This window comes from Methylosinus sp. DMC45, assembly GCF_056313885.1.
On record NZ_JBQUZK010000035.1, the window covers coordinates 177,893 to 235,159 of the forward strand.

Here is a 57,267-nt window from a genome sequence, read left to right on the forward strand (position 1 = left end):
CCGCCTCGGTCATCGCCGCCTTCCGCGACGTGACCGCCGCGCAGCAGGATCTCCAGCGGCTCGGCAATGAGGCCGAGGCCTATGCGAATCGCGTCGTGCCGGAGGCGCGCGGCGCCTCCGCCCGCATCTTGCAGGAGGCCGAGGCCTATCGCGAGCAGGTGGTCGCCGAGGCGCAAGGCCAGGCGGCCCGCTTCGACCAGATCTACGACCAGTATAAGAAAGCGCCTTCGGTGACGCGCCAGCGCCTCTATCTCGAGACGATGGAGCGTGTGCTCGGCGGCGCCGAGAAGGTCATCATCGACGAGGCGCCGGGCGGCGGCTCGGTCGTTCCCTATCTTCCGCTGCCCGGCTTTTCCGCGGCGCAAGGAGGCCGCAAGTGAAGAGTTCTCTCGCTCTCTTCGGCGTTCTTCTCGCCCTCGTGGCGCTGATCGCGGCGGGCGGCGCGCTGTTCACCGTCACCCAGACGGAGCAGGCGCTGGTGCTGCGATTCGGCGAGCCGGTCGCCGGCCGCGGCCTCATCACCGAGCCCGGCCTGCATTTCAAGATTCCCTTCATCGAGAATGTGATCTTCCTCGACAATCGCATTCTCGACGTCGAGAGCCCCAATCTCGAGGTGCTCGCCTCCGACAATCAGCGGCTTGAGGTCGACAGCTTCATCCGCTACCGGATCGTCGATCCGCTGCGCTTCTACCAATCGGTGGGCGGCATAGCGGGCGCCAATAATCAGCTCGCCTCCGTGCTGAACTCGGCCGTGCGCCGCGTGCTGAGCGAGGCCAATCAGCAGCAGATCGTGCGCGACGAGCGCGCAGGGCTGATGGTGAAGATTCGTCAGCAGGCCAATCTCGAGGCCCGCAAGTTCGGCGTCGAGGTGGTCGACGCGCGCATCCGCCGGGTCGATCTCCCGCAGCAGATTTCCGAAAAAGTCTACGGCCGCATGCAGACCGAGCGCGCCCGCGAGGCGGCGGAATATCGCGCGCAAGGCGCCGAGCAGGCGCAGAAGATCACCGCCAAGGCCGATCGCGACGTGATCGTGCTGAAGGCCGAGGCGCAGCGCCGGGCCGATCAGCTGAAGGGCGAAGGCGACGCCGAGCGCAGCCGCATTTTCGCCGAGGCATTCGGCAAGGACGCGGATTTCTTCGCCTTTTATCGCTCGATGCAGGCCTATGAGACCGCTTTCAAAACGGGCGACACGCGCTTTCTCGTCGGCCCGCGCTCGGATTTCTTCCGTTTTTTCGGGACGCCCTCGGCCGGCAAGGCCGCCGAGGAGCCGACCTCCCTTCCGCCGCAAAAGAAATAGAGTCGCGAAGGCGATCAAAATAAGGTACAGAAGGTAGGATTATAGCGAACGCCCAACTCTCGCCGTTTTGCTGGCAGAGTGCGAGCGTAGTCATCCGACAGTCTAAGCAGCCCGTCGAATCGCGCGGAACGCAAATCGCGCTTTCGCCGCCGCTCGAGGCGCCGTCCGGTCTCAGGAGAGCAATAGTATGACATCTGCCGCGTCCGTTTCGCTTTTCACGGCGCTGAGGCGCGCCCTCGCCGCGGGGCTCGTCGGCGCGCTCGTCGCCCTCCCGCTGGCGGCGACGCCGGCGCGCGCCAAAGGACCCGATTCGCTGGCCGATCTCGCCGCATCGGTGCAGGACGCGGTAGTCAACATCTCCGCGACTCAGACCGTCGACCAGAAGCGGCAGTCCAAGGAGGCCGGCCCCGGCGGCCAGCCCTCCACGCCCTTCGACGAATTGTTCGAGGAATTCCTCAAGCGTCGTCAGCAGCAGGGCCAGGGCGGCCCGGAGCTGCCGCGTCAGCGCAAATCCGCCTCGCTCGGCTCCGGCTTCGTCATCGACGCCTCCGGCATCGTCATCACCAATAATCACGTCATCGCCGACGCCAATGAGGTGACGGTCATCTTCACCGATGGGCAGAAGCTCAAGGCAGAGGTGATCGGCAAGGACCAGAAGGTCGATGTGGCGGTGCTGAAGGTGAAGCCCGAGAAGCCGCTGAAGGCGGTGAAATTCGCCGACAGCGACAAGGCCCGCGTCGGCGATTGGGTGCTGGCGGTCGGCAATCCTTTCGGCCTCGGCGGCTCGGTGACGGCCGGCATCGTCTCGGCCCGCAACCGCAATATCGACAGCGGCCCCTACGACAATTACATCCAGACCGACGCCTCGATAAACAAAGGCAATTCCGGCGGCCCGCTGTTCAATCTCGACGGCGAGGTGATCGGCATCAACACCGCTATTCTATCCCCCTCGGGCGGCTCCGTCGGCATCGGCTTCGCGACCCCGGCCAATACGGTGCAGCCGGTCATCGAGCAGCTGCAGAAGTTCGGCGAGACGCGGCGCGGCTGGCTCGGCGTGCGCATCCAGAATGTCGATGACACCATCGCCGAGAATCTCGGCATCGGCCAGACGCGCGGCGCGCTGGTCGCGGGCGTCGACGACAAAGGCCCGTCCAAGACCGCGGGGCTGAAGGCCGGCGACGTCATCGTCAAATTCGACGGCAAGGCCATCAAGGAATCGCGCGATCTGCCCAAGCTCGTCGCCGCGACGCCGGTGGGCAAGGAGGTCGAGGTCCTCATCGTCCGCAACGGCAAGGAGCAGACGAAGTCGATCAAGCTCGGCCGCCTCGAGGATGGCGAGAAGCTCGCCTCCAATGATTCGCCCAAGAGCGAGAATATCGAGAAGACCGCCGCGCAAAAGGCGCTCGGCCTCGAGCTCTCCTCGCTCTCCGACGAGCTGCGCAACCGCTTCCAGATCAAAGAAAACGTGAAGAACGGCGTCATCATCACCGGCGTCGATCCGCGCTCCGACGCGGCGGAGAAGCGCCTGCAGGCCGGCGAGATATTGCTCGAGATCAATCAGGAGCCGGTCGCCGATCCCGCCGATGCGGTGAAGAAGGTGAAGGCGCTGAAGGACGGCGGCAAGAAATCGGCGCTGCTGATCGTCGCCAACGCCCAGGGCGACACGCATTTCGTCGCTCTGACGCTCGACTGACGACAGCCCCAGGCTTTCGCCTTCGCGCGAGCGCCCTATCTGGCGAAAAGATCGCCCGCGTCGGAGATCGACGCGGGCGTTTTCTTTTGCCGGACAGTCTTTCCATGCGCTCGACCATCGCCCGCGCCAATTTCCTCTCGGTCGTCCTCATCGGCGCCCTCGCGCTGGCGCTCGGATGGCTCGCCGCTCAGTCGGAGCGGCCGCTCGCCAGCCCGCCTTTCGCGCTGCATGTCGCGCTCGGGGTCCTCGCCGGCGCTCTGCTCATCGCGCAGATCGCGCTGCGGCTCGCGGTTCCGCCGCCGGCCTTGCCCGCGCGCTGGTCCAAGGGGCGCCGCGTCGCGGCGGCCTTCTGCGAATTTCTCGTCTATCTCTCGCTCGCGCTTCTGGTCGCGACCGGCGCGCTCTGGGGCTATTTCGGCGGCGCGCCGCTGGAGGTCTTCGGCCACCCCCTGCCCGTTTCGCCCGCCGCCGACCCTCGGCTCTCCGATATTCTCGGCGCAGCCTGGACGCGGCCGCTCGGCCTCGAGGGAACGACCGCCTCGGAGGCGCTGCTGGCGGCGCATCGGCTGCTCGCCTATGCGCTCGCCGGCGCGACCATCTTCTATTTCGCGCTGGGCGGCTTCTCGAGATTTTCCCCCGCGCCGCCGCCGCCGGAATCCGTGAAGCTCGCACCCGCGCTGATCGAGCGCTCGCCGACCGCGGGACTCTCGTCACGTCTCCGCCTGTTCGGCTGGCTGCAATTCTGGCCGCAGCTCGCCATAGCGCTGGCCAGCGCCGTGCTGCTGCAATTTTCCACATCCGGGCGCGCCTTCAGCCCGAGCCAGACCGGCTATGGCGACGCCATCTATTGGAGCCTCTTCGCTTTTCTGCTGCTCTGCGCGGCGACGGCGCTCGCCTTTTTCTATACGCGCGCGGCCCGTTCCGTGGCGCAGGCCGATTATCTCGGCGTCCATAAGCTCACGGCGTTCTGGTTTCTCACGCTCGGCCTGGCGATCGGTCTCATCGGCGTGATCGTCTCCTTCGTCGGCCTATCGCTCAGCGTCTCGCTGCTGGTGGCCAAGACCGTGTCGCAGCCGCCGGGCATCGCCATCACCGATCCCAATAAGATCATTCGCGCGCTGGACGTCTTCGTGCTGCTGGTGAATTTCGCGCTGCTGCTGGCGCATTTCATCGGCGTCAGCATCGCCGCCTTTCTCACCTCCGAGGCGACGAGAGCCCGCTTTCGCTTCACCATCGCCGAGCCGCCGCAGGAGAGCCGGGCCTGAGAGCCGGGCCTGAGCCCTTCACCCCTCGCGAATATCCGCCTCGACGAAATCCTCGCGTCGATAGCCCTGCGCGAAGAGCAGCGCCGAGAGATCGGCGCGATCGACGCGAGCGGCCGCGGCCTCCGCCACTTTCGGCTTGGCGTGATAGGCGACGCCGAGGCCGGCCGCCGCGAGCATGTCCAGATCATTGGCGCCGTCGCCGACCGCGAGCGTCGCCTCCGCCGGCAGAGCCAGCCTCACGCACAATTCCTCGAGCGCCTCGCGCTTGGCGGCCGCGCCCGCGATCGGCGGCAGGACCACGCCGGTGATTATTCCCTCCCGCGTCTCCAGCCGATTGGCGCGCGCCTCATTAAAGCCGAGGCCGGCCGCGATGCGCTCGGCGAAAAGGGTGAAGCCGCCGGAGACCAGCGCCGCATAGGCGCCATTGGCGCGCATAGTCGCGATCAGCCGCCGCGCGCCCGGCGTGAAGCTTATGCGTTCGGCGAGTATCGTCTCGATGATCGTGACCGGCAGTCCGGCGAGCAGAGCGACGCGCTCGCGCAACGCCGGCTCGAACTCCAGCTCGCCCCTCATCGCCCGCTCCGTGATCTTCGCTATGCGCTCGCGAATGCCGGCGAATTCGGCCAGCTCGTCGACGCACTCCTGGCCGATCATGGTCGAATCCATATCCGCGACGAGGAGACGCTTGCGCCGCCCCGCCTTCGGCTGGACGATCACATCGGCGCCGGCTGCGCCCGCAGCGGCCTGAAGCGAAAGACGCCGCTCCGGCAAAGCCTCCGGCGCGAGGGGAAAAAACACGTCCGCAGCGACGCCCTGCTCCAGCCACTCCACCGCGCCGACGGGCGCAGCGACGCGCACGACCTCGACCGTCAGCTTCGGGCCGCCGGCGCCGGCGATGAAAGTCGCGACATGTTCGACGATGGCTTTTGACATTTCGCTCGTTTTGTCGTTGCGAAGGACCGATGACGAGACGCGCCATTCTCATCGCAGGACCGACGGCGAGCGGCAAGTCCGCTCTCGCACTGGCGATCGCCCAACGCCTCGGCGGCGCAGTGGTCAACGCCGATTCGATGCAAGTCTATCGCGACCTGCGCATTTTGACCGCCCGCCCGACGTTGGAGGAAGAGCGCAGCATCCGCCATGAGCTGTTCGGCCATGTCGACGCATCGGTGAATTATTCCGTCGGCCGCTGGCTCGAGGATTTTCGGCGTCTTCTCGGCGCGCTCGCGCAGGAGGGCGTCACGCCCATCATCGCCGGCGGCACGGGCATGTATTACAAGGCCGCGCTCTACGGCCTTTCGGACATTCCGCAAGTCCCGCCCGAGATTCGCGAAAAAATCCGCGCCGAAGCGGCAGGCCAGACGCCGGAATATCTTCACGCGCGCCTTTCCGAGCGCGACCCCGAGACGGCGGCGAAGCTTCGGCCCTCCGATCCGCAACGCATCCTGCGCGCGCTGGAAGTCTTCGCGGCGACGGGCAAGCCGCTCGCCTCCTTCCAAGGCGCGCGCATGGCCTCGCTGCTCGATCCGTCGCAATGCCTCGCCTTCTTCCTCGCGCCGGAGCGCGAGGAGCTGTATCGGCGCATAGACGCGCGCTTCGACGATATGCTCCGCAAAGGCGCCCTCGAGGAGGTGGAGGCGATGGGCGCGCGCGGGCTCGATCCCGCTCTGCCGGCGATGCGCGCGCATGGGGCTCCGCATTTGCTGCGCTATTTGCGCGGCGAGCTGTCGCTCGATGAGGCGGCGACGCAGGGCAAGCTCGACACGCGCCATTATTCGAAGCGACAATTCACCTTCGCGCGCCATCAGCTGCCGTCGTTCCGCTGGATCGCGCCGGGGGAGACAGACGCGGCCGTCGAAGAGGCGGCGCGTTTCATCTGTCGGTGAGCGCGCGCCGCTCGGCGAGATTGGCGACGGCCAGCAGCATCGCGCCGATCAGCGATATCCCGCCGATGAGCGCGAAAAAAATCCCGAGCCCACTCGGCGCCAGCGCGCCGAACAGGAAAGACGTCGAGAAGATGCCGAGGTTCAGCAGGCTCGCGTGATAGGAGTTGATCGTGCCGCGAAACTGCGCCGACATCCCGCTGAGCCGAGCGTGATGCAACGGCCCGCCGCAGCCATAGCCGAAGGCCCAGGGCAGGCCGATGAGCGCGAGCTGCGCGACCGAACCGGCCGGCAGCGCAAAAGCGAAAACGCCGGCCGAGGCCGAAAAGCAGGCTATGGGCAGCGCCCTATAGGAGAGAAGGCTACGCACGAGAGGCCCTGCCAGATTGCCGGCGATGGTGACGAGGCCGAAAAAGCCCGCCAATAGGCCGGCGTCGGTGGGCGAGAGCGACAGCTTGCGCGCCGCGACATCCGCGACCACCACGCCGAAGCCCGCCACCGAGCCCAGCCAGAAATAGCTCGCCGCGAGCCGCCGCAGGACGCCCGGCGTCGCCAGCGCGCCCCTATGGGTGGCGACGAAGGAGACCACGCCGCCGCCATGCGCGCGGCCGGGCCGAAACGCCGCCGAGACCGCCACAAAGGCGAGCGCCGCCAGCAGCGCCAGAAGATAATAGGCGTAGCGCCAGCCGAAACGATCGGCGATCCATCCGGCGATGGAGGGCGTGATGACGAAGGCCGACATCAGCCCGACGAAGACGCGCGCCGTGCGAATGTCCACCTCCTCCGGCGAAGAGGAATCGGCGACGAAGGACAGGGAATTGGGCTGAACGAAAGCCCCGCAGAGGCCGGCGAGGCCGCTGAGCGCTATGGCCACGGAAAGATTGGAGGAGTTGGCCAGCGCGGCGCTGAGCAGAGCGAAGCCGAGCAGCCCCGCCTGCAGCGGCCGCTTGCGGCCGAAGCGATCGGACAAAGGCCCGGCGATGATGGCGAAGCCGGCATAGGCGAGGCCATAGGCCGCCGGCAGATAGGCGATGGCCGCGGGCGCGACACCGAAATCCGGCGCCATAGCGGTCATCAGCGGTCCGGCGATCACCTCCGCCGAGCCGACTAGAAACAGAGCCGAGGCCAGAATGGAGAGCTGGCCGAGGGTCACGCGCGGGCTTTCGGCATAAAGGGTCTCAATGCGCCCGCTGCACGAATATCTGGAACAAGGTGAGCAGAATTTCCGCGAGAATCAGCACGACCACCGTCGCCTCCAGCCGCACGGAGCGATCGACGTCGATGATCTCGGTCAGCGCACGCGCCGTCTCGCCGATGACGTCGACCTTGGCTTTGAGCGTCTGGCCGCGGGCCTCCAGCTCATATTCGTCCTCGAGCCTGGAATAGAGGCGCTCCAGATCCGGCCGGTCCCAGAGCACGTCCGGCTTGTCCTCCACGGCGACGCGGCCGGAGACGCGATGCTGCACCAGCAGCGTCTGGCCGATCAGCTCCAGCATGGCGCGGCGGCGGAAGGGCGGCCTTCCTTTGCTGGCGAGCTCGGCGGCGAAAGGCTCGATCGTGTCGAAGACGGCGTTGACGCGGCGCTCGTCGCGGGCGAGCGCCACGCTCTTGGCCAGAGCGTCGGCGACCACCAGCAGACGCTCGCCGGAGGCGTCCTTGATCGCGAGCCGCCCATTGGCGAGCGTCTTGTCGTCGCCCTCCGGCGTGATCTCGAGCACCAGAGTCTCGTCGTCGCGGCGGGCGGCGGCGCCGGCGACGCGGGCGCCGACCTTGGCCAGAATCTCGTCCTCCTCGAGCGGCGACAGTCCGAACAGCACGGCGACGCCGAATCGGTAGAGCACGACGAAGCCCGACTGCCCCGCCGGAAAGGCGAGCGGCGAGGTGGAGACGAGATCGGCGCGCTCGAGCCCGCCCGTGTCGATTCGCTCGCCGAGCAGCAGAGCCCGCGCCGTCACGCAACGCGCCGCCGGCGAGGCCGCGACCTCCTGCGAAGCCGATTCGATTTCCGCCATAGACCGATTCCCTTCCAACCCCTCGCAGGATATCATGCGCGCCACGCGGGCCGGGAGGCCGCTTGCAACCCATTCTCAAAAACGCTAGCAAGCCCGCGGATCGAGGACGCCCCATGCCTTACGTCGTCACGGAAAACTGTATCAAGTGCAAATATATGGATTGCGTCGAAGTCTGTCCTGTGGACTGCTTCTACGAAGGCGCCAACATGCTGGTGATCCATCCTGACGAATGTATCGACTGCGGTGTGTGCGAGCCTGAATGCCCGGCCGAGGCGATCAAGCCCGACACCGAGCCGGACCTCGAGAAATGGATGGCGCTGAACGCCGAATACGCTCAGACTTGGCCAAATGTGACCGTCAAGCGGGAGCCCCCGGCCGACGCCAAGGAATGGGACGGCAAGCCCGGCAAGCTGGAGGCGCATTTCTCGCCCGAGCCCGGCGAAGGCGACTGACGCGCCGTCGTCCACAGCGGACGCGCTCGCGAAATCGTTAAGAGATTCAAAGGCGCCAGCGCGGCCGCTCGTAACCATGCGGAAAGGCGCCGGCGCCTTTCCTTTGATTTTTCCCGTACCACATGATATACGGAACATTAAGAATTAGCTTTCGGGCGCGAGGGGCGCAAGCGTCGCGATTTCCACAAGGGAAATAGCGGCCAGCCGCCGACATCGAGAATGGGCGAAGATGGCGGCGCTCGCCGCCAATGTCGGCTCTATATTGTAGAAGCGTCGGACTTTCGCCAGCCAAAGCATGCGCGGTCATTGGCGCTGTCCTGGCCGGGGCGCGTTGAGCCCATTCGGTCACGAAGCTTCCGTCCCGTCTCCACAGCGGGGCAACAGAAGGAGTATCCGCGTATGTCCTCTTCCAGCAAGAAGACCGCAAAGAATCGCAAGGCGTCCGTCGCCGGAGCGCGACGCGGCGCGGGAAGCAGGACGGCGCGGACCTCGGCCGTCGCGGCGGAGCCTTCGACCAAAAAGCCTGCGAGCACGAGCGCCGCCGGCAAGACCAGCAAGACCGCGGCGGCCAAAGCCGCCAAGACTTCCGCATCGTCGAAGAGCGCAGCCGCCAAGGCCGCCGCCGCTCCGAAGGCCCCCGCCTCCGCCAAAAGCGCGAAATCCGCCGCCGGCAAGACCGCCGCGAGCAAGACCGCCGCGAGAACGAGCGCTTCACGAGCGACCGCCGCGAGAACGACGGCGAGCAAGGCCGGGACCAAGACCGGCTCCGCCGCCAGAACGCGCGCCGCCGCCAAGACGGCGGCCAAGGCGAGCGCCGCCCGCTCGGGCGCCTCGCAGTCGGCAAAAAGCGTCGCGGCCCCCAAGGCCGGCGCGGGAGCGGGCAAGGCGAGAGCGCGCGCCAGCGCCGCCCATAACAGCGACGCCAAGCGCAGCGCGAGCGCCGCGACCGCGCCCACGAAGAGCGCCGAGGCTCCGCCTCACGCGAAAAGCATCGCGACGCCGAGCATCGACGCGGCGCGAGGCGAGGCCATCCGCCCGCAGGCCGCGAAAACGGCTCTGCAGGGAACTTCACATGAGACTTCAACCGCCGTTGCGGCCGGCGTAACCGGGGAGACGAGAATTACAACGTCCTTGCGCCAGAGCGCGATCAAAACCGATATCGAGCACTCCGACGTCGCCGCCTCCGCGCACGTCCCCGATGCGGGGGCGAGCGAGCCGAATGCGACGGCGCCCGTTTCAACTCCAGCTTCGAGCGAAACCATTCCAGTGCCAAAATCGACACAAGGAAAGGCGATCACCGCCAAATCTTCGCCGGCGCCCAGAGCCCCCGTCCCCGCCGCTCCCACGAGCGCCGCGACGGGCTCGGCCCTTTCGCCCAAGGCCATTGTCGCCGCGCGCACCGCGGCTGCGGCCCCCATCAAGCCGACTCCCGCCCCCGTGAAGGCGAAGACCTCGGCGCAGAAGCTCGGGTTCAAGACGAACGAGTTCATCGTCTATCCGGCGCATGGCGTCGGACAGATCATCGCGATCGAGACGCAGGAAGTGGCCGGCTTCAGCCTGGAGCTGTTCGTCGTCAGCTTCATCAAGGACAAGATGACGCTGAAGGTGCCGACCAGCAAGGTCGCCGCCGTCGGCATGCGCAAGCTGGCCGAGGCCGAGGTCGTCGACAAAGCGCTCTCCACGCTGAGCGGCCGCGCGCGCGTCAAGCGCACCATGTGGTCGCGCCGCGCGCAGGAATATGAGGCCAAGATCAATTCGGGCGATCTCGTCACCATCGCCGAGGTGGTGCGCGATCTCTATCGGTCCGACACGCAGCCGGAGCAGTCCTATTCGGAGCGCCAGCTCTATGAGGCGGCGCTCGACCGCATGGCGCGCGAGGTCGCGGCCGTGCGCAAGCTCATCGATTCGGAATCGCTCAAGCTGATCGAGTCCTTCCTGCAGAAGGGCCCGCGCCGCGGCGGTCCGAAGGGCGACTCCGATGCGGACGCCGGCGACGATGCGAGCGACGACGAGGGCGAAGAGGACGACGTCGAAGAGCGCGCCGCCTGACGTCGCGCCCCCTCTTTTGATTTGCACGAAAAAACGCGGCCCGTCGGGGCCGCGTTTTTTTTTGCCTCGATGCGCTTTCCTCACTCGGCGGCGGCGGTCGTCTCCGGCGTCTCCTGAGCTTTGGTCAGCGCCTTGCGCAGCTTGCACAGCGCGCGATTCTCGATCTGGCGCACGCGCTCCTTGGAAATGCCGAGACGATCGCCGAGCGATTCCAGCGTCACCAGGCTTTCGCTGAGCCGCCGCTCCTGCACGATGCGCAGCTCGCGCTCCGACAAGAGCTTCAGCGCGTCGGCGAGCCAGCGCGCGCGACGATCGGAGTCGACGCGATCCTCGACGACCTCGTCCGGCAGCGGCCGATCATCGACGAGAAAATCCATGCGCTCGGCGGAAGTGGAGGAATCGTCCTCCACCAATTGGCTGTTGAGCGAGACGTCGGAGCCGGCGAGACGCGAGTTCATCAGCTCGACATCGGCGCGTGAGACGCCGATGGCGCCGGCGATGGCCTGAAAAGCGTCGCCGGCCTCGGATTGCGGCGCATGCGCGAGCTTGGCGCGAAGCCGGCGAAGATTGAAGAACAGCGCCTTTTGCGAGGAGCTGGTGCCGCCGCGCACGATCGACCAATTGCGCAGCACATAGTCCTGGATCGATGCGCGAATCCACCATGTCGCATAGGTGGAGAAGCGCACGTCGCGTTCCGGCGCGAAACGCGCGGCCGCCTCCAGCAAGCCGACATGGCCTTCCTGAACGAGATCCGCGACAGGCAGGCCGTAATGGCGAAAGCGCACGGCGAGCGCGATCACCAGCCGCATATGCGCGGAGGCGAGCTTGTCCAACGCATCCGTGTCCTTATGGTCTTTCCAGGCGACCGCCAGACGTTTCTCTTCCTCGCGTTCGAGAAAGGGCGCATCCATGGCCGCTTTTACGAGCTCGCGTCCAACTCCGGGCAAATAAGCCATTCTCGCTCTCCGGGGTGGCAGTCGCGCGCGAAAGGCTTTCGACCGAAGGGATCGGCCGAGGAAAAAGCGCTGCGACGATGCCTCGATTGAGGAGAATCCCCGAGCGGCCACACAACCGGCGCCGCCGTCCGCCCCCCCGGGAATTCTAAGGCTTACAACATTCTCGGAGCGCGACGGTTCCATCCGTCGTGAGCGTTTCTCACTCGACGACGAGCTTGTATCTCTCGCCCGGCGTGAGGCGGCCTCCATGCTCGAGGCCATTCAGCAATTGGAAATATTCGAGCGGACGGTTGGGAACGACCATGCGCTGCGCCATGGATTCCGCGGTGTCGTCCGCGCCCGCGCTCACGATGAAGAGACGCAGCGGACGCGCCTCCAGAGACTCTTCCCAGCTCGAGCGTCGGAATGTCGCGACAGAAGCGGCGAAACGTCGCTCGGCCGCTTCGTCGAGCGCGCGCACGGCGAAAATCAGCCGATAGAGCTCGTCGTCGATCTGGATGACGGCGAGCTTGAAATTCCATTCGCCGGCGCGCGCGCTGGCGACCACCGCCGGCAAGCCGTTGACGTCGATGCGTTTCATCGACGAGCGCAAGAGCCCGTCCACCCAGCCCGATTCGACATAGGCCTCGAGCGTCTTGCCGACCGGGGCGCGAACGCGATCGAGGCGCAACGCCTCATCGTCGCCCTCCTTCACGCCGAAGACGGCCTCGCTCGAATTCTCGAGCAGAAAGCCCTCCGGCGCGACGAAGGAGAAGCGCAGTCGCGGATGCGCGAATTTGCGGCCGCGCACGAAGCCGTCATTGGGATCGTCGCCATAAGCGAGGCCGTTGATCGCGGCGAGATAGCCCTCGCGATCGCGTGAGCCGACTCCGGGCGCGCTGATCTGCCGCGCCGCCGCGACCGCCTTGGCGATGCGATCGGGCGTCGAGGGATGCGTCGCCAATATGTCCAGCTCGGGCGATTTCTTCTTGCCGTAGAGAACGGCGCGCAGCTCGGCCGATTTGCCGAGCGCGGCGAGGAAGCGCGACGCGCCATAGGGATCGAAGCCCGCGCGCGCCACCACGCGCACGCCGATGGCGTCGGCCTCCAGCTCCTGCAGCCGCGAGAAGCTCGCGAAGGAGAGCCGCTGCGAGGCGCGCACGTCATCGCCCTTCTGCTTGCTCTGGATCACGGCGGCGGCCTGGCTGATGACCTCCGCCTCGCGCTCGCGCTCGGCGCGCAGCGCGCTGTGCCGCGCGCTCACATGGGCGATCTCATGCGCCATCACCGCCGCCGCCTCGGAGGCGTCGCCGGCGAGGGCGAGCAGGCCGCGCGTGACATAGAGATTGCCGCTCGGCAGAGCGAAAGCGTTGACCACCGGCGTGTTGAGGATGGTCACGCGATAGGCGGCCTGGCCCGGCGTGTCGCTCGCCTGCGCGAGCTTGACCAATATATCGTCGAGATATCGCTCCGCCGAAGGGAAGCGATATTCGCCGCCGAATTGCGAGACCAGCTCCTTGTGCTCGGAGGCGGAGGGCTGCTCGCCGCCCACGGTGCGCGGCACGGCGGGGGGCAGCCGCGCATGTTGCGCGCCGCCGCCATTGAGCAGCTCGCCCTGCCGTTCGAGCTGGGCGCAGCCGGACAGGCCGAGGAGGACGGAGACCGCGAGCGCGGCGAGACGCGCGCCGGCCGCCGGCCGCACGTCACCGCCGTTCGGACGAGCCGACACGCTCGTCGCCGAGGAGGAGCTCGATCTGCGCCGGAGAAAGGATCTCCATGCGCGGTCCAAAAGCTGTGTCAATCAATCCTCGCACGCGCACTCGCCGCCCCGTGAGCATTCTGGGCGACGTTCCGGCCCGCGCGAATGTCTCGAGATTGCGTTTCCAGATCACGACAGCGAAATCTCCGCGGCGCGGCCCGAAATTCAGATAGAGAGAGCCGCCCGCCTCGCCGATCGCGCCGACGACGCCCTCCACCAGAACCATTCCCTTCTTTCCGAAGAGCGTTTCGGGCCGGCCGGCGTCGAGGATGTGATACTCGCCCGAGGTCCAAAGTCCAAGCTTTCGTCTGCGCGCCTGCTCCTCCGCGGCGAGCAGCCCATTGCGGCAGGCGAATGCGGCCGGATCGGGGCGAAAGCGCGCGAGCCCGGCGCCGATCGCCGCTTCCGCCAGCGAGACGAGCGGCGCGTCGCTCCCCTCCCCCTCGACGAAGAGTCCCGCCGCGGCCGCTCCCCAGCGGTCCGGCGTCGCTGTCGGCGCGGCGAGGAAAACGAGCCGGCCCGAGCGCAGACGCTCGGCGAAGAAGCGCTGCAGGCTCTCGCGCGCGGCCGCGCCCGATGGCGGCTCGAGCCCCGAAAGGGTCAAGCGGCGGCCGTCCATGGTCCACAGCTCGAGATCGGAGCCCGGCGGCGCGATCTCGACCGGAACAGCGGCCTCGAGCGCGCAAACGCCCGCCGCCTCCTGCGCCGAGCCGGCGGCGGGCGCATGGACGGCGCCCATGCAGAGGAAAAGGCGAGCGGCGTGGCGCAGCTTCGTCAGTCCGAACATTGCGAGCGAAACAGCCGCGAGAGCACGAGAGCGAGCCCGAAGGCTCTCGTCCTTGGACCGCGAGCCTTCAGGCTCGCTCTCGATACCATGCGGACCATCCGCGAGAAGACTCGTCTTTGCCACATCTCGCGCGACGCTCGCCGCGGCTTCGTCAAATTTTGGTCGAAAGCCGGCTTATGCTACGCCTCGTCCCACTCCGCTCTCGCGATCGATTCCTCCCATGACCCTTTCGTCACGCTCCATTTTCGCCGGCGCCGCCCTCGGCGCCATGATGGCCGCAAGCGCGGCGCTCGCCGCCGATTCCGACGCTGGCTCGCGCCTCGACAAGCTCGGCCAAGGCATACAGAACATCGGCCAGAATATCGGCCGCCGCCTCGATGTGACGCAGCTTTTCGGCCATCGCGATCCCGAGGAAGAGAACGCCCCCCATGAGGCGAGCGCCTCGAGCGTGCGCACCGACCGGCTCGAGAACCAGATTCGCGCGCTCAATGGTCAGGTGGAGGAGCTGCAGCATAATGTGCGGCGGCTCGAGGAGCAGCTGCGGCGCGCTCAGGAGAGCGGCGCGGCCGCCTCCGCCCCTCCGCCGCAAGCGCCGCGCGTGGCCGCGACGCCGGAAACGGCCCTCCCCGGCCCGAGCTCCATCTCCCCGGTCGGAACGCGGCGCAATGACGCTCTCGACCCCGGCGCAGCGCCCGGAGCCTCCGGCGGAACGCGCCATAATGACGCTTTCGACGCCGGCTCCAACCCCAATGCGCCGGGCGCGCCGCGTCCTCTCGGCTCGACTCCGCCGAGCGCGCCACTGCCGGCGGCCGCAGCGGCCGGCGGCGTCACCGATCTGCGCTCGCCGGGCGCGCCGCTCGATCTCGTCCATGGGCGGCTCGACGCGCCGGCCGCTCCGCCGACGCCCGGCCCTTCCGCCGCGCTCTCGCCGACGCCCACCGCGCCGCAGACGCCGAGAGACGAGTTCGACCTCGCCGTCTCCAAGCTGCGTCAAGGCGAATATGAAGCCGCTGAAGTGGGTTTCGCCGGCTTTCTCACCCGAAACCCGAAGAGCCGCCTCGCACCGCAGGCGATCTTCAACTTGGGCGAGAGCTTCTTCTTGCGGAAGCGCTATCGCGAAGCGGCGGAGAAATATCTCGAGATCACGGCCAAGCATCCGGCCGCGCCGCAGGGGCCGGAGGCCATGCTGCGGCTCGGCCAATCGCTGCACGAGATCGGCGCAAACGAGCAGGCCTGCGCCTCCTTCGGCGAGATCGCGGTGAAATATCCGGGCGCGCCGGCGCGGGTGAAAGAAATCGCTCAGCAGGAAAGCAAGAAGGTGCGATGCTGACGGGCGCAAATGCCCGCTGAGCCGCCGCTTCCCGACCCCGACCATGCGCTGGCGCCGCTCGCCGGCCATGAAACGCTGCTGCTCGCCGTCTCCGGCGGGCCGGACTCCATCGCCCTCGCTCTGCTCGCCGCGCGCTGGACGCTCCGCGCGCAAAAGCGCGTCGAGATCGCCACCGTCGACCATGGGCTGCGCGCCGAAGCGGCGCTAGAGGCCGCGCAGGTCGGCGAATGGGCGCGGGCTTTAGGATTTGCTCATCATATTTTGCGGTGGGAGGGCGAAAAGCCCACGACCCGCATTCAGGAGCGCGCGCGAGAGGCGCGCTATCGCCTGCTCTGCGCGCGCGCGCGGGAAATCGGCGCGAGCGCCATCGTCACCGCCCATCACGCCGACGACCAGGCCGAGACGGCGCTGTTTCGGCTGACGCGCGGCAGCGGCGTCGCCGGACTCGCGGCCATGTCGATAGAGTCGCGCGTGGACGGGCTGGCGCTGCTGCGGCCGCTGCTTCCCTTTCGCAAGAGCGCGCTGGAACGCCTCTGCGCCGCTGCGGAGCATCCTTTCATTCGCGATCCCTCGAATGAGAACCCCGCCTATGCGCGCGTGCGGCTGCGCCGTCTGGCCGGCATACTGGCGGCGGAGGGACTCGACGCCGAGGCGTTGCTGCGCCTTTCCGCCCGCGCCGCCCGCGCCGAGGAGGCGCTCGCCTGGTCCGCCGCGCACGCTGCGCTGGAGCTTTCGGCCGAACGCGGCCCCGGGCTGTTTCGCGCTGAGGCCTCGGCTCTGCGCGCGCTGCCGCGCGAGCTGCTGCTGCGCCTGCTGGCGGCCGAGATCGCCCGCGTCGGCGGCGGCGAGCCGCGGCTCGAGCGTCTGGAGCGCGCCGTCGAAAGGCTGGCGGCGGCGCTGGCGGCCGAAGGGCGCTTCAAGACGACATTGGGCGGGGCGTGCCTCACATTGGCCGGCGGCGCTCTCGCGATCACGCCCGAGCCCCCCCGACGCGCCGAGATCGCGCCACAGCCGTAAAAAAGCCACTCCGCTTCGATCGTATGAGCCTCGGCGACACGCCCCTTCGCGCTGCGAAACGCAGGCGACGCGCGCATCGCGAGACGGCGAGAACGTCGCGGCGAGGCGATCTCTTGGCAATCGCTTCCGACGCGCCTAGATTACATGAAACGACTTCTGTTTTCCGGGATGGCCCCGGCGGAATCGTCATTCGCAAGGTTCGACATGAACGCAAACTTCAGGAACATCGCTCTTTGGGCGATCATCGGGCTGCTCGTCGTGGCGCTCGTCATGCTGTTCCAGCAGCCGGGTCAGCGGACTCCGATCCGCGATATCACCTTCAGCGAATTGCTCACGCAGATCGATCAGGGCCGCGTCCACGACGTGACGATCGCCGGCAATGAGATCACCGGGCATTTCTCCGATAATCGGCCGTTCTCGACCTATGCGCCCAATGATCCGTCGCTCGTGCAGCACCTGACCGCGAAGAATGTCGCCATCAGCGCGCGCCCGCCGGCCGACGGCAACAGCTGGCTGATGACTCTGCTCATCAACGGCCTGCCGCTCATCGCCTTCCTCGGCGTGTGGATCTTCCTGTCGCGCCAGATGCAGGGCGCCGGCGGCCGCGCGCTCGGCTTTGGCAAGTCCAAGGCCAAGCTGCTGACGGAAACGCAAGGCCGCGTCACTTTCGAGGACGTCGCCGGCGTCGACGAGGCGAAAGAGGATTTGCAGGAGATTGTCGAGTTCCTGCGCGATCCCCAAAAATTCCAGCGCCTCGGCGGCCGCATTCCGCGCGGCGTGCTGCTCGTCGGCCCGCCCGGCACGGGCAAGACTTTGCTCGCCCGCGCCATCGCCGGCGAGGCGAACGTCCCCTTCTTCACCATCTCGGGCTCGGACTTCGTCGAAATGTTCGTCGGCGTCGGCGCCTCCCGCGTGCGCGACATGTTCGAGCAGGCGAAGAAGAACGCGCCCTGCATCATCTTCGTCGACGAGATCGACGCGGTGGGTCGTCACCGCGGCGCCGGGCTCGGCGGCGGCAATGACGAGCGCGAGCAGACCTTGAACCAGCTGCTCGTCGAGATGGACGGCTTCGAGGCCAATGAGGGCATCATCCTCATCGCCGCGACCAACCGTCCCGACGTGCTCGATCCCGCTCTGATGCGTCCCGGCCGCTTCGATCGTCAGATCAATGTGCCGAACCCCGACTTCATCGGCCGCGAGAAGATCCTCAAGGTTCACGCCCGCAAGGTGCCGCTGGCGCCGGATGTGGACCTCAAGGTCGTCGCGCGCGGCACGCCGGGCTTCTCGGGCGCCGATCTGATGAACTTGGTGAACGAGGCGGCGCTGCTCGCGGCGCGCCGCAGCAAGCGCATCGTCACTCGCCAAGAGTTCGAGGACTCGCGAGACAAGATCATGATGGGCGCCGAGCGTCGCACTCTGGTGATGACGGAGGAGGAGAAGCGCCTCACCGCCTTCCACGAGGGCGGCCATGCGCTGGTGCAGCTCAACATGCCGGGCTCCATCCCGATCCATAAGGCGACGATCATCCCGCGCGGCCGCGCGCTGGGCATGGTGCAGGGCCTGCCGGAGCGCGATCAGATCTCGCAGACCTATGAGCAGCTGAAGGCGATGCTGGCGTTGGCCATGGGCGGGCGCGTGGCGGAGGAGCTGGTGTTCGGCCACGACAAGGTGACGTCGGGCGCGGCGAGCGACATTCAGCAATGCACGCGCATCGCGCGGGCGATGGTGACGCAGCTCGGCTTCTCCGACAAGCTCGGCACAGTGGCTTACGCCGAGCCGCAGCAGGAGCAGTTCCTCGGCTATTCCATGGGCCGCACGCAGACGCTCTCCGAGGCGACGCAGCAGACGATCGACGCGGAAGTGCGCCGCTTGGTGCAGGAAGGCTATGACGACGCCAAGCATATCCTGACCGAGAAGCGCGCCGATCTCGACGTGCTGGCGAACGGCCTGCTCGAGTTCGAGACGCTGACCGGCGACGAGCTGATCGGCCTGCTGCAAGGCAAGCGCCCCGTGCGCGAGGATGTGCCGCCGGCGGCGCCGCCGGCCCGTCCCTCGCCGGTGCCGTCGACGGGCCGCACGCGGCCTTCGCCGGAGCCCGATGCGGGCGGTCTGGAGCCGCATCCGGTCTGATCCACGAAATAGGAAATTTCAGAAGCCCGGCTCCCCAAAGGCCGGGCTTCTTCTTTTCCAGCGGGAATTGGCGCCGGCCCGATCACGACGCGGGATTTGCTGGCCAGGCAAATGGAATTCGCCCGCAGCCGCTATGATTGGAACGGCCGCGCGCGCGAATAGGTCGATTGGGTGGAGCGGCTCGTCTGGCAGAACGCCCGCTCAGTAAACGGCGTAAGAAATGACCGGATGCCGCAGCCTCGGTCGGCGCCCGGCCCTCTTCCGGGACCGACGCGCTCTCGAGATCATTTCTCGCAGCCCATAGCCCATACAAAAACCGAGCCCTATGAGGAGATATGCGTTCACCAAATCCATGGCTCGCCCCACTGCCGCCGCTCGCGTCGCGGCAGAGAGTCGCCGATTTGAAAAATCGTCTCACGATCGTAATTCTGCGGAAACGATGGCGAGAAGCTATCTTAAATTCAACTCCGTGGACCGAAAAACACGATTGCGGCCCCGGCTAGACAAATTGTCGCACCCGTCGCATCCCATCGATCGGGAGAGCGCCCTTCCACCGCCCACAACCAGAAGAGCGAGAGCGCGATATAGACGCCGCCGTAAGCCGCATAGGCCCGGCCCGCCGCCTCCGCCTCGACGCGGGTGAGGAGAGCCGCGAAGATGATCAACGATGCGACGCCCGGCAAGGACCAGAGCGGCGACCGCCCGAGCCGCAGCCAGGCCCAAAAGGCGTAGCAGCCGGCAATCTCGGCTGCGGCGGCCCCCAGATAGACGGCGAAAACGCCCGCGACATTCACGCGAGCAGCGCTTCGACGGTCTCCGGCGGGCGGCACAGCGCGGCCTTGTCGCCGATGACGACGATCGGCCGCTCGATCAGAATCGGATTCTTCTCGATCGCGTCGAAAATCGCCTCGTCCTTCACGGAAGGATCGCCGAGGCCGAGCTCCTCATAGGGCGTGCCGCGCTTGCGGAGGATGTCCCTTACGCCCTTGCCCATCTGCTTCAGCAGCGCCTTCAGCGCCTTTCGGTCCGGCGGCGTCTTCAAATATTGCACCACCTCCGGCTCGAGCCCGGCCTCCTTCAGCCGCGCCAGCACCTTGCGGGATGTGCCGCAGGCGGGATTATGGTAGATGACGACCTTCATCGAGCCCCCCGGATCATGTTATTGCACGAGCATAGCCCCGTCCGCGCGCAGAGCGAAGCGGCGGCGCGGCGCGTTCACGGGCCGCGTTCGGGAATAAGCATTAACCACAGGACGCGAAAGGCGATGGAAGCGGCCAGTATGGATGACGATATTTCTTCATATCCTTTTCCGATCATGCCCGCAGGGTCGGCGTTTGGACCGAAAACGCCCACAATCTCGAGTTCGACTGGCGCCGCAGCGGCGGCTCTTTCGCCCTTCCGGCGCCGCCGCCCGCGCCGTTTCCCGGAGAACGACAAGCAATGACGCGCAGCTATTTCGGCACCGACGGCATTCGCGGACGCGCCAATCAGAAGATCACGCCCGAGCTCGCCCTCAAGGTCGGCCAAGCGGCCGGCCTCGTGTTCAATCGCGACAGCGAGCGGCGCCACCGCGTCGTCATCGGCAAGGACACGCGGCTCTCCGGCTATATGATCGAATATGCGCTGGTCGCCGGCTTCACCTCCGTCGGCATGGAGGTGCTGCTGCTCGGCCCCATGCCGACGCCGGCTGTCGCCATGCTGACGCGCTCCATGCGCGCCGATCTCGGCGTGATGATCTCGGCCTCGCACAATCTCTACGAGGACAATGGCATCAAGCTGTTCGGCCCGGACGCATTCAAGCTGTCCGACGAGACCGAGGCGGAGATCGAGAAGCTGCTCGACCGCGATCTGACCAGCCGGCTCGCCGGGCCGCACGAGCTCGGCCGCGCCAAGCGCGTCGAGGACGTGCGCGCCCGCTATATCGAATACGCCAAGCGCACGCTGCCGCGGAACATGAGCTTCGAGGGGCTGCGCGTCGTGCTCGATTGCGCCAATGGCGCCGCCTATAAGGTGGCGCCGGAAGCGCTATGGGAGCTCGGCGCCGAGGTCATCACCATCGGCGACCAGCCGGACGGCTTCAACATCAATCGCGACGTCGGCTCGACCGCTCCGCAAGCGCTGCGCGACAAGGTGCGCGAGATGCGCGCCGATGTCGGCATAGCGCTCGACGGCGACGCCGATCGCGTCATCATGGTCGACGAGCTCGGCCATGTGATCGACGGCGATCAGCTGATGGCGGTGGTCGCGCGCAGCTGGCGCGACGAGGGACTGCTCGCCAAGCCCGGCGTCGTCGCCACCATCATGTCCAATCTCGGCTTCGAGCGCCATTTGCAGGGGCTGGGCCTCAATCTCGAGCGCACGGCGGTGGGCGACCGCTATGTCATCGAGCGCATGCGCGAGCTCGGTTACAATCTCGGCGGCGAGCAGTCGGGCCATGTGATCCTCTCCGATTACGGCACCACCGGCGACGGACTCGTCACCGCCATGCAGGCGCTCGCCGCGGTGAAGAAGCTGAATCGCAATGTGAGCGAGGTGTGCCGCTGCTTCGAGCCGCTGCCGCAAGTGCTCAAAAATGTGCGGGCGCGCGGCGCGCGGGCGCTGGAGCAGGCCCCCGTCGTCGCGGCGATCGAGGAGGGCCGCCGCCGCCTCGAGGGCTCCGGCCGTCTCGTCATCCGCCCCTCTGGCACAGAGCCGGTCATTCGCGTGATGGGCGAAGGCGACGACCCGGAGATCGTCGGCAGCGTCGTGGACGATATTTGCGACGCCCTCACGCGGGCCGAGGCGGCGTGACGTTTCGAGCGAGCAGCGAATAGAGCGTAGCGAGTAGCCGATTTGCCGCTCGCTGTTCTCTCCTCGCTCTCACATAGGTACATCGCCAGTAAGGTTAACTCCACTTTAAGCGTTCTCGCTCAATCTTCCTTCACATTGGCGAAAGCCAAGGGTCCGCGCCGCGGTCCTCTATCGTGAAGGGAAGACATAAATGGGCAAGACGAGAGCCCTCTTCATAGCGGCCGCGTTCGCTTCCGCCATGACCATGAGCTTCAGCGCATTCGCCGCCGATCTTCTGCTGCCGCCGCCTCCGCCGGTCGAGCCGCCGCCGCCCGCCGATTTCGGCGGCTGGTATCTGCGCGGCGACGTCGGCGTCGGCGTGAATCAGCTTTCCAATCTGCGCTCGACCTTCGATCCGACCGTCCTCGTGCCGGCGCCGCAGTTCGATCAATATTCGATCGGCGACAGCGCTTTCGCGGGCGCCGGCGTCGGCTATCAGATCAACAACTGGTTCCGCGTCGATGTGACCGGCGAATATCGCACCGCCGCCAATTATCGCGCCACGCAGAGCTACGCCAATATCTTCGGCCTCGCCTGCGGCGTGCGCTGCTACGACATCTATAGCGCGCAGCACAGCGCGGCGGTGTTCCTGGCGAATGGCTATGTCGATCTCGGCACTTGGTACGGCGTCACGCCCTTCGTCGGCGGCGGCGTCGGCGTCGCGGTCAATTGGCTGAACAATCTCTATGACCTCTCGGCGCAGCCGGCCGGCGGCTTCGGCATCGCCCAGGACGCCACCAAGACCAATTTCGCCTGGGCCGTGATGGCGGGTCTCGCCTATAACATCACGCCCAATTTCAAGGTCGAGCTCGGCTACCGCTATCTCGATATGGGCAAGTTCCAAACCAATGTGATCGGCTGCCAGGCCGCTGGCTGCGCGGGCGAGCGCCAGAGCTTCCAGCTCGCCTCGCACGACATTCGCCTCGGCTTCCGCTACGCTCTGCTGGCGCCGGCCCCGGTGCTGCTGGCGCCTCCCGGCCCGCTGATCCGCAAATACTGATTCGGCGCTTCTCCGAAGCCTCTGGGCGCGCGGCTCGCGAGAGCCGCGCGCTTTTTGTTTTGCGCGTGCGCCGTCGCAATCCTCTGGACGAGCAGCCCGGCCCCTCTCGCGGGACGGCGCAAAATCGGCCATATCTCCCTCATGGCCAAGCGTCCCGCCAAATCCCCCGCCCCCGAGGGCGATGACCCCGCCCCGCCGATCGCCGCCGGACCGAATGTGCCGGAGCTGTCCGTCTCCGAGCTCGCCAATGCGCTCAAACGCACGGTTGAGGATCGCTTCGGCCATGTGCGCGTGCGCGGCGAGATCACCAATTATCGCGGGCCGCATTCCTCCGGCCATGTCTATTTCAGCCTCAAGGATCAGAACGCCCGCCTCGACGCGGTGATCTGGAAGATGACCTTCCTGCGTCTGCGCGTGAAGCCGCAAGAGGGGCTGGAAGTCGTCGCCACCGGCAAGATCAGCACGTTTCCAGGCAAATCCTCCTATCAGATCGTCATCGAGACATTGGAGCCGGCCGGCGCGGGCGCGCTGATGGCGCTGCTGGACGAGCGGCGCAAGCGCCTCGCGGCCGAAGGGCTGTTCGACGCCGAGCGCAAAAAGCCCCTGCCCTTCCTGCCCCTCGTCGTGGGCGTCGTCACCTCGCCGACCGGCGCGGTGATTCGCGATATTTTGCACCGGCTGCTCGACCGCTTTCCGCGCCGCGTGCTGGTCTGGCCGGTGCGCGTGCAAGGCGAGACCTGCGCGGCGGAAGTCGCCGCGGCGATCGACGGCTTCAACGCTCTGCCCTCGGGCGGACCTATTCCGCGGCCGGATGTGCTGATCGTCGCGCGCGGCGGCGGCTCGCTCGAGGATTTGTTCGGCTTCAATGAGGAGATCGTGGTGCGCGCGGCGGCGGCGAGCGCCATTCCGCTGGTTTCGGCGATCGGCCATGAGACCGACACCACGCTCATCGATTTCGCCGCCGATCTTCGCGCCCCCACGCCCACGGGCGCCGCAGAAAAATGCGTGCCGGTGCGCGCCGAGCTCATCGAGCAGACGGCCAATCTCGCCCGCCGCCTCGGCGGGGCGGAGCGGCGGCTTCTCGACGCCAACCGTCGCCATCTCGCCTCGCTGCAACGTGTGCTGCCGGCGGGGGCGCAATTGCTGCTCGCTCCCGCCCAGCGCGCCGATCGCGCCGGCGAGCGACTGCGCGGCAATCTGCGACGCGCGCTGGACGGCCGCCGCCTCGCGCTCTCGCGCGTCTCCCATGTGCTGGCCCGCCATTCCCCGCAGGCGGAGCTGGCGCGCGCCTCCGAGCGGCTGAAGGGCCTGCACGCCCGCCTGCGCCAGGGCCTCGCCGCCCGCCTCGCCCTCTCCCGCCGGGAGGCCGAGGGCGCGCAGAGGCGGCTCGACCACGCCGAGCAGCGGCTACGCTCGGCCTTCATCCGCATTTTGGACGAGCGGCAGGCGCGGCTCAAGCGGCTCGATCAGCTGAGGCTTTCCCTCGGCTACAAGCAGGTGCTCGCGCGCGGCTTCGCGCTGGTGCGAGACGAGGCCGATAATTTGTTGCGGCGTGCTGGCGACGTCACGCTTGGCGCACGCGTGAAGATTCAATTCGCCGATGGAGAAATCGCGGCCCGGGCAGAAAGCGGTTCCCCCTCTGAATCCGGCGGCGCGTCGCCCGCTCCGGCCCCTATCGCACGGCCGAAGCGCGGAAAAGACAAGGGCGGCGGCGACCAGGGCTCACTCTTTTGAAACCACGCGGCAAACTTCCGCTCGGCGTGCGCCATCGCCTCAGCGGCGCGGTTGCGCAGCGAAACGGCGCTCGCCATATGCTCGAACAGGAGGCCAGCTCCATGTTCAAGCGCTCTTCCTCGCCGCAGTCGGATGGTCTGAGGCTCCAGGCCATGGACGCCGACGATCTCTCCTGCCTCTCCGCCCTGCTCCAGGACGCGCTGGTCAGGGTCGGGGACATCGCCTTTCTGCCCGAGCAGCGGCGCTTCGCCTTCGTCGGCTGCCGCTACGACTGGGCCGCCGCCGAGCAGGGCAAGCGCGAGCGCTGCCATGCGGGCGTTCATTTCGACGGGGTGCGGCGGGTGCGCCAGCTCAAAATCCCCCGCGCCGAGCCCGAAGCGATTTTGGACCTTCTCGCCGTCACTTTCGAGCCCGCCGCCGAGCCTCCCGGGGGCGTCGTCACGCTGATTTTCGCCGGCGGAGCGGCGATTTCCCTGGATGTGGAATGCGTCGAGGCCCGCCTCCAGGACCTCGGACCGCGCTGGGCCGCGAAGGCCTGTCCGTCACATGAGCTTGACGAAGACGGCGAGGGAGGGTCATGACAACCGGAAATACCGGTTGGAGAAGAACATGACTTGGCGATTGGATGCGTCGGCGGCGGATTTCGAGGAGCGCTTCACCGCGCTGCTGGCGACGAAGCGCGAGGCCGCCCAGGACGTCGACGACACGGTCCGCGGCATTATCGAGGAAGTGGCCGCCCGGGGCGACGCCGCGCTGATCGACTATTCCAAGCGCTTCGACCATATCGACCTCGCGCAGACCGGCATAGCGCTGACGAAAGCCGAGATCGACGCGGCGGAGGCCAAGGTCCCGAAGGAGACGCTCGAAGCGCTCGACCTCGCCCACGCCCGCATCGCGGCCTTCCACGAGCGCCAGCGCCCGCAGGACCTGCGCTATAAGGACGCAGCCGGCGTCGAGCTCGGATGGCGCTGGAGCGCGCTCGAATCGGTCGGCCTCTATGTGCCGGGCGGCACCGCCTCCTACCCCTCCTCCGTGCTGATGAACGCCGTGCCGGCCAAGGTGGCCGGCGTCGATCGGCTGGTGATGGTGGTCCCCGCCCCGCATGGGGTGATCGACCCGCTGGTGCTGGCCGCCGCCAAGCGCGCCGGCGTCGACGAGGTCTATCGCGTCGGCGGCGCGCAGGCCGTCGCGGCGCTCGCCTATGGCACCGAGACGATTCGCCCCGTGGCCAAGATCGTCGGCCCCGGCAACGCCTGGGTGGCCGCCGCCAAGCGCCGCGTCTTCGGCCTCGTCGGCATCGACATGATCGCCGGGCCTTCGGAAATTCTCGTGCTCGCCGATAAGACCGCCAATCCCGATTGGGTGGCGATCGATCTGCTCGCCCAGGCGGAGCATGACGAATCGGCGCAGTCGATCCTCATCACCGACGATCCGGCCTTCGCCGATGCGGCCGCCGCCGCCGTGGAGCGCCAGCTGGCGACGCTCTCGCGCTTCGAGATCGCCTCCAAGAGCTGGCGCGATTATGGCGCGATCATCGTGACCAAGAGCCTCGCCGCTTCCATTCCGCTCGCCGACCGCATCGCCGCCGAGCATTTGGAGATCGTCTCGGAGGACGCCGAGGAGCTGGCCGCCAAGGTGCGCAACGCCGGCGCGATCTTCATCGGCGCCTATACGCCGGAGGCGATCGGCGATTATGTCGGCGGCTCCAATCACGTTCTGCCGACGGCGCGCTCGGCGCGCTTCTCGTCGGGCCTCAGCGTGCTGGATTTCGTGAAGCGCACGTCGATCTTGAAATGCGACGCCGCCTCGCTGAAGGCGATCGGCCCCGCCGCCGTCGCTCTCGGCGACGCCGAGCGGCTGCAGGCGCATGCGCGCTCTGTGGCCGTGCGCCTCGATCAGCGCGGGGCGTGAGGTGGCGACGAGCGCGACCAAGCGGCTGATCTCCGTCACGCTCGATGAGGCATCCATCGGGCGCGGCACCGCGGATCAGGAGCATGAGCGCGCCATCGCCATCTATGATCTCATCGAGGACAACAGCTTCGCGCTGGAAGGGCATGACGGCGGGCCTTACGCCCTCGTCATCGCCCTGCATGACGCCAAGCTCGTCTTCGACGTCCGCGACGAGGCCGGCGCCACCATCGTCACGCATATTTTGTCGCTGACGCCCTTCAAGCGCCTGCTGAAAGACTATTTTCTCGTTTGCGAGACCTATTACGCCGCGATCCGCACCGCGACGCCGAGCCGGATCGAGGCGATCGACATGGGCCGGCGCGGGCTGCACAATGAAGGCGCGGCCCTGCTCGCCGAACGGCTGAAGGGCAAGATCGACTGCGACACGGACACTGCGCGCCGCCTCTTCACGCTGGTCACGGCCCTGCACTGGAAGGGCTGAGCCCATGCCGGACGAAGGCGGACCCGTATCACGGCCGAGCGCCGTGCTGTTCGCCTGCACGCAGAACGCCGTGCGCTCGCCCATGGCCGAGGCGCTGGGGCGGCATTATTTCGGCCGCGAGATCTATTTCGCCTCCGCCGGCCTGAAGCGCGGCGAGCCCGACCCTTTCGCCATCGCCGCGATGGACGAGCTCGGCGTCGACATCTCCCGCCACAAGCCGCACACTTTCGAGGATTTGGAAGATTCCAACTTCGATCTCATCGTGACCTTGTCGCCGGAATCGCATCACAAGGCGCTGGAGTTCACGCGCACAATGGCGGTCGACGTCGTCTATTGGCCGACGCTCGACGCCACCGCGACCAGCGGCTCGCGCGAGACGATATTGGAGTCTTATCGCGCCGTGCGGGATTCGCTGTCGAAACGCATTTTGAAGCTGCTGTCGGTGGAGCATGGATCGGATTGAGGCCGCCCAAAAAGCTGTCATCGCGAGCGAAGCGAAGCGATCCAGGAGCCGCCCGACGACTCTGGATTGCTTCGCTCCGCTCGCAATGACGGGAAACGTCACCCGCGCGCCAGAATAGCGAAGAGCAGCGTGAGCTGACAGAAAAAGCCGATGAGGAACATCGGCGTGCGCACCCACGGCAGGCCGAGCGTGTAGACGACATAATGCGCGGCGCGCGAGGCGAAGAACAAGAGCGCAGCGAGCGCCGTCGCCGACGTGCCGCCGCCGACGATCTGAATCGTCAGCGCCAGCACGGCGAAGACGACGAGATTTTCGATCATATTCGTGTGAGCGTTCTTGGCGCGCAGCGCCCATGGCGCTTTCGTGGCCACATCGTGCCGAGGATCGCTGAACGCCGCGATCGGCCCCAGCTCCAATATGCGCTGCAGAATATAGGGAATCCACAAGACCGAGGCGAGGCCGGCGGTCAGCACGGTCCAATAGAGCTCGGGAGAAATTGCGTTGGTCATTGCGTGTCGCGCTCCTCATTCGTCGAAGACGAGAAGCAAGCTAGCGAAGCGCATCGCATTGGTGAAGTACGCAGAAATCTCGCCTATACTGACATGCTATGTCGATACGGCAATAAATGATACTAACGTCGAATGGAGGGCGCATCCACCCTCCCCTTCAGGGGCAGGGTCGGCCGGCGATAGCCGGACGGGGTGGGGTTCAACGGCGAAGACTCGGGGCGTCACCCCCTCCCGAGCGCATTCGCGCTCGACCTCCCCCCTCGAGGGGGAGGTGGAAGCGCCGCCCTCGGCAAGGGTTAGGAGCATCGTCCCATGCGCAAGCAGCGGCACGTAGAATATGACGAATGCCCGATCGAGGGCGCGATGGACATTATCGGCGGCAAGTGGAAGCCGTCGATCCTGTTTCGTCTCGCCGATGGAACCAAGCGCTTTTCCGAATTGCAGCGGCTGCTGAAAACGATCACGCAGCGCACGCTGACGCAGCAATTGCGCGATCTCGAGCGTGATCGCATGATCTCGCGCCATGTCTATGCGGAAGTGCCGCCGCGCGTCGAATACAGCCTCACCGAACGCGGCCGCTCGCTGGAGCCGGTGCTGACGCTCTTGTTCCGCTGGGGCGTCGACAATGTGCTGGCGGAAAAGGCTACAGAAGCTCGACAAGCCCCCGCGCCGCGGCGATCAGCCGACGGTCCGACCAGCGCGGGCCGATCAGCGAAATCGCGAGCGGCGGCGCGCCCGCGGGCCGCGAAAGCGGAACGCTGATCTGCGGCAGTCCGAAGAAGCTCGCGAAGAGAAACGTGCGGAACATTCGATAGCGCTTGGCGTCGAGCTCTTCCTCGCTTTCGTCCAGCCGCGGCGAGGCGAAAGGCGTCGTCGGAACGACGATGAGGCTGTTCTCGCCGAACATCTCGACGACGCGCGCGCGCGCATCGCGCCGAAAAGCGTCGGCCTCGGCTTTGGCGGCAGGCGTCACTTTCGACGCCATGTCGAAGCGCTCTGCAATGCCGGGACCGAATTGCGGATGTTCCGCCGCGATCCAGGCGCCATGCGCGCCCCAGGCCTCAAAGGCTTGGAGATTGCGGAAATGACGCAGCGACTCGGTCCAGAACTCTTCGCCCAGCGCCGCGTCTCGCTCGGAAAATCCTTGCGCGACGATGGCGCGCGCCGGCGCCATGGCGGCGGCGGTCTCGGCGTCGCATTGCGCGAAAGTCTCGTCGAGAAAAACCGCCTCGTCGAATGCGCCTTGCGTGAGATCGCGCGGCAGCAGCGCGTCGCCGACCCGCGCCATGAGATCGACATCGCGCGCGAACCAGCCGATGACGTCGAGCGAGGCGGCGAGCGGAACGACGCCATTCACGCTGATCGCGCCATGCGAGGAGCGAAATCCGTAAATTCCGCAAAAGGCCGCCGGCGCGCGGCAGGAGCCGGCCGTATCCGTGCCCAGCGCGAAATCGGCGAGCCCAGCGGCGACGGCGGAAGCCGAGCCGGAGGAGGAGCCGCCCGGATGGCGATCCGGCGCAGCGGGATTTTTCGGCGTTCCGTAATGAGCGTTGGCGCCGAGCAGGCTATAGGCCATCTCGTCCATATGCGCCTTGCCGACGAGCCGCGCGCCGCAGGCGAGCAGCCGATCGACGACGGGCGCGTTGATGGCGGCGGGCGCATGAGTCGCGGCCCATGTCGGCTGGCCATTGGCGGAGACGAGGCCCTCGACGTCTATGTTCTCCTTGACGACGAAGCACGCGCCCGAAAGCGGCCCTTGCGCCGACGCCGAAACATCGAGCGAATGCGTCAGAGCGGATGAAGACCCCGACATTCCGTTTCCTCCCATCGAGCGCCGCGCGATTATTCATTTCCAGTTCATCGGCGATGCTGATTTTCGACGACGATCCGACTTTTGCAAGATGCGGATTGGATTTTCACGAAACGACAGGTGCGGAATGACAATCAAGAAATATGTCGCCGAGGCGATCGGCGCGGGCGCTCTGGTGCTGCTGGGATGCGGCTCGGTGACGCTCGGCGAGCTCGGCGGCGTGCTGAACTCGACGCAAGGGATCGGCCCGCTCGCCGTGCTGCCCATCGCCTTCGCCTTCGGCCTCACCGTGACGGCCTTCGCTTATGGCATAGGGCCGGTCTCGGGCTGCCACATCAATCCGGCGGTCTCGATCGGCGTCTGGTCGGCGGGGCGGCTCTCGACGCGCAATCTCATCGGCTATGTCATCGCGCAATGTCTCGGCGCCATCGCCGGCGCGGCGATCCTCTATGCGATATTGAAAGGCCGCGAAGGCGGATATGACGTCGCCGCCGCCGGCCTCGGTCAGAATGGATGGAGCAATATTTCGACGGCCTCGGCCTTTCTGGCGGAATTCGTCGGCACATTCCTGTTTCTCGTCGTCATCCTCGGCGCGACCTCGACCAATGGCGGCACCGCCTCGGCGGGCCTGGCCATCGGCCTCGCCCTCGTCGTCATCCATATCGCGCTCATTCGCGTGACCGGCACGTCGGTCAATCCGGCGCGCTCGCTCGGCCCGGCGGTGTTCGTCGGCGGCAAGGCGTTGGAGCAGTTGTGGCTGTTCTTCGCGGCGCCGCTGCTCGGCGGGCTGACGGCCGGCCTGCTGTTCCGCTGGCGCAGCCTGGAGCCCTGACGGGATCGCTCCGGCCTCCACACGATTGAGCCGGAGCTTTCGCGCATGGCAGGATCGCTCCTCTTTCACGAGGAGATCGATCGATGGCGCATCACCCGATCCGCGGCTTCGCCCTGGCCGCCATTTTCTCATCCCTGATCGCGGCGCCGGCCTTCGGCCAGAGCCTCGATCTCTCCAAATCGACCATCGTCGATCTCACCCATCCCTTCGACTCCAAGACCATTTATTGGCCGACGTCGCCCTCCGGCTTCGAGCTCAAATCGCTGCACAATGGCCTCACCGAGCGCGGCTATTTCTATGCGGCGAACAGCTTCTGCTCGCCCGAGCATGGCGGCACGCATCTCGACGCGCCATTGCATTTCGCGCGCGGCCATTGGACGAACGCCGAAATTCCGGTCGATCGCTTCGTCGGGCCGGCCTTTGTGATCGATGTGAGCGCCAAGGCCGCCGCCGATCCCGATTACTTGCTGACGCCGGAAGACATCGCCGAATGGGAGGAAGCGCATGGGCGCATTCCGCAAGGCGCCATCGTGCTGCTGCGCACCGGCTGGAGCGCGCGCTGGAGCGACCGCAAGGCCTATCTCGGCGATGATGCGCCCGGCGACGCTACGCATCTGCATTTCCCCGGCTATGGCGCGCAGGCGGCGGCGCTGCTCGTCGTCGATCGCCGCGCCAAGCTCATCGGCATAGACACGGCGAGCGTGGACCATGGCCCGTCGCAGGATTTTCTGGTGCATCGCATCGTCGCCGGCGCCGACGCCGCCGGGCTCGAGAATCTCGACAATCTCGACAAATTGCCGGCGACCGGCGCCATTGTCTTCGCTCTGCCGATGAAGATTTCCGGCGGCACCGGAGGCCCGGCGCGCATCGTCGCCGTCGTTACGCAATGAGCCGCGTCTATTCGTGATCGGCGAGCCAATGCTCGAGCGCGTGAAAGCTCGCCTGCGCGCCATGAATCATCGCCGGCAGCAGGCCGCGCGCCATGCCCGCCTCCAGCGCCGCGCAGCAGAGACGCCAATCCTCCGTCTCGCCGCCGGAGAAGAACCGCCGGCCGCGCGCGCAGCCGGCGCCGAGCAGCGGATCGAGCGCGGCGGCGAGAAAGGCCGTGCCAAAGCTCGATCCTTCGCGTACATAGAGCGCGCCGAGCCATTCACCCGGCTCGCTCAGCGCCGGCGCCTCCGCCATGGGCAGGCGCGCGATGGATTCGCCGCTCGCGCCGAGATCGAGAAGATCGCGCGTCAAAAGATGCGCGCGGGCGCCGATGCGCAGATCGACGCCATGGCCGAGCGCGGCCTCGATCAGCGCGCGCTCGAAAGGCAGATGAAATCCATAGAGCCGCCCCAGCAGGCGCGAATATTGCGGCGCTGCGATCGTCCCGGCGGCGAGCGCCGCCAGCATAGGATGCGCATGCAGCCGCAAATGCGCCGCCCGTGTCGCGCTGCGCAGCGCCGCTCGCGCTGGTAACGCCATGTCGCCCGCGACGCTCACGCGCGCGACGCCCGCGGCCGCGAGGCAGCGCTTGTCGAGGCTTCTTGCGACATTGCGCGCGAGAGCGCGCCGACGAGCTCCTCCGACGCATAGGGCTTGGTGACGACGGGACGACCGGCGAAACGCGCTGGCGTCACGATGCGACTCTCGAAGCCCGTGGTGAAGACAAAAGGAACATGCGCCTGCGCCAGCGCGTCGGCGACCGGCCACACCGGCTCGCCGTCGAGATCTATGTCGAGCAGAGCGACGTCGAAATCGGGCCGCAGCGCCGCGCGCAGGCCGTCCCAGACGGTGGCGCAGCTATGCGCGATCTCCATGCCCCATTCCTCCAGCAGCTCGCGGACGGAGATCGCGACGAGAGCGGCGTCCTCGACCAGCAGAACGCGCCGATGCGACAGGGCTCGCGGGGTCGGCTCCGCGTCGCCGTCGCCGCGCGGCGGCCGCTTCTCGCTCTCGCGCGGCCCCTTGGCGAAGGCGATCTGCGAGACGGGAATGCGCAGGCGGCATTCGACGCCGCTCGCCGCGAAGCTCAGCTCCGCCGCGCCGCCGAGATCGATCGCCAGCGTGCGCTCGATCAGCATGCGGCCGAAGCCGGAGCGCTCCGGCGGAACGACCTTCGGGCCTTTGCTCTCCTTCCAGCTCAGCTCGATGCGTTCCTCGCCCTTCTCGCGGCGACGGCGCCAATCGACGCGCACCACGCCGCCCGGCGCAGAGAGCGCGCCATATTTGGCGGCGTTGGTGGCGAGCTCGTGGATCGCCATGCTGACGGCGAGCGCCGCCTTGGGCTTCAAGGCGATCGGCTCGCCGCTGATGTGGCAGGCGTTCGCCTCCCCCTGGCGAAAAGGCGCGAGCTCGTCCTCGACGATGGCGCGGATCGACAGCCCTTCCCATCGGCTCTGCGTCAGCAGATTTTGCACGCGCGCCATCGTCAGCAGCCGGCTCTGCAATGTCGCGTTGAACTCCTCGAGCGAAGCGGAGGAGCGCGCCGTGAAGCGCACCAGCGACTGAATCACCGAGAGCGTGTTCTTCACGCGATGCTCGAGCTCGGCCATCAGAAAATCCTGACGCGCCTGCGCCGTCTGCCGCTCGCGCAGGGCGAGATCGAGCGCATGGACGAAGACCTCGAGGATCGACGAGCGCAGCGACCGCGCGATCTCGATCTCCGTGTCGCTCCAGGCGCGCGATCGCAGGCGCACAGTCTCTTCCCAGGCCTCGAAGGAGGCGCGCGGCGTCAGCGTCTCGCCATCCGCCTCCACCGCCTTGGCGGGATTTCCCGCCCAGCGCACGACCTGCCGCAGCTCGCCGCGAAAAAACAGCACATAATCCTTCGGCGCGCGCGAGACGGCGATGGCGAGCACGCCGGAGGCGACGTCGCAAAAGGCCTCCGCCGGCGCGTAGGAGAGCGGCAGGCGGTCGGTCGCCAGCACGCCCTGCTGCGCATGCTCGTGAATCCAGCCGACCAGCGCGGCGATCTGCGCGGCGGAAGGCGCGCGGCCGAGCGTCGCGCATTCGCCCTCGACGCAGACCGCGCAGCCGTCGGCCTCGATCAGATCGAGCAGATTGGGCTGTCCGCCGAGCAGCGCGCCGGCGAGGTCGCCGCGGCCGGACATGGCGCCGACGAGACGGCTCTGCACCTCGCCCGCGCGCATGCGCCGCTTGGCCGTCTCCCCCTCGAGGCGGCTCTGAAACTCGAGCGAGATCATCTGCGCGAACAATTCGCAGGCGGCGCGGCGACGCAAATCGAGGAAATGCGGCGTGCGATGGTGACAGGCGACGAGGCCGAACAGCGTGCCGCCGACGACGATCGACAAGGACATGGAGGCGCGCACGCCCATATTGGCGAGATAGCGCAAATGCACGGGCGAGACGCTGCGCAAAATGCTGCAGCTGAGATCGAGCGGTCGGCCGGTCGAGGGCGAGAGCGCCGGCTCTATCGGCGCCGGCGTGTAGCGCGCGTCGGGAATGACGCGCAGCCAATTGGTCACATAGAGCTTGCGCGCCTGCTGCGGAATATCGGAGGCGGGAAAGCGCAGCCCGAGATAGGAATCGCAGCCCTCCGCCGCCGTCTCGGCAATGACGCTCCCCGAGCCGTCCGGCAGGAAGCGATAGACCATCACATGGTCGAAGCCCGTCGCCTTCGCCGTCTCTCGCGTTATCGCCTCGGCATAGGCCTCTATGGTCTCGGCCGGCGCCGTCGCGGCGAGCATTTTCTGCACGAGCCCGAGCGGATCGCGCTCGACATCGTCGCGACGCGGCTCCAGCTCGATGAGGATCGCCCGATCGCCGATATGGACGACGCCCTCGAGCGCGGCCGCGCCGCCGCTCGCCTCGGTCTCGAAGGCGAGGCAGGAGCGCGGCCCTTCGTCGGCGACGAGGCGCGTCAGCCGCGTCGCCGCGACCGCGCCGAGCCGCGCCTCCAAATTCTGGCCGAGCAGAGCGCTATGCGAGGCGCCGAGCAGCCCCTGCGTGTCGCCGGCGATCTGGTCGATGCGCATGTCGTCCGGGCCGAGCGCCAGAAGCACGCCATGCGGCTGGATCGCCCCCGGCGTGTGGATCGGCTCCCGATCGCAAATCGATAGATCGACGCTCTGCGGGGCGTCTCCTGGCGTCATCGCGTCGCCGCTCCAGCGTCATGTCTGCGATGAGCCGTCATATAAGGCCGGACGCCTCGGCCTGTAGGGGCGCCGCCGCCGGACCGCCTCACGGTGAATCAAAATTAACCATTCGCCCCTTAAGCTCCGCAACCATTGCCAGACCAAACGGGACTGAATTTCCATGCGCTTTCATGTCGGCCGCAATTACCGCGCGGACGCAGCCAGATATCGTAAGGCCGCGACGCCGCAGACCGCCAGCGATCTCGTTCTGGCGGCGCGCTCGGCCGCGCGCGCCGGCGAGCCCGCCGCGCCGCGCAAATCGCCGTTCGCGCGCGCTGTTCTCGTCACAGCGACGCTCGCCGCGCCGCTCTTCGCCGGACGCGCCTATCTCGACGCGACGCGAACCGAGCCGGCCGCGATCGCCGCCGAAGAAACACGGCCGCAGATTCGGCAAGTGGGGCTGCAGCCGGCGGCGCCTGCGCAAAAGGCGGAGCGCGCGGAAATCGATCTGACGGCCACGGGCTCGACGCCGCCTCGGCAGGAGGAGACGAGCCCCGCCCCCAAGACACGGCGGACGGCGAGCGGCTGGGTCAGCCGTTCGGCCAGAGAAATTTCGAGAAGCCCGGAATCGTATCGGTGATCGTCTGCAGCTTGGGGCGGCCGACCGCCTGCTCGGCGAGCACGAAGACCGCTTTGGCGAGCTTCTGCAGCTGCGCGGCGGACAGCCCCATGCTGGTCAGCCGCGAGGTCAGCTCGATCACGTCCTTTTGATTTTTCCCGGCCAGAGCCCCGATCCCGCCGAGCGCCAGCCCGAGCAGGCCGCGGCGCGGCGCCGCGAGCGCCGCCTCGACCGTCTCGCGCCCGCCGGGAACGCGCGCGATCAGCTCCGAGCCTATGGCGGCGTCGCGCTTCTCCAGAAACGCGAAAATATGGCCGATCGCGAGACGGGCGATCGGCGCCGAAATGCCGACGTAATTGCCGATGGATGCGGCGATCTCCTCCATTTGCCCTCCGGTTCGTCGATGCGCGAGACGAGCGCCCGGCTTTTTAAGCTTTGACGCAGCGCCGCGCCATAGCGGCGCGCAAGTCATCGACAGACGACGGCGCCGCATCGTCCAGAGCGCCGCGATCACGCAGTCACATTCACCGCGGGCCCGACGGAAACACGGCCGCCGGCCGGCAGACGCCGAGCCGATGTGTCCGAGGCCGCCTCGAAGATCAGGGCTCGTGCTCGAGGAGATCGGGAATGCGCTTGGCGAGGCTGCGCATCACGCTGTCCGCGCCTTTGAGCATGATGTCATAGAGCGCGTCGGAGGTCGGATCGGTGGAGATCCCCTCCTGAATGAAGTGGAAATGCGTGCCGCCATCGGGCAGAGCGGAGATCGTCCAGGTGACGGTCACATCCATATAGTGACCGAATCCCTTCAGCTCCTCATGGCCGCCCTTCCAGCGGAAGCTGAGCTTCTCGCCAGGGACGACCTCGAGCACCTTGCATTGGAACTCGCCATCCCAACGCTCGATCGGGCGGCTCCAGATGGTGAAGGAATGTCCGACCTCCGGCCGGATGTCATTGGGAAAAAACCAGACGGCGAGCCATTCCGAATCCGTCATGGCGCGCCAGACTGCGTCGACCGGATGCTCGAAATCTTTCTCGGTCGTGATGCTTCGCGTCTCGGTCACGGCTATCGCTCCTGTTTCAGAATTAGAAGCAACAACCCTGCCAAAATGCCGGGCGGCGGCTCACGCCGGCGCGCGCGCAACCTTGGCCGCGCCGAGATCGACCTGGATTTCGTCGCCCTCGATCTTCAGCTCGTAAGGATGCAGGGCGTTGCGGACGAGATGCGTCACGCATTTGCCGTTGACTCCGTCGAAGCCCCAATTGTGATAATTGCAGAGCACGGTCTTGCCGTCGAAACTGGCTTCATTGAGCGGCATGTCGGCATGTGGACAGCGGCCGCGAAAAGCCTTCAGCTCGCCGCCGGCCGGCCAGACGAGCAGAACGCTCTTGCGGCCGGCCTGGAACAGGCCCATGGCCCCTTCGCTCACGGCGCTGGTGTTGCAGATAAAGGTGAACGCCATCGGGATCGCCCTCGTTTCAAGAAGCTTCCCGTCGCAACACGCAAGTTGCGGACCAAACGCGCCCCGCGACGCCCCCTGCTCTCCCGGATGCGCACCTTCGAGCCTCGGAGATCTACCGTAAGCTCCCGGGCGGGATCGCAGGGCCGGCGCCACGAATGTCAATGTGGCGCATAATTTCGCTAAAAACAGCGGACCGATTGTCGCAATCGCTCACAGGCGATGCGCCGCCTCGGCATGGGCGATCAGCGACAGGAGATTTTCCAGAATGAGGACCGAGGTCAGCGGCCCCACTCCGCCGGGAACCGCGGTGAGGCGAATGTCCAGCCCCTCGAGCGCGGCCGCATCCACATCGCCGGCGAGCTTTCCGTCGATGAAGCCGACGCCGGCGTCGACGACGAGCTGCCCATCCGCAAAATAATCGCGGCCGAAGAAATGCGGACGGCCCGTCGCCACGAAGACGATATCGGCCGCACGCGAAAATTTCGGAATGTCGTGCGTCGCCGAATGGCAGATCGTCACTGTGGCGCCGGCGTTGACGAGCATATTGGCTAGCGGCTTGCCGACCGTGCGGCCGCGGCCGATGACGGCGACCGTCTTGCCTGCGAGCGGCCCTTGCGTCTCCGCCATGGCGATGCAGGCGCGCGGCGTCGCGGGCGCGATGAAGCGCTGATGCGGCCCATTCTGCAGCAGCGCGCCGAGATTGCCGACGGAGAGCCCATCCGCGTCCTTGCTCGCGGGAATGAGATTGGTCACGTCGATCTCGTCGAATGCGGGCTTCGACGACATCACGACTATGACGCCGTGAATATCCGGGCGCGCGCAGAGGTCGCGCATATGCCCCGCTATATCGGCGTAGGAGCCGGCATGTGAGAGATCGACGCCCTCGAAAGCGGCGCCCACCTCCTCCGCATGCTTGCGCTTGACGGCGACATAGCTCAGCGCCGCCGGATCGGACGAGCAGACGACGGCGGCGAGCTTCGGCGCGACGCCGCGCGCCTTCAGCGCGACAATGGCCTCGGTGAGCGCCGCCTTGCGGGCGGCGACGATCTCCTTGCTGTAGAGCTTCTGCATGGAACACGCCTTTTCTGCGCCCGGCCCGGCCTCGCTATAAAACGAAAGCCGCGCAATCTATGCGCGGCCTTTCGACGCTGTCACGAGCGTGGTCTCCGCATCGCGTCGATCGTCGCGCCTGGCGCGCCGGCGAAATTATTGGCGAGCAGATGGCGCGGCGCGGCGCGCGCGAATTGGTCGAGGTCGATCTCCTCGAAAGCGCCGCTGTTCCAGGTCTGCACGATCTCCAGCGGCTCATCGCCTATGTTGCGAATAGCGTGGCCGAAGCCCTGCGGAATATAGGCGACGTCGCCGGGCCGAAACTCCGCGACCTTGCCGCGTCCGCCGGAGCCGAAGATCGCGACCTGGCCTTTGCCGCGCAGATAATAGTGCCACTCGTCGGCGTTGACGTTCCAATGCAGCTTGCGCATCGCGCCGGGCTCGAGCGTCATGATTCCGCCGGACATTGTCGTCGAGGCGGGAAACTCCTTCGCCGTCGCCAGACGGAACGTCCCGCCGTCGAGATCGCGCGCCGCTCTCGTCTCGCGCGTCAGGCGGAATCTGTGCGTCGATTCTTTCGGCCACGGCGCCTCGAGCGCATCCTCCGGCCGCAGGATCGGCCCCGCTTGAATGAAGGTCTCGCCTTTCGGGAAAGCGTCGAAAATATCCTTCGGAACGCCGAACTCCTGCGCGAGGAGATCCTTGGGCGTGAGATCGATCCAATCGGTGAGGGAGAAGGCGCTGGCGTCGGGCGTGAAGCGGCCGTCGTCGAAGACCAGCAATATGTTGCAAGGCTCATCGCCTATGGTCTGGATCGCATGGCCATGGCCCTTGGCGAAATACCAGAGATCGCCGGCTTCGAAATTATTGATCTCGCTCGCGCCGCTCGGATCGATGACGACGGTCTGGCAACGCCCGCCGAGCACCAGCGCCCATTCCGCCGCAGTGGCGTGCCAATGCAATTCGCGCGAGCCGCCGGCGTCCAGAAAAGCGTGCACGCCGGCCATGCTGTGCGCGATCGGAAATTCGCGCACCGAGACTTCCTTCGCCCAGCCGCCGGAGGCGACGCGCGGGCGTCCCGCGTCGAGCGGAAAGCGAAACTCCATGGTCGCGCCGGGAGCGGCCGTCGCATGGGCGTGAGCCGGCTCGGCGTGAGCGGATTTGACGGTCAGCCGCTCGGCCGAGACGGCGACGGCGAGAGTCGAGAAATGCACCGCGCCCCAGGCGGCGATCTCGAGGAAATTGCGTCTATGGGCGAGCATGGGCCATCCCTTTCCATTCGCAAAAATGGGGAAGCGGCGAGCCGCGCGCGGCTCGCCGTCTCGTTGAAGGATCAGCCGCGCTTCAATTGCGATATGGTCGCCTCCGGCACGCCGGTGAAATTATTGCCGAGCAAATAGCGCGGGCTCGACTGCACCCATTTGTCGAGGTCGATCTCCTCGAATTTGGGATTGTCCCAGGTCTGGATGATCTCGAGATCCTCATCGCCGATATTGCGGATCGCATGGCCGAAGCCCTGCGGAATATAGGCGACGTCGCCGGGTCCGAATTCGGCGACCTTGCCGCGGCCGCCGGAGCCGAAGATCGCGACCTGGCCTCTGCCCTTCAGATAATAGTGCCATTCATTGGCGTTGACGTTCCAATGCAGCTTGCGCAGCCCATTGCGCTTCAACGTCATTATGCCGCCGGACATGGTCTTTTGCGCCGGAAACTCGTCGATCGTCGCCAAGCGGAAGGCGCCGCCGTCGAAATCGCGCGCGGCTTTCGGATCGCGCAGCAGGCGGAACTTATGCGTCGACTCCTTCGGCCAGGGCGCCTCCAGCGCATCCGACGCCTTCAATATCGGGCCGGACTGAATATAGGCCTCGCCCTTGGGAAACGCGTCGAACAGATCTTTCGGCAGGCCGAATTCGAGGCCGAGCATTTCCTTCGGCGTCACATCGATCCAATCGGTGATGGAGAATGTGCCGTGCTCGGAGAAGGCGCCATTGTCGAAGGACAGGATGAAGTGACAGGGCTTGTCGCCGATCGCCTGGATGGAATGGCCGTGGCCCTTGGCGAAATACCAGAGGTCGCCGGGCTCGAAATTATTGATCTCGCTCGCGCCGCTCGGCTCGATGACGACGGTCTGGCAGCGCCCCTCGATGACGAAGGCCCATTCCGCCGCAATGGCGTGCCAATGCAATTCGCGAGAGGCGCCGGGCTCGAGATACATATGGACGCCGGCGATGCCCTTGCTGATCGGGAATTGATGGACCGTCGCCTCCTTGGCCCAGCCGCCGGAAGTGACCTTCGGCTTGTTGCCGTCCAGCGAGAATTTGAAGTCCGGCATGGCCGCGACCTCTTTGGGATCGTGATAGGCGACGGCTTCGCCCGGCGGCAGCCCCACCGCCTGACGCCCGAAGCCGCCGTCGCCGGCCTTGGCGAGATATTTGTCGGTCGCCTCGGCGACGCTGGAGAATGTCACCAGGCCGCTCGCCAGAGCAGCGGAACCCAGGAAATCACGCCGATTCGTGAACATTTGCTTCCTCCTCCTGCCTCGTCTTCATGGACGAAGCGAATATTTTTCTATGAGACCGACTATCCGCGGAAGCGTTGCAAATCGGAATGGCCGATGATTAGATAACAGCTATCGAAAAATCCGATGGCCGCGCCAATGCTCGATCCGATCCATCTGCGCACTTTCGTCGCCATTACCGAGGTGAAGAGCTTCTCCGAGGCGGGACGTCAGCTCGGCCTCTCGCAATCGAGCGTCAGCGAGCATGTGAAGCGGCTCGAGCAATTCGCCGGGCGGAAGCTGTTCGAGCGCGACACGCACTCCAACACGCTGACCGAGCATGGCCGCGCCATGCTGGAATTCGCGCGCTCCATTCTCGAGACCAACGCCCGCGCCAAGCGGCATTTCGGGCAATCGTCCAAGCGGCGGGCGCTGCGTTTCGGCGCTTGCGAGGATCTCGCCATCGGCTGGCTCGGCGACATCATCCGGCCTTTCATGGAGGCGCATCCCGACGTCGATCTCGATTTCACCATCGCGCTCAGCAATCACCTGCTGACCGCCTTCGACGAAGGCCGGCTCGATCTCGTGCTGTGCAAAAGATGGCCGGACGGCGATCGGGGCCGGCTCGTCTTCAGCGACCGCATCGTCTGGACAGCGGCGACGAAAACGCCGGTGTTCCGCAACGACGAGGCGCAGCTCGTCCTCTATCCGCCGCCGAGCATCACGCGCTTCATGGCGCTGACGGCGCTGGAGAAGGCCGCCGTTCCCTGGCGCATCGCCTGCACCAGCGGCGATCTCAACGGGCTCGCCACCGCGACCGGCATAGGCCTCGGCATGATGGCGCACGCCAGCACGCTGATCCCGCAAGGACTGGCCGCCTGCGAGGAGGATGCGCGCCTGCCGCCATTGGGCTCCGTCGATTTCATCCAGATCGAGCGCAAGGCCGGCGACCGCAAGCTGCTCGCCGAGCTGTCGCAGGCGATCGATCGAAAAGCCGCCGCCCCGCGAAAGCACCAGGGTATACAACTTTAGATAGCAAACTATTCCCGAATGTCGCAAAACGACTCAGTCGAAACGCGGCGCCGCTCGTCTTTGATTTCACCTGTTTTTTGGAAACCTCCTCCATTCGAGGGATTTGGAGGCATGCCGATTGCGTTAAGGTTAACGGGATCGGGCGCGCGTTTCATTTTGAAAACGGCAAATTCTCTATCCCTGTAAAAATATTGAGTATCTTCAATCCATTGAGAGTCTTGCGTTGTGAAGCTCTCGATCGCCGCGCCAAAATGACACAGTGAAATGAAAGATGAGCAAGAAAGAAGATCCCTCGATCAATTTTGATCCGAAGCAGGAGCGCGCCCGCCGGCGACCACTGCCTTCCCCTTCCGAAAGCAACGCCGCCAAGCCCGCGAGCAGCGAGCCGCTGGCGGATAAGCTGCGCCATGTCCGCGCGATCCTGCGCGCGGTCGAAGAATCGCGCGAGCAGAGCCTGACGACCAAGCGGCTCTTCGAGCCGACGGCGATCGACTGCCTCAAGCAGCTCGTCGATGCGCTCGACAAGGACGAAGGCGTCGAAGCCGCCCTCGTCGATGCGCGAACGGTGCTGAAGACCGCCGGAATGGGCTGAACCAAACGAAAGACGCCGGACCGTCGGGCCCGGCGTCCTCCTATGCGAGATCAATTCGCGAGCCCCGACCGCGCCAGCGCGCCGCCGGGGCTCTCTTTTTCTCAGTTGGCGGCGGCTTTCTTCAGGCCGATCGCCGCGCGCAGCTCGTCGATGGTCGCGACGCGGCCATGCAGGCCGGCGATGCGCTCGACGTCGAGATTGAGCTTCTGAATATTGTCGTAGAGATTGACCGAGAAGGGATTGGGCGTCGCCGGCGCCGGCGCGCCGACCGGGCCGGGCGTATAGGCGTCCGCCTCGATCACCAGCTTCTCCTTCGGCAGATAGACCAGCGCGAGATCATCCGAATGGCCGCTGCCGGCGATGTGATGAATCTCGACCGCATGCAGATCGCCGAGCGCGTGCTTATGCTCATAGGTCTCGAACTTCGCCGCCTTTTTCGAGGCCGCGAGACGATCGGGACGCAGCGTATGCGGCGCGGCCCAGGCCTTCTCGTAATAGGCCTTGCTGATGTCCTGCGTCACAATGGTCGCGCCGGCGTCCACGAAAGTGCGCAGACCGCCCGAGTGGTCGAAATGCACATGGCTGTTGACCACATATTTCACCGGCTTGCCGGGAATGATCTCGCCGATCTTCTGGATCAGCGCGATCGAGCGCTCCTCGCTCAGCGGCGCCTCGATCAGAACGACATGGTCCTTCTCTTCCACGGCGAGGCTGTGATGCGTGCCGCCGGTAAGATAGAAGACGCCGTCGGCGAGCTTCTCGGACGCCACGGTGACGACGGGCGCGGGCGCGCTCGCGACATTGGCGGGAACCGCGATATCGACCGAGCCATTGGCCTTGGCCGAGGCGACGGCGACATGCAGAATCTCGTGGCCGCCTTCGCTACGATGAATCTCGGCCGGGAAATGCAGCCCGCCGAAATCCTTATAGCCCGAGAAATGCGTCTCGATCAGCGTGTCGCCCAGCACCGGCGTGTCGATCCAGGTCTTGATCGCCGACACGTGATTATCGGCGCCGATCGTGCCGACGAAGCGGCGCGCGCCAATGGCGAAGGAGACCTCGACGCCGGAGCCGACTGTCTCCGATTTCGCATTATTGGCGAGAGCGGCTTTCAGGAAGCCTTGCGGCGTCGTCCAGATTTCCGCGACGCGCTCGTCGACGGCGGCCGGAGCCGGCGTCGCCACCGGAGCGGCGCCCGGAGCCGCGCCCTGCGGCGGGGCGACATTCCACGCCTTGTCGCCGACGATGGACCATTCGAGCTTCTGCTCGACGGGCGCCGGGCGGGCGCGGCCGTCGGGCGTCTGCGAGCGGGTGATGAGCACGCGCTCGGCCGCCTTGTCGAAGTCGATCGCCGCGCTGAAGGCGGAGACGTCGAACTTCGGCCAATCGCCGCCGGGAACCGGAGCCTGGCCGAACTGATACCAATGGCCGGCGCCGGCGAATTCCAGCGTCTTGACGCTGGCGGCGGAAGCGAGCGTCGCCGCCTCCTGCAGCGAGGCGGCATGCGCCGCTCCCGCAAAGACCGACGCCGTCAGTCCTAAACCGGCGAGCGTCTTGAAACTGCGTATCGACATGAGAACCTCTCTCTTCTTCGGGTGGCGCAGATTTTCATCAGCGCGTCGTGACGCGCCGATGCGGGGGAAATGGCCGCGTCTTCTGCTCGCGGACTCTCGGCGGGCGGACCGAAGGGGGCGTCAGGCCGCCGGCGCGGCGACAAAGCCGCTCTCGCCGCCGCCTTCCGCGAGCGCGTGAGCGTCGGCCTCGTCGACACGATAGGAATCGATGCGCGCCGTCGCCGGCCCTTTCGCCGCGAGAGCGAGAAACTCGTCGACGACCGCCGCATGGCCCGCGATCAGCGTCTCCACCGAGCCGTCGGCGCGATTGCGGACCCAGCCGGCGAGATGCAGCCGCCCGGCCTCGCGGGCCACGAAAACGCGATAGCCGACATTCTGCACATGCCCTTCGACAATGATGCGGGCGATGCGCCTCTCGCTTTGCGGCGACGTCACAGGATTCTCCCAGATGATGTGCGGTCTCATTTGGACGTCACGCGAAAGCCCGCATTCTCCGGCGGCGCGATCGCCGTCTCGGCATGCGGCGTCCCCTCCGGCGCCCAGTCATAGGGCACTGGCTGCGCGCGATAGACGCTGTAGTTGAGCGTCGGGCGGCCGCTCTCCGCATCCTTGCCGCGCCGCGGGTAGGGATTGAGATATTCCCAGACGATCTCGCCCGCCGGCGTCACCTGGAAGAAGCGCCCGATCTGGCCTTCGTCGATGAATGTGTTGCCATTGGGCAGGCGCCGCGCATTGCTGATATGCGTGCTGCGGAAGGTCCAGCCGGGATTGCCGGAGCTCGCGCCCGTATATTGCCAGACGATCTGCTTCGTGACCGGATCAATCTCCAGCACGCGCGAGCCGCCCGTAAAAGTGACGGAAGCGCGCGGATAGCCGGCCTCGCCCTGATTGTCGAAGACGAGAAGATTGCCGGCGCCGGGCAGGCCCTTGGGAATTATATGCGCGTCATGCTGGCCGGAGATTTGATCGACGGGCCGCGGAACCTTGCGCGATGTCGTCGTTCCATCCTCCGACACCGGCGGGAAATGCGGCCCCAACGTCCAGACGATCTTGCGCGTCTTGCGATCGACGATGGCGATGAAATTGCCGTTGCGCGAGTCGAAGATGAGATTCTCCGGCGCAAAGCGCGCATCGCCCTCGTCATACCAATGATTGGGGCCGACGGGCTTCAGATCATTGACATGGAGATAGTCGGGATTCTTCGAGCCCTTTATCAGCTTCAGCTCATCGGCGGTGAAGCCGATCTCGTCGAGATGGTCCGACGCCGCCCAGGTCCACACGATATCGCCGTCGGGATTCGCCTCATAGGCGACATCGTCCAGAACTTGCGGCGCTGCGAAGCCGGGAAGCGGATAGGAGATATTGGCGAGCAGCAGCGTATTGCCATTGGGCAGGCGCGTTATGTCGTGATGCTGCCGCGCGACGCCGCCCGGCGCCGCGGAGCCGAAGCTCCACACGGGCTTGCCGTCCCAATCGACCTCGCCGACCGTCTTGCGCACGCGCGTCTGCGCGCGGCCGGGCGTGAGATCGGTTCCCCTGCCCTCTTCGCTCTCGAGCGTGACGAAGATATGCCCGCGCGCGCCGTCGACGAGCGCCGGATCGATGAAGGAGACGGGCTGGCCCGTATATTTCCACTCGCGCACGACCTTGCCGGTGAGATCGACGAGCCTCGTCACATCGTCTCCGCCGGCGAAGAGAACATAAGAATTATAGGCGCGCGCAGGATCGTAGATAGTGGCGCCCGTCGGATAGACGCTGGGCTCCGCCGAGGCGCCGGCCGCCGCCGCTGCGAGAACGCCCACGCAAGCGCTGCGCAAAAACCACGCCCTGAAAAGGGTTTCGATCGAAAAGCGATGCCTGCCGCGGGCCATCGGACGCTCCCGTCTTGCTGCGATACCGCCATTATATTCACACTTATCAGCTATGATAAATAGCAAAACGCTCGAGTTCTGCACATAAGAAGGAATTTGCCTCGCGCCTCGCCACGAGAGACTCGGCGCCTCGCGGAAAGATCGCTTTCGATATTGTTTTTCCGCATATGCGGTCCGCTCGCGCGCTTCTGGGACGAAAGGCGCGCCCGCGCCCCTCCGCTCGAAAATTTGCGCTTGTTGGATGGACAAGAAAAACTATATCTGTCGAGCTTATGTAGAAAGCGCCGGAGGCATTGTGACAATCTCATCCTCGCGACCGGGTTTGCGCGACGCCCCGGGGGAAATCGAAGTCGAGCGCGCCATCGCCGAAATCCGCGCCGGACGGCCGATCATTCTGCATGAGAATGGAGAGCGCATCCTCGCTCTCGCCGCCGAGGCGCTCGACTCCTTCTATTGCGAGAGCTTCGAACGTCTCGGCCGCGCCGACGCGCGCCTCGCCCTCTCTGGGCCGCGCTTGCGCCGCCTCGGCGCGCAGCGACGCGAGGCCGGCGCCGTCGCCATGCCCGCGCTGGACGCCGCCCGGGCGCATGCGCTGGCTTTCGATTCCGACGCGCGCCTCGACGCGCCCGCCGCCGCGCTCTCCGCGCTCGAGGAATGCGCTTTGGAGCTGATGCGCCTCGCGCAAGTGCTTCCCGCGGCGATCATCGCCGGCGCGGCGGGCGCCGAGGCGGTTTTCGCGCGCCCGCTCGAGGCCGCCCGCGCCAATGTCGTCGCCTATCGCCCCGCCCGCCTCGCGGCGTTGCGCATCGTCTCTCGCGCGCGCGTGCCGCTGGAGGGCGCGCAGGACAGCGAATTCGTCGTCTTTCGCGGCGGCGAAGGATTGCGCGATCAGGTGGCGATCGTCATCGGCGCGCCGAATTTCGCGCGCCCCGTGAATGTGCGCCTGCATTCGGCCTGCCTCACCGGCGATCTCTTCGGCAGCCTCAAATGCGATTGCGGCGATCAATTGCGCTATACGGCGCGCTTCATGGCGGAGAATGGCGGCGGCGTGCTGCTCTATCTCGATCAGGAGGGCCGCGGCAACGGGCTCGCCAACAAGATTCGCGCCTATGACCTCCAGGCGCGCGGCTTCGACACCTACGACGCCGACGAGACGCTCGGATTCGACAATGACCAGCGCCGCTTCTCCTTCGCCGCCGAAATGCTGAAGCTGCTCGGCGCGCGCCGCGTGCAGGTGCTCACCAATAATCCCGAGAAGATCGACGCGCTCGCGCAGGGCGGTCTCGAGGTGGTCGCCGACCAGCGCATAATGGGGCGCCGAAACACCCATAATGTCCGCTATTTGGCCGCCAAGCGCGACAAGGCGGGACATCTCATCGACCTCGACCGCGCCCCCGCCTGACGCAAAAGGCCGGGAGCGCGCCTCCGAATATGTTGATTATTCCTATATTCAATATATCCTTATCCAAGAACCATCGGCGCGGCGGCGGTCACGATGGCGTGCGCGCCGACGCACAATGCGATTCTCGCGGGGTTTCGACGAAATGAGTTCCGATCTGACCGAAGCCGCCCCTCCTTTCATCGGAGCGGCGAGACGCTTCCTGCCGCGTCGGAACGTCACCCGCTGGATCGCCGCGGGGCTCGTCGGCGCGGTCGCGCTCGGCGCATGGCGCTATTGGGCCGCCGAAACGCCTGCGGCTCCTACCCCCGGCCGCGGACCCGCCGTCGCCGTCGCGGTCGCCGAGATCACGCGCGGAGACTTTCCGGTCGTCTTCTCCGGGCTCGGCACGGTGACCGCCTCCGCGACATCGGTGGTCAAAGCGCAGGTGTCCGGCCCGCTGGTGGAGGTGCGCTACAAGGAGGGCCAGACGGTCAAGGCCGGCGACATTCTCGCGCGCATAGACCCTCGGCCTTTCGATCTCGCCGTGGCGCAGGCGCAGGCCCAGCTGCAGAAGGACGAGGCGCTGCTGCAGAACGCCGAGCGCGATCTCGCCCGCTACGAGCTGCTGCGCACAAAGGTGAAGGACGGCGTCTCCGGCCAGCAGCTCGACACGCAGCGCGCGCTCATCGGCCAATATCGCGCCGCCGTCGAGATGGACCGCGCGCAGGTCGGACAGGCGAAATTGAATCTCAGCTACGCCGATATCGCCGCGCCGATCGACGGCCGCATCGGCCTGCGCCTCGTCGACCCCGGCAATATCGTGCAGACCAATGATCAGAACGGCATAGCGGTGGTGACGCGGCTCTCGCCGATCACGGTGATCTTCACTCTGCCGGAGGTGAGGCTGCAGAGCGTGCTGAAGCGTTTTCGCTCCGGCGAGGCGCTGGCCGTCGTCGCCTATGACCACGAGCATTCACAGGCGCTCGCTCATGGCGTTCTCTATGCGATCGACAATCAGATCGACGCGACCTCCGGCACGGTGAAGCTGCGCGCCGAATTCTCCAATGAGGACGAGAAGCTCTACCCAAATCAATTCGTCAACGCCGAATTGACGGTGGAGACGCTGCTCAATGTCACGCTCGCCCCGGCGCCCGCGATTCAGCGCGGCGCCAAAGGGCCTTTCGTCTATGTGCTGGAGAACGACGACAAGGTCGCCGTGAAGCCGGTGCGGATCGGCCCCAGCGACGGCGAGCGCGCGGTGATCGAAGGCGGCCTCACGCCCGGCCAGCGCGTGGTGGTGGAAGGCGTGGACAAGCTGCGCGACGGCGCCAAGGCGACGCTCGCCGCCGGGCCGGGCGCGGAGAAGAAATCCCCGCCAGCCGAGGGACGTCGTCCAGAAAAAGCCCCCGCGCCGTGAGCGCCCGCCGATGAGCGTCGATATTTCCCGCCCCTTCATCGAGCGCCCCGTCGCCACCACTCTGCTGATGGCGGCGATCTTCCTGGCCGGCGCGATCGGCTTTCGGCTCCTGCCGGTCTCGGCGCTGCCGCAGATCGACTATCCGACGATCGAGGTGCGCACCTTCTATCCCGGCGCCAGCCCGGAGGTGATGGCGGCGACCATCACCGCGCCGCTCGAGCGCCAGCTCGGACAAATGCCCGGCCTCACGCAGATCGCCTCGACGAGCTCCGGCGGCGCCTCGATCATCACGCTGCAATTCAATTTGAAGCTCTCGCTGGATTTCGCCGAGCAGCAGGTGCAGGCGGCGATCAACGCCGCGCAGAGCTTTCTGCCGACCGACCTGCCGGCGCCGCCGATCTACGCCAAGATCAATCCGGCCGATGCGCCGGTTCTCACCCTCGCGCTGCGCTCCAAGACGCTGCCGCTGACCGAGGTGCAGGATCTCGCCGACAGCCGCATCGCGCAAAAAATATCGCAGCTCTCCGGCGTCGGCCTCGTCAGCGTCTCCGGCGGCAATCGCCCGGCGGTGGTGGTGCGGGCCAATCCGTCGAAGCTCGCGGCCCACGCCTTGTCGCTCGAGGATTTGCGCTCCGTCATCTCCAACGCCAATGTCAATCTTCCCAAAGGCAATATCGACGGCCGCACGCAGCAATTCGCAATCGACGCCAATGACCAGATCCGCAACGCCAAGGATTATGAAGGCCTCGTCGTCGCCTATCGCAATGGCGGGCCGGTGCGGCTCGCCGACGTCGCCGAGGTGACGCCGGGCGCGGAGAATCGCGAGCTCGGCGCCTGGACCGATCTCGAGCCGGCGATCATCGTCAATGTTCAGCGCCAGCCCGGCGCCAATGTCATCGCCGTCGTCGATCAGATCAAGACGCTGCTGCCGGCGCTCTCCGCCTCGCTGCCCGCCGCTATCGATCTCGCCGTGCTCAGCGACCGCACCACGGCGATCCGCGCCTCCATCCACGATGTCGAGATCGAGCTGCTCTTTTCCATCGCGCTCGTCGTCGCGGTCATTTTTCTCTTCCTGCGCAGCCCGCGCGCCACGATCATTCCGAGCGTCGCCGTGCCTTTGTCGCTCATCGGCGCGCTGGCGGCCATGTATCTGCTCGGCTACAGCCTCAACAATCTCACGCTGATGGCGCTCACCATCGCGACGGGCTTCGTCGTGGACGACGCCATTGTGATGATCGAGAACATCTCCCGCTACATAGAGAAGGGCGAGACGCCGCTGTCAGCGGCGCTCATCGGCGCGCGCGAGATCGGCTTCACCATCGTCTCGCTGACGATCTCGCTCATCGCCGTGCTCATCCCGCTGCTGTTCATGAGCGATGTCGTCGGCCGCCTGTTCCGCGAATTCGCGGTGACGCTCGCCGTCACCATCGTGATCTCGGCGGTTGTGTCGCTGACGCTCGCACCCATGCTCAGCGCCAAGCTGCTGCGCGCCAATGACCTGCATTCACACGACGGGCCTTCGGCCGGCGGCTGGTTCGATCGGCTGATCGACGGCTATGGCGCGACCCTGCGCTTCGTGCTCGCCCATTCACGCGCGACGCTCGTCAGCTTCGTCGCCACGCTCGCGCTCACCGGCGCGCTCTACGCCGCCATCGGCAAGGGCTTCTTTCCGGTGCAGGACACGGGACTGGTGCAAGGGTTTTTCGAAGGCGGACAATCACTGAACTATGAGGCGATGACGCGCAAGCAGCTCGATCTCGTCGAGCTTCTGCTCGCCGACCCCGCCGTTTCGCGCGTCTCCTCCTATCTGGGCGTGGACGGCGTCAATCGCACACTCAACAGCGCCCGCCTGCTGATCGAGCTGAAGCCGAAATCCGAGCGCGGATCCATTTCCGCCGTCACGCGCCGTCTGCAGGACGCCGCGCGCGCCCACGCCATCGGCTCGCTCTTCCTGCAGCCGGCGCAGGATCTCTCCATCGACGCCGGCGTCTCGCGCGGCGAATATCATTTCGCTCTGCAGGACGCCAATCCCGCCGAGCTCTCCGACTATTCCCGCCGTCTCGTCGACAAACTGTCCCTGCTGCCGCAATTTCGCGATGTCTCCTCGAGCGCGCAGGACGGCGGCCGCGCGCTCTTCGTCGAGATCGACCGCGACGCCGCCGCCCGCTACGGCATTTCCGTCGCGACGATCGACAATATTCTCTATGACGCTTTCGGCCAGCGCATCGTCTCGACACTGTTCACGCAGACCAATCAATATCGCGTGATCTTGGAGACGGCGAAGCGTGCGACATCCGGCCTCGACACGCTCGCCGGCCTGCGCATTCCCGCCAATGGCGGACAGGAGACGCCGCTCGCCTCCATCGTGAAGATCAAAGAGATCACCGCTCCGCTCTCGATCGATCATCTCGCGCAATTCCCCTCGACGACGATCTCCTTCAATCTCGCGCCCGGCGCCTCGCTCGGCGCGGCGATGGAGGCGCTCTCCCTCGCGCAGACGGAAATTCAGACGCCGGCGAGCGTCATCACCGTGTTCCAGGGCGCGACGCAGGCCTTCAACGCTTCATCGGTGAGCACGCTGCTGCTGATCCTCGCGGCCATCGTCACCGTCTATATCGTGCTCGGCGTGCTCTATGAGAGCTATATTCATCCGGTCACGATCCTCTCGACCCTGCCCTCCGCCGGCATTGGCGCGCTGCTCGCCTTGATGCTCGCGGGCGATGATTTCTCCGTCATCGGCGTCATCGGCGTCATACTGCTCATCGGCATCGTCAAGAAGAACGCCATCATGATGATCGACTTCGCGCTGCAAGCCGAGCGCGACGACGGGCTCGCGCCGCGCGAGGCCATCTACAAGGCCTGCATATTGCGCTTTCGCCCCATATTGATGACGACCATGGCGGCGCTGCTCGGCGCCCTGCCCTTGATGCTCGGCTCCGGCGAAGGCGCGGAGCTGCGCCAGCCGCTCGGCGTCGCCATCGTCGGCGGGCTGATCTTCAGCCAGATTCTCACGCTCTACACGACTCCGGTGATCTATCTCGCCTTCGACTTCTGGGCGAAATCTCTGCGGCCGCGTCCGGCCCCCGTCCCGGCGCGGGAGGCGGCATGAATCTCGCCGCGGCTGCGATCGCTCGGCCGGTCGCGACCAGCCTGCTGATGCTCGGCGTGGTGCTGGCCGGCGTTTCCGCATTCTTCCTGCTGCCGACGGCGCCGGTCCCCAATATCGATTTTCCGGTCATCTCCGTTTCCGCCTCGATGCCCGGCGCCAGCCCCGAGACGATGGCGGCCTCGGTGGCGACGCCGCTGGAAAAGAAGCTCGGCCAAATCGCCGGCGTCACCGAGATGACCTCCTCGAGCTCGCTCGGCTCGACGCGCATCTCGCTGCAATTCGATCTCGACCGCAACATCGACGGCGCGCAGCGCGACATTCAGGCGGCGATCGCCGCGGCGCGCGCCGATCTGCCGGCGACATTGCGCAATAATCCGACCTTCCGCACCTCCAATCCTTCGGAAGTGCCGGTGGCGATCATCGCGCTCTTCTCGGAGCGGATGAGCTCCGGCCAGCTCTATGAGATCGCCGCCAATGTGCTGCAGCAGAAATTCGCGCAGCTCGACGGCGTCGGCCAGGTGACGGTCGGCGGCTCCTCTCTGCCCGCGGTGCGGGTGGAGCTCAATCCGCCGGCGCTGTTCGAGCACGGCGTCTCGCTCGAGGATGTGCGCGCCGCGCTCGCCTCCGCCAATTACAACAGCCCCAAAGGCGCGATAGAGGAAGGCGACGGCCGCCTCACCCTCTACGCCAATGACCAATCGCGCCGCGCCGCCGATTATGAGGGCCTCGTCGTCGCCTATCGCAATGGCGCGACGGTGCGGCTGCGCGACATAGCGGCGGTCGAGGATTCGGTGGAGGATCTTCGCAATTTCGGCATGAGCAATGGCCGCACCGCCGTGCAGGTGCAGATTTTCCGTCAGCCCGGCGCCAATTTCGTGGAGGTGCTCGATCACATCAAGGGGCTGATGCCGCCGCTCGCCGCAGCGCTCCCCGCCGATGTCGAGATGAGCCTCGTGCAGGATCGCACGCTGACCATCCGCACGTCGCTGCACGAGATCGGCCTGACGCTGATCGTGACCATATTTCTCGCCATCTTCATCGTCTATCTGTCGCTGAAGAACGCTCGCGCCACAATCGCGCCCAGCGTCTGCGTGCCCGTGTCGCTGATCGGCGCCTTCGGCGCGATGTATCTTCTCGACTACAGCCTCAATAATCTCTCGCTGATGGCGCTCACCATCGCGACGGGCTTCATCGTCGACGACGCCATCGTCGTCGTCGAGAATGTCATGCGCCGCATAGAGGCGGGCCAGCCGGCGCGCGCCGCGGCGCTCGAGGGCGCGCGCGAGGTGGTTCCGACGCTCGTCTCCATGAGCCTGTCTCTGCTCGCCGTGTTTCTGCCCATTCTGTTCATGGGCGGCATCGTCGGCCGGCTGATGCGCGAATTCGCCATGACCTTGTCGGTGGCCATTCTCGTATCGCTCATCCTCTCGCTGACGGCGACGCCCATGCTGTGCTCGCGCGTGCTGCGCGATCACGCCGGCCCGCCGCGCTTCTTCCTGCTGCGCTGGAGCGAAAGCGCCTTTGCGGCGCTGCATCGCTCCTATGTGCGCACGCTGGATGTCGCCCTGCGCTTCCCGCGCGTGACGCTCGCCGTGCTGCTCGCGACCATGGCGCTCAATTTCTATCTCTTCGATTGCGTGCCGAAGGGCTTCTTCCCGATTCAGGATTCGGGACGCATGCGCGGCGCGATCGTCGCCGATCAGAGCGTCTCCTTCCCGGTGATGAAGGAGAAGCTCGAGCAATTCGTCGCCATTCTCACCTCCGATCCCGGCATATCCTCGGCGACCGGCAGCATTGGCGGCGGCTTCAGCCCCGGCGGCGCGATCAATGTCGCCGAATTGCTCGTCACCTTGAAGCCGCTCGCCGAACGCAAGGTCTCCGCCGATGCGATCATGGCGCGGCTGCGGCCCAAGCTCGCGCGCATCAGCGGGGCGAGCATGTTCTTGCAATCGGCGCAGGACATACGCATGGGCGGCAGGCCCAGCAACGCAATGTTCCAATATACGCTGCTCGCCGACGAGCTCGACGATCTGCGCCTCTATGCGCCGCGCATCGTCGAGATTCTCCGGCGCGGCGGCGCGCTGCTCGACGTCAGCTCGGATCAGCAAGACAAAGGCCTGCGCAGCGATGTGACGATCGATCGCGCCAAGGCGGCGCGCCTCGGCCTCACGACGAGCGCCGTCGACAACACGCTCTACGACGCCTTCGGCCAGCGGCAGGTGTCGACCATCTTCGAGCCGCTCAATCAATATCATGTGGTGATGGAATCGGCGCCGCAATTTCGCGACACTCTGGCGGCGCTCGACAATCTCTATATCGGCGCCAATCCGCGCGCGGCGAGCCGCATATTCTCGGCGCGCGATCTCGGCAGCCCGGGCAGCGCGGTGAATGTGGCGACGCAGCCCATGGTGCCCTTCTCCTCCTTCTCGCAATTCGCGGAAGGGGTGACGCCGCTGCAGGTCAATCATCAGGGCCATTTCGCCGCGATCACCATCTCCTTCAATCTGGCGCCGAGAAAATCGCTGCGCGACGCCGCCGAGGCGATCAAGGACGCGATGGCGAAAGCCGGCGCGCCGGCGACGCTGCAAGGCGTCTTCGCCGGAACCGCCGCCGGCTATCAGGAAGCGCTCGCCAATCAGCCGATCATGATCGCCGCGGCGCTGGCCGCGGTCTATATCGTGCTCGGCATTCTCTATGAGAGCTTCCTGCATCCGCTGACCATATTGTCCACCCTGCCCTCGGCCGGCGTCGGCGCCTTTCTCGCCCTGCTCGGCTGCGGCGCCGAGCTCAGCATCATCGCCATGATCGGCGTGCTGCTGCTCATCGGCGTCGTGAAGAAAAACGCCATTATTCTCGTCGATTTCGCGCTCGAGGCGACGCGGCGCGGGCTCTCGTCGAGGGAGGCGATCCGCGAGGCCTGCGTCGCGCGCTTCCGTCCCATTCTCATCACCACGCTCGTCGCCTTGTTCGGAGCGCTGCCGCTGGCGCTCGGCACGGGCGAAGGCGCGGAGATGCGTCGCCCGCTCGGCATCGCCATCGTCGGCGGCCTGCTGGTGAGCCAGATATTGACGCTCTACACGACGCCGGTGGTGTTCCTCTACATAGACACGCTGCGGTCCCGCATCGGCGCAGGGGCGTCGTTCTGGAGCGCCTTTCGCAGAAGGCGCGCGAGCGATGCGTCTGTCCCGGCGCTACGCCGCGGCTAGAGCGCTTTCCGATCGAACGGAATCGTTCGATCGATCAGAATTCGCTCCCAATAGCGCTTTAGCGCGTCATGATCTGCGAGTTGAACAGCGTGTAGGCGGCAACGGCGAAAACGACGATCGCGAAGGCGATGGTGAGCTGTCCAGTGTTCTTGGAGAGGCGCCGCGCCAATGCCGCGCCCATCAGCGTTCCCGTCGCGCCGCTGCAGATGATGACGATAGCGAGCAGCCAATCGATGAGGCCGGAGAACGCATAGGTCGCCGCCGTCGTCATGCCGAAGACGGTGACGGCGACGAGAGACGTGCCGACGGCGTTGATCATCGGCATTCCGGTGGAGCCGACGAGGCCCGGCACGACGAGCACGCCGCCGCCTATGCCGAAAAAGCCCGAGAACAGCCCGGTGACGAGGCCGAAGGAGGCGACGCGCGGCGCGCGGTCCAGCGTGCATTCGACAGTTGCGTCGCCTGCGGCGCGGCGACCGCGGAGCATCATCACGCCGGTCATGATCATCGCCAGCGCGAAGAGAAACAGCAGGCGCTGTCCGTCGAAGCTCTTGCCGATCGTCGATCCGACGACGGCCCCCAACATTCCGGCCGCGGCGTATATGCCGCCGCAGCGCCATTTCACAGAGCCGTTGCGCGCATGGCTCCACAGGCTGAAGGCCGCATTGACGGCGACAGCGAATGCGCTGGTGCCGATGGCGACATGCGGATCCTTCATGCCGACGACATAGACCAGCAACGGCACGGCGAGCACCGAGCCGCCGCCGCCGATGAGTCCGAGCGTGAAGCCGATGGCCGCGCCGCATCCGGCGCCGATGAGATATTGAACGAGCTCGAGATGCACCCGGCCCTCCTCATTCCGCGGGCTGCTCGCGTCTTTCGATCATATGCGGGGCGCAGAGCCATTCCTGGCCCTTGAGCATGGCGCGCCAATAGATCGGAGGCAGCAGCCGCTCTTTCAGGAACCAAGCCGCGCGCGACGGCCGCGTGCCGTCGATGAGCCATTTGGGGAAGCTCGGCAGCAGCCTGCCGCCATAACCGAACTCGGCGAGCACGATCTTGCCGCGCTCCACCGTGAGCGGACAGGAGCCATAGCCGTCATAGCCGACATGCGGCGCCTCGCCGTCGAGCACAGAGAGCACATTGATGGCGACGACCGGCGCCTGCTTGCGCGCGGCGGCGGCCGTCTTGGCGTTGGTCGTCGCTATGGCGTCGCCGAGCGCGAAGACATTGCCGTAGCGCGTATGGCGCAGCGACTCGGGATCGACGGCGATGAAGCCGGTCTCGCCGGCCAGCGGACTTTTGGCGACGAAATCGGGCGCGCGCTGCGGCGGCACGGCGTGCATCATCGCGAAATCGCGCTGCACGCGGACGACGGCGCCATTGGCGTCCTTCTCCTCGAAGGTCGCGATCTTGGCCGGTCCGTCGACAGCGACGAGCTTGGATTCGAAGCGCAGATCGATGCCGTAGCGCTTCACATATTCCATCAGCGCCGGCACATAGGCCGGCACGCCGAACAGCGCGGCGCCGGCGTTGTGAAACTCGACCTCTATATTCGACAGCGCGCCGGCGCGCCGCCACGCGTCACAGGAGAGATACATGGCCTTTTGCGGCGCGCCCGCGCATTTGATCGGAATCGGGGGTTGCGTGAACAGCGCGCGTCCGCCGCGCAGAGTCTGCGCGAGATAATGCGTGTAGGGCGCGAGATCGGCGCGGTAATTGGAGGTGACGCCATTGCGGCCGAGCGTCTCGACGAGGCCGGGAATAGCCTCCCAATCGAGCTTTATGCCGGGCGAGGCGATGAGCGCGCGATAGCGCAGCCGCGAGCCGTCGTCGAGAATGACCTCATCGGAATCCGGCGCGAATTCGGCGACGGATTTCTTGATCCAGACGGCCTTGTCGGGAATGACCGAAGCCATCGGACGCTTCGTCACTTCCGGCTTGAACACGCCGGCGCCGACGAGGGTGAAGCCGGGCTGATAATAGTGAAATTCGGCCGGCTCGACGATGGCGATGGAGAGCGAGGGCCGGCGCTTCAGCAGGCTCGCCGCCGCCGCTACGCCGCCGCTGCCGCCGCCGACGATCACCACATCATAGGAGCCCGGACCGCGGTCGCCGGCCGGCGCGCCGCCACGCGCGATAATGCGCGTCTTCCACGGCTCGAGATCGACGCCGGCCTCTTTCGCCGCGGAAAGAACCCTCTCGGCGCCGAGCGGCATGGCCTGAGACAGCGCCCATAATGCGCTCGCGCGCCGGCCGCTCTTGCAATAGCCGAGTGCGGGACCGCCCACAGTCGCGAGCGCGCCGGTGAAATCGGCGATGGAAGCGTCGTCGATGTTCGACGGCGTCACCGGAACATGCTTGGCCGAAAGACCATGCCTCGCCGCCCATTCGGCGACGTCGCGGAAATTGGGCTGGCCCGGCTCCTCATCATCGGGACGACAATCGATGACGAGACGAAAGCCGTCGCGTGCGGCGCGCCCGACATCGGCTTCGGAAATCTGGGGGGAAACAGAGAAAGCGGACGATAATCTCGTGAAGCTCATGACGATGCGTTTCCTCTTTTTTTGTTCGCTTTTTTCGTGCGTCGGCGGGCGGCGTCAGAAAACGTCCAGAGGAAGCTTGAGATAGCGTGCGCCATTGTCCTCCGGCGGCGGCAAGCGGCCGCCGCGCACATTCACCTGCACCGACGGCAGGATCAGATGCGGCAGCTCCAAGGTCGCGTCGCGATGCGTGCGCATCTCGACGAATTCGTCCTCGCCGATGCCGTCATGCACATGGACATTGCCCTTGCGCTCGGCGCCGACCGTCGTCTCCCAAGCAAAGGAGTCGCGGTTCGGCGCTTTGTAGTCGTGGCAGAGGAACAGCCGCGTCTCGTCCGGCAGCGCCATCAGCCGGCGGATGGAGCGATAGAGCGCGCGGGCGTCGCCGCCGGGAAAATCGGCGCGCGCCGTGCCATAGTCGGGCATGAACAGCGTGTCGCCGACAAAGGCGGCGTCGCCGATCACATAGGCGACATCGGCCGGCGTATGGCCGGGCACATGCAGCGTGATCGCCGGAATCTCGCCGATCGCGAAAGTCTCGCCATCCTCGAACAAATGATCGAATTGCGAGCCGTCGCGGGCGAACTCCGTCCCGAAATTGAAGACCTTGCCGAAGACGTTCTGAACCGTGGTGATCTCGCGGCCGATGGCCAGCT

Annotated in this window: 51 protein-coding genes (2 of these 51 only partly in view); 27 read left to right on the forward strand and 24 right to left on the reverse strand. The window is 66.3% G+C overall.

Annotated elements, in window-relative coordinates:
- The 4 genes from hflK to ACT53T_RS09065 all read left to right on the forward strand — a co-directional run.
- Window positions 1-380, forward strand: the 3' portion of a protein-coding gene (gene hflK / locus ACT53T_RS09050; protein WP_400768450.1) for an FtsH protease activity modulator HflK. 739 nt of this gene lie to the left of the window's left edge; 380 of the gene's 1,119 nt are visible here — the last part of the coding sequence; its start codon lies off the left edge, out of view; its stop codon occupies window positions 378-380.
- Complete coding sequence (gene hflC, locus ACT53T_RS09055) at window positions 377-1,297, forward strand: protease modulator HflC (RefSeq protein WP_018265891.1); 921 nt, start codon at window positions 377-379, stop codon at window positions 1,295-1,297. Before hflK ends, hflC begins: the two co-directional genes overlap by 4 nt.
- Before the next feature lie 187 nt (window positions 1,298-1,484).
- Window positions 1,485-2,990, forward strand: coding sequence for a Do family serine endopeptidase (locus tag ACT53T_RS09060; protein ID WP_476160957.1), 1,506 nt, complete (start codon window positions 1,485-1,487; stop codon window positions 2,988-2,990).
- A gap of 104 nt (window positions 2,991-3,094) precedes the next feature.
- Entirely contained in the window at window positions 3,095-4,255 is a 1,161-nt protein-coding gene (locus ACT53T_RS09065; protein WP_476160958.1) for a DUF3611 family protein, read from the forward strand.
- Window positions 4,256-4,273: 18 nt separating this feature from the next.
- On the opposite strand, the gene serB is transcribed toward ACT53T_RS09065, so the two are convergent.
- Window positions 4,274-5,188, reverse strand: a complete 915-nt coding sequence (gene serB, locus ACT53T_RS09070) for a phosphoserine phosphatase SerB (protein WP_476160959.1) — start codon at window positions 5,186-5,188, stop codon at window positions 4,274-4,276.
- 29 nt (window positions 5,189-5,217) lie between these two features.
- Between serB and miaA the strand changes: the two genes are divergently transcribed.
- Window positions 5,218-6,141 carry a tRNA (adenosine(37)-N6)-dimethylallyltransferase MiaA gene (miaA, locus tag ACT53T_RS09075; RefSeq protein ID WP_476160960.1) on the forward strand — a complete coding sequence of 308 codons (924 nt, stop codon included), beginning with the start codon at window positions 5,218-5,220 and terminating at the stop codon, window positions 6,139-6,141.
- On the opposite strand, the gene ACT53T_RS09080 is transcribed toward miaA, so the two are convergent.
- Together ACT53T_RS09080 and ACT53T_RS09085 are read right to left on the reverse strand one after the other, a co-directional pair.
- Complete coding sequence (locus ACT53T_RS09080) at window positions 6,128-7,291, reverse strand: MFS transporter (RefSeq protein ID WP_476160961.1); 1,164 nt, start codon at window positions 7,289-7,291, stop codon at window positions 6,128-6,130. The two genes, miaA and ACT53T_RS09080, sit on opposite strands and share 14 nt — an antisense overlap.
- Before the next feature lie 25 nt (window positions 7,292-7,316).
- Window positions 7,317-8,150 (reverse strand): RMD1 family protein, encoded by an 834-nt coding sequence (locus tag ACT53T_RS09085; RefSeq protein WP_400768463.1) that lies wholly within the window; start codon window positions 8,148-8,150, stop codon window positions 7,317-7,319.
- Window positions 8,151-8,263: 113 nt separating this feature from the next.
- On the opposite strand from ACT53T_RS09085, the gene fdxA reads away from it, so the two are divergent.
- On the forward strand, window positions 8,264-8,602 hold the full coding sequence (fdxA, locus tag ACT53T_RS09090; RefSeq protein WP_108917279.1) for a ferredoxin FdxA: 339 nt from the start codon (window positions 8,264-8,266) through the stop codon (window positions 8,600-8,602).
- Window positions 8,603-9,001: 399 nt separating this feature from the next.
- Window positions 9,002-10,651: a CarD family transcriptional regulator gene (locus ACT53T_RS09095; RefSeq protein ID WP_476160962.1), complete on the forward strand. Its 1,650-nt coding sequence runs from the start codon at window positions 9,002-9,004 to the stop codon at window positions 10,649-10,651.
- Between the two features lie 80 nt (window positions 10,652-10,731).
- Here the strand turns inward: ACT53T_RS09095 and ACT53T_RS09100 are convergent, their stop codons facing one another.
- From ACT53T_RS09100 to ACT53T_RS09110, 3 genes are all read right to left on the reverse strand, one after another.
- A complete protein-coding gene (locus ACT53T_RS09100; RefSeq protein WP_476160963.1) occupies window positions 10,732-11,607 on the reverse strand; it encodes an RNA polymerase factor sigma-32 in 876 nt (291 codons plus the stop codon).
- 199 nt (window positions 11,608-11,806) lie between these two features.
- Window positions 11,807-13,315: a M48 family metalloprotease gene (locus tag ACT53T_RS09105; protein ID WP_476160964.1), complete on the reverse strand. Its 1,509-nt coding sequence runs from the start codon at window positions 13,313-13,315 to the stop codon at window positions 11,807-11,809.
- Window positions 13,290-14,132: a thermonuclease family protein gene (locus ACT53T_RS09110; RefSeq protein WP_476160965.1), complete on the reverse strand. Its 843-nt coding sequence runs from the start codon at window positions 14,130-14,132 to the stop codon at window positions 13,290-13,292. Before ACT53T_RS09110 ends, ACT53T_RS09105 begins: the two co-directional genes overlap by 26 nt.
- A gap of 220 nt (window positions 14,133-14,352) precedes the next feature.
- Between ACT53T_RS09110 and ybgF the strand changes: the two genes are divergently transcribed.
- The 3 genes from ybgF (at window position 14,353) to ftsH (ending at window position 18,609) form a co-directional block, all read left to right on the forward strand.
- Complete coding sequence (gene ybgF / locus ACT53T_RS09115) at window positions 14,353-15,462, forward strand: tol-pal system protein YbgF (protein WP_476160966.1); 1,110 nt, start codon at window positions 14,353-14,355, stop codon at window positions 15,460-15,462.
- Between the two features lie 9 nt (window positions 15,463-15,471).
- Window positions 15,472-16,479: a tRNA lysidine(34) synthetase TilS gene (tilS, locus tag ACT53T_RS09120; protein WP_476160967.1), complete on the forward strand. Its 1,008-nt coding sequence runs from the start codon at window positions 15,472-15,474 to the stop codon at window positions 16,477-16,479.
- A gap of 204 nt (window positions 16,480-16,683) precedes the next feature.
- A complete protein-coding gene (gene ftsH, locus ACT53T_RS09125; RefSeq protein WP_018265907.1) occupies window positions 16,684-18,609 on the forward strand; it encodes an ATP-dependent zinc metalloprotease FtsH in 1,926 nt (641 codons plus the stop codon).
- 461 nt (window positions 18,610-19,070) lie between these two features.
- On the opposite strand, the gene ACT53T_RS09130 is transcribed toward ftsH, so the two are convergent.
- Window positions 19,071-19,403 (reverse strand): YnfA family protein, encoded by a 333-nt coding sequence (locus ACT53T_RS09130; protein ID WP_476160968.1) that lies wholly within the window; start codon window positions 19,401-19,403, stop codon window positions 19,071-19,073.
- Entirely contained in the window at window positions 19,400-19,750 is a 351-nt protein-coding gene (gene arsC / locus ACT53T_RS09135) for an arsenate reductase (glutaredoxin) (protein ID WP_476160969.1), read from the reverse strand. Before arsC ends, ACT53T_RS09130 begins: the two co-directional genes overlap by 4 nt.
- Window positions 19,751-20,049: 299 nt before the next feature.
- Here arsC and glmM point away from each other — a divergent pair, with 299 nt between their 5' ends.
- The 7 genes from glmM (at window position 20,050) to ACT53T_RS09170 (ending at window position 27,027) form a co-directional block, all read left to right on the forward strand.
- Complete coding sequence (glmM, locus tag ACT53T_RS09140; protein ID WP_018265910.1) at window positions 20,050-21,399, forward strand: phosphoglucosamine mutase; 1,350 nt, start codon at window positions 20,050-20,052, stop codon at window positions 21,397-21,399.
- Window positions 21,400-21,589: 190 nt separating this feature from the next.
- On the forward strand, window positions 21,590-22,438 hold the full coding sequence (locus tag ACT53T_RS09145; protein ID WP_476160970.1) for an outer membrane protein: 849 nt from the start codon (window positions 21,590-21,592) through the stop codon (window positions 22,436-22,438).
- 141 nt (window positions 22,439-22,579) lie between these two features.
- Window positions 22,580-24,172: an exodeoxyribonuclease VII large subunit gene (gene xseA / locus ACT53T_RS09150; RefSeq protein ID WP_476160971.1), complete on the forward strand. Its 1,593-nt coding sequence runs from the start codon at window positions 22,580-22,582 to the stop codon at window positions 24,170-24,172.
- Window positions 24,173-24,273: 101 nt separating this feature from the next.
- Complete coding sequence (locus tag ACT53T_RS09155; protein ID WP_026191375.1) at window positions 24,274-24,753, forward strand: DUF2948 family protein; 480 nt, start codon at window positions 24,274-24,276, stop codon at window positions 24,751-24,753.
- A 28-nt stretch (window positions 24,754-24,781) separates the two neighbouring features.
- A complete protein-coding gene (hisD, locus tag ACT53T_RS09160) occupies window positions 24,782-26,083 on the forward strand; it encodes a histidinol dehydrogenase (protein WP_026191376.1) in 1,302 nt (433 codons plus the stop codon).
- On the forward strand, window positions 26,040-26,564 hold the full coding sequence (locus ACT53T_RS09165; RefSeq protein ID WP_018265915.1) for a UPF0262 family protein: 525 nt from the start codon (window positions 26,040-26,042) through the stop codon (window positions 26,562-26,564). Before hisD ends, ACT53T_RS09165 begins: the two co-directional genes overlap by 44 nt.
- A 4-nt stretch (window positions 26,565-26,568) precedes the next feature.
- Window positions 26,569-27,027 (forward strand): arsenate-mycothiol transferase ArsC, encoded by a 459-nt coding sequence (locus tag ACT53T_RS09170; RefSeq protein WP_400768494.1) that lies wholly within the window; start codon window positions 26,569-26,571, stop codon window positions 27,025-27,027.
- 98 nt (window positions 27,028-27,125) lie between these two features.
- Here the strand turns inward: ACT53T_RS09170 and ACT53T_RS09175 are convergent, their stop codons facing one another.
- Entirely contained in the window at window positions 27,126-27,536 is a 411-nt protein-coding gene (locus tag ACT53T_RS09175) for an MAPEG family protein (RefSeq protein ID WP_476160972.1), read from the reverse strand.
- A 312-nt stretch (window positions 27,537-27,848) separates the two neighbouring features.
- Between ACT53T_RS09175 and ACT53T_RS09180 the strand changes: the two genes are divergently transcribed.
- Complete coding sequence (locus ACT53T_RS09180) at window positions 27,849-28,298, forward strand: winged helix-turn-helix transcriptional regulator (protein WP_476160973.1); 450 nt, start codon at window positions 27,849-27,851, stop codon at window positions 28,296-28,298.
- On the opposite strand, the gene ACT53T_RS09185 is transcribed toward ACT53T_RS09180, so the two are convergent.
- On the reverse strand, window positions 28,180-29,349 hold the full coding sequence (locus ACT53T_RS09185; RefSeq protein WP_476160974.1) for an amidase: 1,170 nt from the start codon (window positions 29,347-29,349) through the stop codon (window positions 28,180-28,182). The two genes, ACT53T_RS09180 and ACT53T_RS09185, sit on opposite strands and share 119 nt — an antisense overlap.
- Window positions 29,350-29,479: 130 nt before the next feature.
- Here ACT53T_RS09185 and ACT53T_RS09190 point away from each other — a divergent pair, with 130 nt between their 5' ends.
- Entirely contained in the window at window positions 29,480-30,178 is a 699-nt protein-coding gene (locus tag ACT53T_RS09190) for an aquaporin (protein WP_476161016.1), read from the forward strand.
- An 83-nt stretch (window positions 30,179-30,261) separates the two neighbouring features.
- Window positions 30,262-31,068: a cyclase family protein gene (locus ACT53T_RS09195; RefSeq protein WP_476160975.1), complete on the forward strand. Its 807-nt coding sequence runs from the start codon at window positions 30,262-30,264 to the stop codon at window positions 31,066-31,068.
- Window positions 31,069-31,075: 7 nt separating this feature from the next.
- On the opposite strand, the gene ACT53T_RS09200 is transcribed toward ACT53T_RS09195, so the two are convergent.
- Window positions 31,076-31,666 (reverse strand): biliverdin-producing heme oxygenase, encoded by a 591-nt coding sequence (locus ACT53T_RS09200; RefSeq protein WP_476160976.1) that lies wholly within the window; start codon window positions 31,664-31,666, stop codon window positions 31,076-31,078.
- Entirely contained in the window at window positions 31,663-34,278 is a 2,616-nt protein-coding gene (locus ACT53T_RS09205) for an HWE histidine kinase domain-containing protein (protein WP_476160977.1), read from the reverse strand. The genes ACT53T_RS09200 and ACT53T_RS09205 overlap by 4 nt, the downstream gene beginning before the upstream one ends.
- A gap of 163 nt (window positions 34,279-34,441) precedes the next feature.
- On the opposite strand from ACT53T_RS09205, the gene ACT53T_RS09210 reads away from it, so the two are divergent.
- Window positions 34,442-34,900 carry a hypothetical protein gene (locus ACT53T_RS09210; RefSeq protein ID WP_476160978.1) on the forward strand — a complete coding sequence of 153 codons (459 nt, stop codon included), beginning with the start codon at window positions 34,442-34,444 and terminating at the stop codon, window positions 34,898-34,900.
- On the opposite strand, the gene ACT53T_RS09215 is transcribed toward ACT53T_RS09210, so the two are convergent.
- The 6 genes from ACT53T_RS09215 to ACT53T_RS09240 all read right to left on the reverse strand — a co-directional run bounded on the left by ACT53T_RS09215 (window position 34,851) and on the right by ACT53T_RS09240 (window position 39,910).
- Window positions 34,851-35,264 carry a DUF2267 domain-containing protein gene (locus ACT53T_RS09215; protein ID WP_476160979.1) on the reverse strand — a complete coding sequence of 138 codons (414 nt, stop codon included), beginning with the start codon at window positions 35,262-35,264 and terminating at the stop codon, window positions 34,851-34,853. The two genes, ACT53T_RS09210 and ACT53T_RS09215, sit on opposite strands and share 50 nt — an antisense overlap.
- 214 nt (window positions 35,265-35,478) lie before the next feature.
- Window positions 35,479-35,940 (reverse strand): SRPBCC family protein, encoded by a 462-nt coding sequence (locus ACT53T_RS09220; protein WP_400768510.1) that lies wholly within the window; start codon window positions 35,938-35,940, stop codon window positions 35,479-35,481.
- 60 nt (window positions 35,941-36,000) lie between these two features.
- Window positions 36,001-36,339: a Rieske 2Fe-2S domain-containing protein gene (locus tag ACT53T_RS09225; RefSeq protein WP_476160980.1), complete on the reverse strand. Its 339-nt coding sequence runs from the start codon at window positions 36,337-36,339 to the stop codon at window positions 36,001-36,003.
- A 210-nt stretch (window positions 36,340-36,549) separates the two neighbouring features.
- Window positions 36,550-37,410, reverse strand: coding sequence for a bifunctional 5,10-methylenetetrahydrofolate dehydrogenase/5,10-methenyltetrahydrofolate cyclohydrolase (locus tag ACT53T_RS09230; protein ID WP_476160981.1), 861 nt, complete (start codon window positions 37,408-37,410; stop codon window positions 36,550-36,552).
- Between the two features lie 80 nt (window positions 37,411-37,490).
- Entirely contained in the window at window positions 37,491-38,651 is a 1,161-nt protein-coding gene (locus ACT53T_RS09235; protein WP_476160982.1) for a cupin domain-containing protein, read from the reverse strand.
- 71 nt (window positions 38,652-38,722) lie between these two features.
- A complete protein-coding gene (locus tag ACT53T_RS09240) occupies window positions 38,723-39,910 on the reverse strand; it encodes a cupin domain-containing protein (RefSeq protein WP_400768520.1) in 1,188 nt (395 codons plus the stop codon).
- Window positions 39,911-40,033: 123 nt separating this feature from the next.
- Here ACT53T_RS09240 and ACT53T_RS09245 point away from each other — a divergent pair, with 123 nt between their 5' ends.
- Window positions 40,034-40,918, forward strand: coding sequence for a LysR family transcriptional regulator (locus tag ACT53T_RS09245; RefSeq protein WP_476160983.1), 885 nt, complete (start codon window positions 40,034-40,036; stop codon window positions 40,916-40,918).
- Window positions 40,919-41,189: 271 nt separating this feature from the next.
- A complete protein-coding gene (locus ACT53T_RS09250) occupies window positions 41,190-41,510 on the forward strand; it encodes a hypothetical protein (protein ID WP_476160984.1) in 321 nt (106 codons plus the stop codon).
- Between the two features lie 101 nt (window positions 41,511-41,611).
- Here the strand turns inward: ACT53T_RS09250 and ACT53T_RS09255 are convergent, their stop codons facing one another.
- The 3 genes from ACT53T_RS09255 to ACT53T_RS09265 form a co-directional block, all read right to left on the reverse strand.
- Window positions 41,612-43,084, reverse strand: coding sequence for an MBL fold metallo-hydrolase (locus tag ACT53T_RS09255; protein ID WP_476160985.1), 1,473 nt, complete (start codon window positions 43,082-43,084; stop codon window positions 41,612-41,614).
- Between the two features lie 120 nt (window positions 43,085-43,204).
- The gene (locus ACT53T_RS09260; protein ID WP_476160986.1) at window positions 43,205-43,519 is read right to left on the reverse strand and encodes an acylphosphatase; all 315 of its coding nucleotides are present in this window, start codon (window positions 43,517-43,519) and stop codon (window positions 43,205-43,207) included.
- 26 nt (window positions 43,520-43,545) lie between these two features.
- Window positions 43,546-44,886, reverse strand: a complete 1,341-nt coding sequence (locus ACT53T_RS09265; protein ID WP_476160987.1) for an aryl-sulfate sulfotransferase — start codon at window positions 44,884-44,886, stop codon at window positions 43,546-43,548.
- A gap of 391 nt (window positions 44,887-45,277) precedes the next feature.
- Between ACT53T_RS09265 and ribA the strand changes: the two genes are divergently transcribed.
- The 4 genes from ribA to ACT53T_RS09285 all read left to right on the forward strand — a co-directional run bounded on the left by ribA (window position 45,278) and on the right by ACT53T_RS09285 (window position 54,068).
- Window positions 45,278-46,357, forward strand: coding sequence for a GTP cyclohydrolase II RibA (gene ribA, locus ACT53T_RS09270; RefSeq protein ID WP_476160988.1), 1,080 nt, complete (start codon window positions 45,278-45,280; stop codon window positions 46,355-46,357).
- Window positions 46,358-46,499: 142 nt separating this feature from the next.
- Complete coding sequence (locus ACT53T_RS09275; protein ID WP_476160989.1) at window positions 46,500-47,753, forward strand: efflux RND transporter periplasmic adaptor subunit; 1,254 nt, start codon at window positions 46,500-46,502, stop codon at window positions 47,751-47,753.
- Between the two features lie 10 nt (window positions 47,754-47,763).
- On the forward strand, window positions 47,764-50,862 hold the full coding sequence (locus ACT53T_RS09280) for an efflux RND transporter permease subunit (RefSeq protein ID WP_476160990.1): 3,099 nt from the start codon (window positions 47,764-47,766) through the stop codon (window positions 50,860-50,862).
- Window positions 50,859-54,068: an efflux RND transporter permease subunit gene (locus ACT53T_RS09285; RefSeq protein ID WP_476160991.1), complete on the forward strand. Its 3,210-nt coding sequence runs from the start codon at window positions 50,859-50,861 to the stop codon at window positions 54,066-54,068. The genes ACT53T_RS09280 and ACT53T_RS09285 overlap by 4 nt, the downstream gene beginning before the upstream one ends.
- 58 nt (window positions 54,069-54,126) lie before the next feature.
- On the opposite strand, the gene ACT53T_RS09290 is transcribed toward ACT53T_RS09285, so the two are convergent.
- The 3 genes in view from ACT53T_RS09290 to ACT53T_RS09300 are tightly spaced (at most 54 nt apart) and all read right to left on the reverse strand, a layout consistent with a single transcriptional unit that may run on beyond the window.
- Entirely contained in the window at window positions 54,127-54,912 is a 786-nt protein-coding gene (locus ACT53T_RS09290; protein ID WP_476160992.1) for a sulfite exporter TauE/SafE family protein, read from the reverse strand.
- Window positions 54,913-54,922: 10 nt separating this feature from the next.
- Window positions 54,923-56,614 (reverse strand): bifunctional protein tyrosine phosphatase family protein/NAD(P)/FAD-dependent oxidoreductase, encoded by a 1,692-nt coding sequence (locus ACT53T_RS09295; RefSeq protein WP_476160993.1) that lies wholly within the window; start codon window positions 56,612-56,614, stop codon window positions 54,923-54,925.
- A gap of 54 nt (window positions 56,615-56,668) precedes the next feature.
- Window positions 56,669-57,267, reverse strand: the 3' portion of a protein-coding gene (locus ACT53T_RS09300) for an MBL fold metallo-hydrolase (protein WP_476160994.1). It continues 322 nt past the right edge of the window; 599 of the gene's 921 nt are visible here — the last part of the coding sequence; its start codon lies off the right edge, out of view; it ends in the stop codon at window positions 56,669-56,671.

Coding starts and splice junctions, on each gene's coding strand:
- ACT53T_RS09060 (WP_476160957.1), top strand. CDS start 1,485: ATGACATCTGCCGCGTCCGTTTCGCTTTTCACGGCGCTGAGGCGCGCC.
- ACT53T_RS09065 (WP_476160958.1), top strand. CDS start 3,095: ATGCGCTCGACCATCGCCCGCGCCAATTTCCTCTCGGTCGTCCTCATC.
- serB (WP_476160959.1), bottom strand. CDS start 5,188: ATGTCAAAAGCCATCGTCGAACATGTCGCGACTTTCATCGCCGGCGCC.
- miaA (WP_476160960.1), top strand. CDS start 5,218: ATGACGAGACGCGCCATTCTCATCGCAGGACCGACGGCGAGCGGCAAG.
- ACT53T_RS09085 (WP_400768463.1), bottom strand. CDS start 8,150: ATGGCGGAAATCGAATCGGCTTCGCAGGAGGTCGCGGCCTCGCCGGCG.
- fdxA (WP_108917279.1), top strand. CDS start 8,264: ATGCCTTACGTCGTCACGGAAAACTGTATCAAGTGCAAATATATGGAT.
- ACT53T_RS09095 (WP_476160962.1), top strand. CDS start 9,002: ATGTCCTCTTCCAGCAAGAAGACCGCAAAGAATCGCAAGGCGTCCGTC.
- ACT53T_RS09100 (WP_476160963.1), bottom strand. CDS start 11,607: ATGGCTTATTTGCCCGGAGTTGGACGCGAGCTCGTAAAAGCGGCCATG.
- ACT53T_RS09110 (WP_476160965.1), bottom strand. CDS start 14,132: ATGTTCGGACTGACGAAGCTGCGCCACGCCGCTCGCCTTTTCCTCTGC.
- ybgF (WP_476160966.1), top strand. CDS start 14,353: ATGACCCTTTCGTCACGCTCCATTTTCGCCGGCGCCGCCCTCGGCGCC.
- tilS (WP_476160967.1), top strand. CDS start 15,472: ATGCCCGCTGAGCCGCCGCTTCCCGACCCCGACCATGCGCTGGCGCCG.
- ftsH (WP_018265907.1), top strand. CDS start 16,684: ATGAACGCAAACTTCAGGAACATCGCTCTTTGGGCGATCATCGGGCTG.
- arsC (WP_476160969.1), bottom strand. CDS start 19,750: ATGAAGGTCGTCATCTACCATAATCCCGCCTGCGGCACATCCCGCAAG.
- glmM (WP_018265910.1), top strand. CDS start 20,050: ATGACGCGCAGCTATTTCGGCACCGACGGCATTCGCGGACGCGCCAAT.
- ACT53T_RS09145 (WP_476160970.1), top strand. CDS start 21,590: ATGGGCAAGACGAGAGCCCTCTTCATAGCGGCCGCGTTCGCTTCCGCC.
- xseA (WP_476160971.1), top strand. CDS start 22,580: ATGGCCAAGCGTCCCGCCAAATCCCCCGCCCCCGAGGGCGATGACCCC.
- ACT53T_RS09155 (WP_026191375.1), top strand. CDS start 24,274: ATGTTCAAGCGCTCTTCCTCGCCGCAGTCGGATGGTCTGAGGCTCCAG.
- hisD (WP_026191376.1), top strand. CDS start 24,782: ATGACTTGGCGATTGGATGCGTCGGCGGCGGATTTCGAGGAGCGCTTC.
- ACT53T_RS09165 (WP_018265915.1), top strand. CDS start 26,040: ATGCGCGCTCTGTGGCCGTGCGCCTCGATCAGCGCGGGGCGTGAGGTG.
- ACT53T_RS09170 (WP_400768494.1), top strand. CDS start 26,569: ATGCCGGACGAAGGCGGACCCGTATCACGGCCGAGCGCCGTGCTGTTC.
- ACT53T_RS09175 (WP_476160972.1), bottom strand. CDS start 27,536: ATGACCAACGCAATTTCTCCCGAGCTCTATTGGACCGTGCTGACCGCC.
- ACT53T_RS09180 (WP_476160973.1), top strand. CDS start 27,849: ATGCGCAAGCAGCGGCACGTAGAATATGACGAATGCCCGATCGAGGGC.
- ACT53T_RS09185 (WP_476160974.1), bottom strand. CDS start 29,349: ATGTCGGGGTCTTCATCCGCTCTGACGCATTCGCTCGATGTTTCGGCG.
- ACT53T_RS09195 (WP_476160975.1), top strand. CDS start 30,262: ATGGCGCATCACCCGATCCGCGGCTTCGCCCTGGCCGCCATTTTCTCA.
- ACT53T_RS09205 (WP_476160977.1), bottom strand. CDS start 34,278: ATGACGCCAGGAGACGCCCCGCAGAGCGTCGATCTATCGATTTGCGAT.
- ACT53T_RS09210 (WP_476160978.1), top strand. CDS start 34,442: ATGCGCTTTCATGTCGGCCGCAATTACCGCGCGGACGCAGCCAGATAT.
- ACT53T_RS09215 (WP_476160979.1), bottom strand. CDS start 35,264: ATGGAGGAGATCGCCGCATCCATCGGCAATTACGTCGGCATTTCGGCG.
- ACT53T_RS09225 (WP_476160980.1), bottom strand. CDS start 36,339: ATGGCGTTCACCTTTATCTGCAACACCAGCGCCGTGAGCGAAGGGGCC.
- ACT53T_RS09230 (WP_476160981.1), bottom strand. CDS start 37,410: ATGCAGAAGCTCTACAGCAAGGAGATCGTCGCCGCCCGCAAGGCGGCG.
- ACT53T_RS09235 (WP_476160982.1), bottom strand. CDS start 38,651: ATGCTCGCCCATAGACGCAATTTCCTCGAGATCGCCGCCTGGGGCGCG.
- ACT53T_RS09240 (WP_400768520.1), bottom strand. CDS start 39,910: ATGTTCACGAATCGGCGTGATTTCCTGGGTTCCGCTGCTCTGGCGAGC.
- ACT53T_RS09245 (WP_476160983.1), top strand. CDS start 40,034: ATGGCCGCGCCAATGCTCGATCCGATCCATCTGCGCACTTTCGTCGCC.
- ACT53T_RS09250 (WP_476160984.1), top strand. CDS start 41,190: ATGAGCAAGAAAGAAGATCCCTCGATCAATTTTGATCCGAAGCAGGAG.
- ACT53T_RS09255 (WP_476160985.1), bottom strand. CDS start 43,084: ATGTCGATACGCAGTTTCAAGACGCTCGCCGGTTTAGGACTGACGGCG.
- ACT53T_RS09275 (WP_476160989.1), top strand. CDS start 46,500: ATGAGTTCCGATCTGACCGAAGCCGCCCCTCCTTTCATCGGAGCGGCG.
- ACT53T_RS09280 (WP_476160990.1), top strand. CDS start 47,764: ATGAGCGTCGATATTTCCCGCCCCTTCATCGAGCGCCCCGTCGCCACC.
- ACT53T_RS09285 (WP_476160991.1), top strand. CDS start 50,859: ATGAATCTCGCCGCGGCTGCGATCGCTCGGCCGGTCGCGACCAGCCTG.
- ACT53T_RS09295 (WP_476160993.1), bottom strand. CDS start 56,614: ATGAGCTTCACGAGATTATCGTCCGCTTTCTCTGTTTCCCCCCAGATT.